General features: G+C 61.2%; 58 protein-coding genes, 4 tRNA genes and 1 riboswitch (1 of these 63 cut by a window edge). Of the genes, 27 read left to right on the top strand and 35 right to left on the bottom strand.

Annotation, left to right across the window (positions count from 1 at the left end; genetic code table 11):
* Positions 1-182: 182 nt before the first annotated feature.
* Positions 183-461: a hypothetical protein gene (locus BDB13_RS22845; RefSeq protein ID WP_094273824.1), complete on the top strand. Its 279-nt coding sequence runs from the start codon at positions 183-185 to the stop codon at positions 459-461.
* 5 nt (positions 462-466) lie between these two features.
* Here BDB13_RS22845 and BDB13_RS22840 read toward each other — a convergent pair whose 3' ends face one another.
* Together BDB13_RS22840 and BDB13_RS22835 are read right to left on the bottom strand one after the other, a co-directional pair.
* Positions 467-1810, bottom strand: coding sequence for an LLM class flavin-dependent oxidoreductase (locus BDB13_RS22840; RefSeq protein WP_094273823.1), 1344 nt, complete (start codon positions 1808-1810; stop codon positions 467-469).
* Positions 1810-2598: a 3-oxoacyl-ACP reductase gene (locus BDB13_RS22835; protein WP_094275127.1), complete on the bottom strand. Its 789-nt coding sequence runs from the start codon at positions 2596-2598 to the stop codon at positions 1810-1812. Before BDB13_RS22835 ends, BDB13_RS22840 begins: the two co-directional genes overlap by 1 nt.
* A riboswitch (TPP riboswitch) is annotated at positions 2589-2682 on the bottom strand. It overlaps the preceding gene by 10 nt.
* Before the next feature lie 272 nt (positions 2683-2954).
* Here BDB13_RS22835 and BDB13_RS22830 point away from each other — a divergent pair.
* Positions 2955-3947, top strand: coding sequence for an AurF N-oxygenase family protein (locus tag BDB13_RS22830; protein WP_094273822.1), 993 nt, complete (start codon positions 2955-2957; stop codon positions 3945-3947).
* A 118-nt stretch (positions 3948-4065) separates the two neighbouring features.
* Here BDB13_RS22830 and BDB13_RS22825 read toward each other — a convergent pair whose 3' ends face one another.
* The 6 genes from BDB13_RS22825 to BDB13_RS22800 form a co-directional block, all read right to left on the bottom strand.
* Complete coding sequence (locus BDB13_RS22825) at positions 4066-5832, bottom strand: FAD-dependent monooxygenase (RefSeq protein WP_094273821.1); 1767 nt, start codon at positions 5830-5832, stop codon at positions 4066-4068.
* A 67-nt stretch (positions 5833-5899) separates the two neighbouring features.
* Entirely contained in the window at positions 5900-6211 is a 312-nt protein-coding gene (locus BDB13_RS22820; RefSeq protein ID WP_094273820.1) for an EthD family reductase, read from the bottom strand.
* Between the two features lie 5 nt (positions 6212-6216).
* Positions 6217-8217, bottom strand: a complete 2001-nt coding sequence (locus tag BDB13_RS22815) for an acetoacetate--CoA ligase (protein WP_094273819.1) — start codon at positions 8215-8217, stop codon at positions 6217-6219.
* On the bottom strand, positions 8207-9130 hold the full coding sequence (locus BDB13_RS22810) for a VOC family protein (RefSeq protein WP_094273818.1): 924 nt from the start codon (positions 9128-9130) through the stop codon (positions 8207-8209). Before BDB13_RS22810 ends, BDB13_RS22815 begins: the two co-directional genes overlap by 11 nt.
* 12 nt (positions 9131-9142) lie before the next feature.
* Positions 9143-10009 (bottom strand): fumarylacetoacetate hydrolase family protein, encoded by an 867-nt coding sequence (locus tag BDB13_RS22805; RefSeq protein ID WP_094273817.1) that lies wholly within the window; start codon positions 10007-10009, stop codon positions 9143-9145.
* Between the two features lie 410 nt (positions 10010-10419).
* Positions 10420-11082, bottom strand: a complete 663-nt coding sequence (locus tag BDB13_RS22800) for a GntR family transcriptional regulator (protein ID WP_094273816.1) — start codon at positions 11080-11082, stop codon at positions 10420-10422.
* Between the two features lie 147 nt (positions 11083-11229).
* Between BDB13_RS22800 and BDB13_RS22795 the strand changes: the two genes are divergently transcribed.
* The 7 genes from BDB13_RS22795 (at position 11230) to BDB13_RS22770 (ending at position 16769) form a co-directional block, all read left to right on the top strand.
* Positions 11230-12420 (top strand): cytochrome P450, encoded by a 1191-nt coding sequence (locus tag BDB13_RS22795; RefSeq protein ID WP_094273815.1) that lies wholly within the window; start codon positions 11230-11232, stop codon positions 12418-12420.
* Positions 12421-12449: 29 nt separating this feature from the next.
* Entirely contained in the window at positions 12450-12773 is a 324-nt protein-coding gene (locus tag BDB13_RS22790; protein ID WP_094273814.1) for a 2Fe-2S iron-sulfur cluster-binding protein, read from the top strand.
* Positions 12774-12903: 130 nt separating this feature from the next.
* Positions 12904-14202 (top strand): NAD(P)/FAD-dependent oxidoreductase, encoded by a 1299-nt coding sequence (locus BDB13_RS22785; RefSeq protein ID WP_094273813.1) that lies wholly within the window; start codon positions 12904-12906, stop codon positions 14200-14202.
* Between the two features lie 255 nt (positions 14203-14457).
* Positions 14458-14580 carry a hypothetical protein gene (locus BDB13_RS33110; protein WP_254922928.1) on the top strand — a complete coding sequence of 41 codons (123 nt, stop codon included), beginning with the start codon at positions 14458-14460 and terminating at the stop codon, positions 14578-14580.
* A gap of 164 nt (positions 14581-14744) precedes the next feature.
* Positions 14745-15560, top strand: a complete 816-nt coding sequence (gene recO / locus BDB13_RS22780) for a DNA repair protein RecO (protein ID WP_094275126.1) — start codon at positions 14745-14747, stop codon at positions 15558-15560.
* Entirely contained in the window at positions 15517-16335 is an 819-nt protein-coding gene (locus BDB13_RS22775; RefSeq protein ID WP_094273812.1) for an isoprenyl transferase, read from the top strand. Before recO ends, BDB13_RS22775 begins: the two co-directional genes overlap by 44 nt.
* An 11-nt stretch (positions 16336-16346) precedes the next feature.
* Positions 16347-16769 carry a YbjN domain-containing protein gene (locus BDB13_RS22770; RefSeq protein WP_094275125.1) on the top strand — a complete coding sequence of 141 codons (423 nt, stop codon included), beginning with the start codon at positions 16347-16349 and terminating at the stop codon, positions 16767-16769.
* Here BDB13_RS22770 and BDB13_RS22765 read toward each other — a convergent pair.
* Complete coding sequence (locus BDB13_RS22765; RefSeq protein WP_303396288.1) at positions 16766-17215, bottom strand: Fur family transcriptional regulator; 450 nt, start codon at positions 17213-17215, stop codon at positions 16766-16768. The two genes, BDB13_RS22770 and BDB13_RS22765, sit on opposite strands and share 4 nt — an antisense overlap.
* The gene (locus BDB13_RS22760; RefSeq protein ID WP_094273811.1) at positions 17212-17595 is read right to left on the bottom strand and encodes an ArsR/SmtB family transcription factor; all 384 of its coding nucleotides are present in this window, start codon (positions 17593-17595) and stop codon (positions 17212-17214) included. Before BDB13_RS22760 ends, BDB13_RS22765 begins: the two co-directional genes overlap by 4 nt.
* A 198-nt stretch (positions 17596-17793) precedes the next feature.
* Here BDB13_RS22760 and BDB13_RS22755 point away from each other — a divergent pair, with 198 nt between their 5' ends.
* Positions 17794-19185, top strand: coding sequence for a glycine--tRNA ligase (locus BDB13_RS22755; protein ID WP_094275123.1), 1392 nt, complete (start codon positions 17794-17796; stop codon positions 19183-19185).
* Positions 19186-19280: 95 nt separating this feature from the next.
* Complete coding sequence (locus BDB13_RS22750) at positions 19281-19862, top strand: dihydrofolate reductase family protein (protein ID WP_094273810.1); 582 nt, start codon at positions 19281-19283, stop codon at positions 19860-19862.
* Here BDB13_RS22750 and BDB13_RS22745 read toward each other — a convergent pair.
* The 3 genes from BDB13_RS22745 to BDB13_RS22735 form a co-directional block, all read right to left on the bottom strand.
* Positions 19837-20277: a MepB family protein gene (locus tag BDB13_RS22745; RefSeq protein ID WP_254922927.1), complete on the bottom strand. Its 441-nt coding sequence runs from the start codon at positions 20275-20277 to the stop codon at positions 19837-19839. The genes BDB13_RS22750 and BDB13_RS22745 overlap by 26 nt on opposite strands.
* 50 nt (positions 20278-20327) lie before the next feature.
* Positions 20328-21059, bottom strand: coding sequence for a polyprenol monophosphomannose synthase (locus tag BDB13_RS22740; RefSeq protein ID WP_094273808.1), 732 nt, complete (start codon positions 21057-21059; stop codon positions 20328-20330).
* Positions 21060-21158: 99 nt separating this feature from the next.
* Positions 21159-23240, bottom strand: a complete 2082-nt coding sequence (locus BDB13_RS22735; RefSeq protein ID WP_094273807.1) for a TPM domain-containing protein — start codon at positions 23238-23240, stop codon at positions 21159-21161.
* A gap of 69 nt (positions 23241-23309) precedes the next feature.
* Here BDB13_RS22735 and BDB13_RS22730 point away from each other — a divergent pair, with 69 nt between their 5' ends.
* Both BDB13_RS22730 and BDB13_RS22725 read left to right on the top strand, forming a co-directional pair.
* Positions 23310-24002 (top strand): YdcF family protein, encoded by a 693-nt coding sequence (locus BDB13_RS22730; RefSeq protein WP_094273806.1) that lies wholly within the window; start codon positions 23310-23312, stop codon positions 24000-24002.
* An 11-nt stretch (positions 24003-24013) separates the two neighbouring features.
* Positions 24014-25312: a deoxyguanosinetriphosphate triphosphohydrolase gene (locus BDB13_RS22725; RefSeq protein WP_094273805.1), complete on the top strand. Its 1299-nt coding sequence runs from the start codon at positions 24014-24016 to the stop codon at positions 25310-25312.
* A 4-nt stretch (positions 25313-25316) separates the two neighbouring features.
* Here the strand turns inward: BDB13_RS22725 and BDB13_RS22720 are convergent, their stop codons facing one another.
* Complete coding sequence (locus BDB13_RS22720) at positions 25317-26876, bottom strand: serine/threonine-protein kinase (protein WP_094273804.1); 1560 nt, start codon at positions 26874-26876, stop codon at positions 25317-25319.
* 128 nt (positions 26877-27004) lie between these two features.
* Here BDB13_RS22720 and dnaG point away from each other — a divergent pair, with 128 nt between their 5' ends.
* On the top strand, positions 27005-28936 hold the full coding sequence (gene dnaG / locus BDB13_RS22715) for a DNA primase (RefSeq protein WP_094273803.1): 1932 nt from the start codon (positions 27005-27007) through the stop codon (positions 28934-28936).
* A gap of 1 nt (position 28937) precedes the next feature.
* On the opposite strand, the gene BDB13_RS22710 is transcribed toward dnaG, so the two are convergent.
* Positions 28938-29189, bottom strand: a complete 252-nt coding sequence (locus BDB13_RS22710) for a hypothetical protein (protein WP_094273802.1) — start codon at positions 29187-29189, stop codon at positions 28938-28940.
* Between the two features lie 136 nt (positions 29190-29325).
* Here BDB13_RS22710 and BDB13_RS22705 point away from each other — a divergent pair.
* Both BDB13_RS22705 and BDB13_RS22700 read left to right on the top strand, forming a co-directional pair.
* Positions 29326-29398 (top strand) — tRNA-Asn (locus BDB13_RS22705).
* Positions 29399-29559: 161 nt separating this feature from the next.
* Positions 29560-29632 (top strand) — tRNA-Asn (locus BDB13_RS22700).
* A gap of 171 nt (positions 29633-29803) precedes the next feature.
* Here BDB13_RS22700 and BDB13_RS33105 read toward each other — a convergent pair.
* Positions 29804-30001, bottom strand: a complete 198-nt coding sequence (locus BDB13_RS33105) for a YuzF family protein (protein WP_254922926.1) — start codon at positions 29999-30001, stop codon at positions 29804-29806.
* Between the two features lie 179 nt (positions 30002-30180).
* Between BDB13_RS33105 and BDB13_RS22690 the strand changes: the two genes are divergently transcribed.
* Positions 30181-30254 (top strand) — tRNA-Ile (locus tag BDB13_RS22690).
* 73 nt (positions 30255-30327) lie between these two features.
* Here the strand turns inward: BDB13_RS22690 and BDB13_RS22685 are convergent.
* Positions 30328-30855: a hypothetical protein gene (locus tag BDB13_RS22685; RefSeq protein WP_094273801.1), complete on the bottom strand. Its 528-nt coding sequence runs from the start codon at positions 30853-30855 to the stop codon at positions 30328-30330.
* 146 nt (positions 30856-31001) lie between these two features.
* Positions 31002-31205 carry a hypothetical protein gene (locus BDB13_RS22680; RefSeq protein ID WP_254922925.1) on the bottom strand — a complete coding sequence of 68 codons (204 nt, stop codon included), beginning with the start codon at positions 31203-31205 and terminating at the stop codon, positions 31002-31004.
* 233 nt (positions 31206-31438) lie between these two features.
* Between BDB13_RS22680 and BDB13_RS22675 the strand changes: the two genes are divergently transcribed.
* From BDB13_RS22675 to BDB13_RS22665, 3 genes are all read left to right on the top strand, one after another.
* A complete protein-coding gene (locus BDB13_RS22675; protein WP_094273800.1) occupies positions 31439-32566 on the top strand; it encodes an NDMA-dependent alcohol dehydrogenase in 1128 nt (375 codons plus the stop codon).
* A gap of 37 nt (positions 32567-32603) precedes the next feature.
* Positions 32604-33428 carry a serine hydrolase domain-containing protein gene (locus tag BDB13_RS22670; RefSeq protein WP_094273799.1) on the top strand — a complete coding sequence of 275 codons (825 nt, stop codon included), beginning with the start codon at positions 32604-32606 and terminating at the stop codon, positions 33426-33428.
* Positions 33429-33566: 138 nt separating this feature from the next.
* Positions 33567-34073: a DUF3145 domain-containing protein gene (locus BDB13_RS22665; protein WP_094273798.1), complete on the top strand. Its 507-nt coding sequence runs from the start codon at positions 33567-33569 to the stop codon at positions 34071-34073.
* Positions 34074-34123: 50 nt separating this feature from the next.
* Here BDB13_RS22665 and BDB13_RS22660 read toward each other — a convergent pair whose 3' ends face one another.
* From BDB13_RS22660 to aceE, 6 genes are all read right to left on the bottom strand, one after another.
* Positions 34124-35557 (bottom strand): acyl-CoA carboxylase subunit beta, encoded by a 1434-nt coding sequence (locus BDB13_RS22660; RefSeq protein ID WP_094273797.1) that lies wholly within the window; start codon positions 35555-35557, stop codon positions 34124-34126.
* Between the two features lie 104 nt (positions 35558-35661).
* Positions 35662-36912, bottom strand: a complete 1251-nt coding sequence (locus tag BDB13_RS22655; protein ID WP_094273796.1) for a KasA/KasB family beta-ketoacyl-ACP synthase — start codon at positions 36910-36912, stop codon at positions 35662-35664.
* Positions 36913-36919: 7 nt separating this feature from the next.
* On the bottom strand, positions 36920-37195 hold the full coding sequence (acpM, locus tag BDB13_RS22650) for a meromycolate extension acyl carrier protein AcpM (protein WP_033233096.1): 276 nt from the start codon (positions 37193-37195) through the stop codon (positions 36920-36922).
* A gap of 81 nt (positions 37196-37276) precedes the next feature.
* Positions 37277-38185, bottom strand: coding sequence for an ACP S-malonyltransferase (locus BDB13_RS22645; RefSeq protein ID WP_094273795.1), 909 nt, complete (start codon positions 38183-38185; stop codon positions 37277-37279).
* 142 nt (positions 38186-38327) lie between these two features.
* Positions 38328-39671, bottom strand: coding sequence for a PucR family transcriptional regulator (locus tag BDB13_RS22640; RefSeq protein WP_094273794.1), 1344 nt, complete (start codon positions 39669-39671; stop codon positions 38328-38330).
* A 97-nt stretch (positions 39672-39768) separates the two neighbouring features.
* On the bottom strand, positions 39769-42609 hold the full coding sequence (gene aceE / locus BDB13_RS22635) for a pyruvate dehydrogenase (acetyl-transferring), homodimeric type (RefSeq protein WP_094273793.1): 2841 nt from the start codon (positions 42607-42609) through the stop codon (positions 39769-39771).
* 314 nt (positions 42610-42923) lie between these two features.
* On the opposite strand from aceE, the gene BDB13_RS33100 reads away from it, so the two are divergent.
* From BDB13_RS33100 to BDB13_RS22610, 4 genes are all read left to right on the top strand, one after another.
* Entirely contained in the window at positions 42924-43475 is a 552-nt protein-coding gene (locus BDB13_RS33100) for a hypothetical protein (protein WP_254922924.1), read from the top strand.
* 177 nt (positions 43476-43652) lie between these two features.
* Positions 43653-44078, top strand: a complete 426-nt coding sequence (locus BDB13_RS22620) for a DUF3052 domain-containing protein (RefSeq protein ID WP_094275120.1) — start codon at positions 43653-43655, stop codon at positions 44076-44078.
* A gap of 117 nt (positions 44079-44195) precedes the next feature.
* Positions 44196-44660, top strand: a complete 465-nt coding sequence (locus BDB13_RS22615) for a peroxiredoxin (RefSeq protein WP_094275119.1) — start codon at positions 44196-44198, stop codon at positions 44658-44660.
* A gap of 32 nt (positions 44661-44692) precedes the next feature.
* Positions 44693-44764 (top strand) — tRNA-Val (locus BDB13_RS22610).
* Positions 44765-44935: 171 nt separating this feature from the next.
* Here BDB13_RS22610 and BDB13_RS22605 read toward each other — a convergent pair.
* From BDB13_RS22605 to BDB13_RS22565, 8 genes are all read right to left on the bottom strand, one after another.
* On the bottom strand, positions 44936-45301 hold the full coding sequence (locus tag BDB13_RS22605) for a tyrosine-type recombinase/integrase (RefSeq protein WP_369597459.1): 366 nt from the start codon (positions 45299-45301) through the stop codon (positions 44936-44938).
* Between the two features lie 273 nt (positions 45302-45574).
* Positions 45575-45961: a hypothetical protein gene (locus BDB13_RS22600; RefSeq protein WP_141210680.1), complete on the bottom strand. Its 387-nt coding sequence runs from the start codon at positions 45959-45961 to the stop codon at positions 45575-45577.
* A 107-nt stretch (positions 45962-46068) separates the two neighbouring features.
* The gene (locus BDB13_RS32255; RefSeq protein ID WP_176459654.1) at positions 46069-46575 is read right to left on the bottom strand and encodes a PASTA domain-containing protein; all 507 of its coding nucleotides are present in this window, start codon (positions 46573-46575) and stop codon (positions 46069-46071) included.
* A gap of 1843 nt (positions 46576-48418) precedes the next feature.
* Positions 48419-48937, bottom strand: coding sequence for a hypothetical protein (locus tag BDB13_RS31745; protein WP_141210679.1), 519 nt, complete (start codon positions 48935-48937; stop codon positions 48419-48421).
* Between the two features lie 246 nt (positions 48938-49183).
* Positions 49184-50128 carry a hypothetical protein gene (locus BDB13_RS22585; RefSeq protein ID WP_094273790.1) on the bottom strand — a complete coding sequence of 315 codons (945 nt, stop codon included), beginning with the start codon at positions 50126-50128 and terminating at the stop codon, positions 49184-49186.
* Between the two features lie 337 nt (positions 50129-50465).
* Positions 50466-51215, bottom strand: coding sequence for a variant leucine-rich repeat-containing protein (locus BDB13_RS22575; RefSeq protein ID WP_094273788.1), 750 nt, complete (start codon positions 51213-51215; stop codon positions 50466-50468).
* 51 nt (positions 51216-51266) lie between these two features.
* Complete coding sequence (locus BDB13_RS22570) at positions 51267-51797, bottom strand: variant leucine-rich repeat-containing protein (protein ID WP_141210678.1); 531 nt, start codon at positions 51795-51797, stop codon at positions 51267-51269.
* Positions 51773-52126, bottom strand: coding sequence for a hypothetical protein (locus tag BDB13_RS22565; RefSeq protein ID WP_094273786.1), 354 nt, complete (start codon positions 52124-52126; stop codon positions 51773-51775). Before BDB13_RS22565 ends, BDB13_RS22570 begins: the two co-directional genes overlap by 25 nt.
* Positions 52127-52242: 116 nt before the next feature.
* Between BDB13_RS22565 and BDB13_RS22560 the strand changes: the two genes are divergently transcribed.
* Positions 52243-53247, top strand: coding sequence for a cobalamin biosynthesis protein (locus BDB13_RS22560; RefSeq protein ID WP_094273785.1), 1005 nt, complete (start codon positions 52243-52245; stop codon positions 53245-53247).
* Here the strand turns inward: BDB13_RS22560 and BDB13_RS22555 are convergent.
* The 3 genes from BDB13_RS22555 to BDB13_RS22545 are packed head-to-tail and all read right to left on the bottom strand — an operon-like array spanning position 53188 to position 55301.
* The gene (locus tag BDB13_RS22555) at positions 53188-54108 is read right to left on the bottom strand and encodes an SURF1 family cytochrome oxidase biogenesis protein (protein ID WP_094273784.1); all 921 of its coding nucleotides are present in this window, start codon (positions 54106-54108) and stop codon (positions 53188-53190) included. The two genes, BDB13_RS22560 and BDB13_RS22555, sit on opposite strands and share 60 nt — an antisense overlap.
* A gap of 49 nt (positions 54109-54157) precedes the next feature.
* Positions 54158-54631 (bottom strand): low molecular weight protein-tyrosine-phosphatase, encoded by a 474-nt coding sequence (locus BDB13_RS22550; protein ID WP_094273783.1) that lies wholly within the window; start codon positions 54629-54631, stop codon positions 54158-54160.
* Positions 54618-55301, bottom strand: a complete 684-nt coding sequence (locus BDB13_RS22545; RefSeq protein WP_094273782.1) for an HAD-IA family hydrolase — start codon at positions 55299-55301, stop codon at positions 54618-54620. Before BDB13_RS22545 ends, BDB13_RS22550 begins: the two co-directional genes overlap by 14 nt.
* A gap of 56 nt (positions 55302-55357) precedes the next feature.
* Here BDB13_RS22545 and cobC point away from each other — a divergent pair, with 56 nt between their 5' ends.
* Positions 55358-56392, top strand: a complete 1035-nt coding sequence (cobC, locus tag BDB13_RS22540; RefSeq protein ID WP_094273781.1) for an Rv2231c family pyridoxal phosphate-dependent protein CobC — start codon at positions 55358-55360, stop codon at positions 56390-56392.
* On the top strand, positions 56389-56595 hold the beginning of the coding sequence (locus BDB13_RS22535; protein ID WP_254922923.1) for a Nif3-like dinuclear metal center hexameric protein. 924 nt of this gene lie beyond the right edge of the window; the window shows 207 of its 1131 coding nt (coding positions 1-207); it begins with the start codon at positions 56389-56391; its stop codon lies beyond the right edge, outside the window. Before cobC ends, BDB13_RS22535 begins: the two co-directional genes overlap by 4 nt.

Here is a 56595-nt window from a genome sequence, read left to right as displayed (position 1 = left end):
GCGCGGGCATTACTTTCCGAACGGTCGCTCGGTCTGCATGATCGACATGGGCGCTCGAATATCTTGGTGCAGTGTCGAATTCGAAGCGGCTGTGTACTCCTGTGGCTTCGGCCTTCGCGTCGTGACCGACGTCCCCGCAGTGCCCGGCCGCATCACTTCCCGTTCCGCACGTCGCCCGGGTATTGAATCTTTCTCCCGCGGGTACGAACAAAGAAATCAGCGGACGGCCTGCTGTCGAGGCGCTCGGGGAGCGGATCCCGAAGTCGCGCCACATCATCGCGGCCCGCGCCTACAACTATGTCCTCAACGAACGATTCGCTCTGCCGGTCTGGCGCCTGGGCTACACCACCATCGATGACCTGCACAACGAGTCCGATTCACTCGAAGACGACTACGCTGCGGCAGGCTACGAAGCAGTCGCCGCTCTGTACAGCGCCCCGCCGAACCGCACTGCGCGGTGAGGGATTCAGCTGTCCTTGCCTGCGGAGTGTTCCTGTTTCGCCCCCGGTGTCGGTGCTGCACTCTCCGGACCGACTAGATTCTCGCGCAGCGTTGCACCCTCGTACTCGCGTCGGAAGAGACCCCGAGCCTGAAGTACCGGAATCACCAGGTCGACAAAATCTTCCAGGCCTTGAGGATAAGTTGGCGGCATCAGATTGAAGCCGTCAGCGCCTCCGTCGACAAACCAGGATTCCATCTCGTCGGCAATGGACTGTGGTGTTCCGATCATGGTTGCGTGACCACCGCCGGCGGCTAAGGTTCCGAGCAATTCCCGGACCGTCGGCGAGTCCTTTTCCACGGTCCGCAGGATCGTGGCGTACCGGCCCTGCGGACCGTCGAAAGATTCGAGGTCCGGCAGGGGCGGCACCGGAGCGTCAAGGTCCCAGGTTTCGCAGTTCTGGCCGGTGAACAGCGAGAGTTGCCGGATCGACTGGGTGGTCGGCAACAGTCGATCTAATTCAGCCTTCTTCGCACGTGCTTCGGCAAGTGTGCTGCCGACGTACGTGACCAGGCCGGGCATGACGGCTACGGAACGGGAATCTCGACCGGACTCTTCGATTCTGGCCTTAACATCCGCATAGTAGGTCTGCGCGCTCGATAGATCGTAGGCAACCGCGTAGATCGCTTCTGCTCGTCGTGCCGCCAACTCTCGACCTTGTTCCGACGCGCCGGCTTGGAAGAGTACCGGTCTTCCTTGCGGTGATCGCGGAACAGTCAACGGTCCGTCGACGCGAAAGTTCTTGCCTTCATGACCTATTCGATGAATCTTGGTAGCGTCCGCAAATCTACCCTGGCGGTCGAGAATCAGGGCATCCTCGGACCACGAATCCCACAGTGCCAGAGCTACGTCGACAAACTCGTCAGCGCGCTCGTATCGGGAGGCATGATCAGGCATGGCGTCAAGGCCGTGATTGCGTGCTTCCTGATTGAACATTGAAGTCACCACGTTCCAACCCGCACGCCCGCCACTGATGTGATCGAGTGAGGCGAGTAGTCGCGCTGCATGGAATGGCGTGTAGAACGTCGTGGAAATTGTGGTGACCAGTCCGACGTGCTCGGTTGCCCGTGCCATCGCCGTCAATGCCGTAATCGGTTCGAGGAACCACGACGCGCCGGATTCCGGTTCACGAACGCTGTGACCGTCGGCGAAGAAAACTGCATCAAGTTTTCCGCGTTCGGCAGTTTGGGCCAGAGACTCGTAATACGTGATGTCGCCGAGTCTTTCGACGGGCGAGTCCGGGTGTCTCCAGGCGGCGCTGTGATGTCCGCAGCCGAGTAGGAACGCACCCAAATGAAGTTGTCTTCTCATCAGTTCTTGACGAGTCCTCCGTCGACCACAAGATTCTGGCCGGTAACTGCACGTGACCACGGAGAGGCGAAGAACAGTGCAGCGTCGGCAAATTCGCTCGGCGTGGTCACTTTACGTAGGGGAGTGCTCTCGGCGATCATGTCGAACACGGCTTCGGGCGTTGCCGCACTGGCATCGGTGGTTCGCAGGAGTCCGCCGGAAATCATGTTGACGGTGATGCCGTCGGGACCCAGATCTGCGGAGAATGTCCGCGTGAGTGCCAGGAGTGCAGCTTTGGCGGCGGTGTAGTCGTGATAGGGCACCACCGGATTTTGAACCAGATTCGTTCCGACAGTAATGATTCGGCCGAATCCGAGCGCCCGCATTCCGTCAATCGCAGCTTGCGTCGTATTGAGAGTTCCCGACACGCTGCCGCGCAATTGTGCATCGAAATCTGCCCAGGAAATCGTGTCGGCCTTCGGGCGTGCATCGCCGTTGAAGGTGAAATCAATCAGAGCATTGTTGACCACGGTAGATATCGGCGCGCCGAAATGCGTACGTGCGGTGGCAAAAAGCTGATCGACGGACTGTCGATCGGTCACATCTGCGCGGATTGCGAAAGCGTGGTCGGATCCCAATTCTGCCACCAGGGCGTGGGCGGCTACTTCACTCTTGTGGTAGTTCACGATCACCCGTGCACCTTGTGCCGCAAATGCGCGGCTCAAGGCGGCGCCGAGGCCACGTGCCCCACCTGTGATCAGGACGATCTGCTCGTTGAGTTCGAGAGCACGCTGAAACTGTTCGGTCATGACGACATCCCTCCGCCAGTGCTAACTGGTCAGGTTCATCGGGTCTGATCTCAGCCGACTTTTTCGGCACCCCGTGTCGATGACCATCAGATCATAGATGCCGAGACATCGGGCACTCCGGTGCAGATATTGCGCTCGCGCGGTGCCATTCCGCGCCACGGCTGCCGCAACCCCTTGCCGCAGCCAGGGGCACCCAGTTTTCGCCTATCCAGGAGGAGGCGATCGCGGCTGTGGTCGGTGATGTCGGAGGTTCGTAGGCAGCGAAGGGGTTGCGTGAGACGTGGTGTCACACTAAGTTTAGGCGCAATCGAGTTCGTTGATCACGATCGACGAACAGGCGCCTTGAGGAGACACCGATGGTTCGGTCAACGTCTATCAAAATGGATCAGCCTTACCGCGAGTTGCTCGCAACACTGTCCGATGGGTCCGTGCACAGGCGGTTTGATCCCTACCTCGATATCGACTGGGATTCACCGGAATTCGCGATAGACCCGAATGATCCGCGCTGGGTACTCTCGGCGGTATCGGATCCACTCGGCGCCACCCGCTGGTATCAGGATCAATCGCTGGAACGTCGTATCGCGATGGGAAAATGGCGTCAGGCGAACGTAACCAAGGTGGGCTCGGCATTCGAGAGCATTCTGATCCGAGGAATGCTGCAGTACATCATGGCGCTACCCAACCAATCTCCCGAGTTTCGGTACTGCCTTCACGAGATGACCGAAGAGTGCAATCACATCCAGATGTTCCAGGAATTCGTCAACCGCGTCGACGTTGACGTGCCGGGGATGCGTCCGTTGTTCCGGCGCTTGTCGCCGTTTGTGGGGTTGCTCGGCGCCAAATTCCCGGTCATCTTCTTCATCGGCATCCTTGCCGGTGAAGAGCCTATCGACCATTTTCAGAAAGACCTTATCCGCGAAGGTAAGGACACGGTGCCGGTCATGCTGCGCACCATGGAGATTCACATTGCCGAAGAGGCGCGGCACATCTCCTTTGCTCACGACTTCCTGCGTCAGCATGTTCCAGCGCTGAGTCCGTTCGGCCGAGCGATGACGTCCGTCGCCTTTCCCGGTGCAATGCGGTGGTTGTCCGGCGAAATAATGTCACCGCCAAAGGAATTCGCCAAGAAGTTCGACATTCCCGAGTCGGTAATAAGAGAAGCCTTCTGGAGCAGTCCGCAGTCGCGTCGAATCTTGGGAAATTACTTCGGTGAAATGCGCACGCTGGCAGACGAACTCGGTTTGATGAATCCCGTGTCGAGGCGGGCGTGGAGAAAGCTGGGAATTGCCGGCGACATGGCCCGGTATCGCGGCGAGCCGAGACGTTCGGAGAAGGTGCGCGTCGCCTAGTACTGCAACGACAGTGCGTGATGTGCCGCTACCGATGCCGGCTCGCAGTGAGTAATACGCGAGCCGGCATCGGCCAGTGAAGGAGTTAGTGGTGGGCGAACGTAGGGAATTCAGAAGGTCACTGAGACAGTCCAAGTGCGCGTTCGACAGCGGACACGAGTTCCGTGTCGCTGCCGGGGGTATAGCTTGTGCTTCTCCAAGCGACGTGGCGGTCCGGCCTGACCAGCACACAACCAGACTCGTCGACCTCACGGCGTTGGGCCCACTCGCCATAGGGGTCGGTGATGCTGCTGTTTCTGCCGATGATGTGAACCTGGACAGGTACACCGAAACGTTCGGTGGCCGTCGCGGCGGCGCGTTCCCACTCCTGGCCTCCGGTGCCGGTGAGTAGTGCGAACTCGAGTCCAGAGACGAGATCCAGCGACGAGATAGCCTCGCGACCGTCGCGTTCGAGGCGAGCGTGGGGGACGCGCACTCCAGGACGGGAGGTGGGCTCGTAGTAGAGCTGCGGATCACGCGTCGGCGGTGCTTCCGCTTGATCTTCCGATGCGATCGCATCACTGTGATAGCGGTAGCCGAGCTCGATTCCGTGTGCGTTGAACTGGTAGTTGCTCAGTTCGACGGCCTGTCGCAGGGCTTCACGACGTGCATCGCCCGCGGGACCCGCCTCGAAGAGTACTGACAGGGCTTTTTGCCCGTCCTCGACAGATTGTCCTGGTTCAAAGCCCAGTGCGGCTTCGACTGCACCCGATTCTTGCAGGCTGGTGATTGCGCGGTTCACGCCCTCGACACCCACTGGCTGGCGCTCGGCGGTGTAGCTGTCGAGGAGTGCGCGGCCTCCACGTCCGGCGAGATTCAACGCCAGTTTCCATCCGAGGTTGTAGGCATCGGCGACGGACATGTTCAGGCCAAGCCCGTTTGTCGGCGGATGCCGATGGACCGCGTCGCCCATCAGGAACACGCGGTCAACGTGATACTGCGGTGCTACCTGGGCTCGAACCTGCCAGCCGGCTACGCCAAGGATCTCCGGGTCGACATCGTCGCCGACAAAAGCCCGAATGCGGTCAACCAACTGCTCGTTGGTCATATCTTCGAGAGGGTCCGTGGCAGGGTCGAACATGAAGATCAGCACAAACTCCGTGAAAGGCTTGTGGCAGACCAACGTCCCCAACCGCAGCGGTGCGTGGGGGCCAGGTGCCACGTTCCACGACAGCACTCCCGGTCGGTGCTCCAAGTACTTGGACAGGTCCGCGCGGAACCACACATTGGCTGCACGTGCGAGATCGTCAGGTCCCTCGGCCGACAGCCCCGCTTGACCGAGAATCTTGCTGTTCGCCCCGTCTGCAGCCACCAAATAGGTTGACCGCACACTCACCTCGTCGCCCGTATCTCGGTGGCGCAGAGTGCTGGTGACTCCGGTGTCGTCCTGAACGAACTCGACAAACTCGTGCCCGAAGCGGACATCGCTGCCGGCTTCGCGTGTTGCCTCGAGCAATAGTGGCTCGAGCACCGTTTGTGGGCAGTTCGCCATCGGCTCGGGGCTGGCTTTGAAGTAGTCGGCGGCACGGTCGGGACTGGTACCCCAGGTTTCCGAACGTGCGATCTCGGGGCCCGTCAGGCTCGTCGACCACACATTATTTGCCATGAGGTGTTGCGGCGTGGCCACCGCATGGAAATCGTCGCTGATACCGAGATGGCGCAGAATCTCGACGGTTCGCTGATTGATGATGTGCGCGCGAGGGGTGTGGGCGGTTCCTTCGTATCGTTCGACGAGGAGGTGCTCGACTCCATACCGGGCCAGCGTCAACGACAGAGCCAACCCCGCAGGTCCGGCACCGACGATCAGAACGGGAACTTCTATGTGTTCCGTTGTCTCACTGAACATTTGAATACTCCTTGTGGTGGGTAATTCACATCAAGTACAGACTTTGCGCAGTCGCGCCACCGGCACGTCAGGGCCAGATGGTTTCTTCGTTGCTCGCGATGAGTGTCATTCCGCCGGTAGCGAATTGCTGAGCATCGGTGGCAGCGGCTTGGCCTTCGGGGGAGGACAAGGCGGCGTTGCACTGCTCCTGGTTTTCGAAGTACAGCATCGCGAGGGCGTACGCCTCAGCTGGGCCGCCGCCCAGCGGATCGCACTTTCCGGCCGCGAGACGCTGCAGGCCGGGGATGTTACGAACCTTCGGGAGGTGCTGATCCCGATAATAGGAATCGAACAGCTCAGTATCCTCAGGGTGGTTGTAGACGATGGCAACTCGGTACATGGGGACTACTTTCGTGCGGCGATCGGGGGATCGGTGCGAGTTTTGTCGAGTGGTCTGAAAGCGATGAACTGGTAGAGCGCATCGGCGTTGTCGACCGCCTGTGGATTGAGCACCGCGACAGGGTCGGCCCCTTGCAAGATTCGCTTGATCGGGACTTCGAGCTTCTTTCCGGTTCGGGTGTGCGGAAGCGAGTCGACGAGGATGATCTCGTCGGGAACATGTCGCGGACTGGCGTTAGTTCGAATCTCGTTGCGGATCAGCTGGGTGAGCCTACGGGTATCGACGGGTGGGCGTGCCGGCACGACGAACAACGGCATCCAGTACCCACCGTCGGCAAGCTCGACACCAACGACCACGCTGTCGGCCACTTCCTGCAACTGGTCGACGACTTGATAGATCTCGCCGCTTCCAATTCGTACCCCGTGCCGGTTCATCGTGGCGTCTGAACGGCCGTGAATGACGACGCCACCCCGTTCGGTGATCGTGATCCAGTCGCCGTGACGCCAGACCCCGGGGTAGTGGTCGAAATAAGCGCTCGTGTACTTCGCGAAGTCGGTGTCGTTCCAGAAGCGGATGGGCATCGACGGCATCGGGCGAGTAACGACCATCTCGCCGGTTTCCCCGATCACCGACTGTGCGTGTTCATTCCAGGCGTCGAGGCGCACGCCCAGCGCGGGGCCCTGGATCTGGTCGGCGAACACCGGTTCGGTGGGAACACCACCGGCGAACGACGAGCAGATGTCGGTGCCGCCGCTCGCCGAGGCCAACCACACCTGCGGAAGTCGTTGGTAGACCCAGGTTGCGGTATCGGGAGGGAGTGGTGAACCGGTGCTGCCGATGGCACTCAGTGTGAGGTTCGGCGCGACGTCCAGCGGGTGCATATCGCCCTTGTGGGCGGCTACCAGACTTGCGGCACTGACGCCGAGAACATCGAGACCGAGGCGTTCGGCGATGCGCCATATCTGCGCGGCATCAGGCCATGACGGCGCACCGTCATAGGTCGATATCGTCGCCCCGACCAGCAGTCCGGAAATCTGGATGTTCCACACCATCCAGCTCGGTGTGGCCAGCCACAGAAATCGGTCTCCCGGAACGAGGTCGGTGTTCAGGCCACAGAACTTGCTGTGCTCCAGCAGGATTCCGCCGTGACCGTGCACAATGCCCTTCGGCGGTCCGGTGGTGCCGGAGGAGAACAGTACCCACAGTGGGTGGTCGAACGGCACGCGCGTGAATTCCGGCTCGCAGCCGTTCTCGGTGAGGTCGGTGAACCTTTCCCCTCGGGTTGTTTCGTCGAGCAGCCCCAGGTTGTCGATCCAGACCACGGACTCGACGGTCGACAACGAGCCGGCCAATTCGGTAACGCTCTGGCGGCGGTCGAAGATTTTGCCGCCGTGGTGGTATCCGTCGGCTGCGATGAGAATCTTGGGTTCGAGCTGCGCAAACCGGTCGTGCGCACCCTGAGCTGAATACTCCTGCGCGCAAGACGCCCACACTGCGCCGACCGCGGCGGACGCGAGCATAGCGATCACTGCGCCGGCGATGTTGGGGACATAGGCGACAATCCGGTCGCCGGGAACAATGCCCTGCGCACGGAACCACGTCGCCAAGCCGCCCACAGCGAGCCGAAGTTCTCGCCACGTCATTGTGGTCAACACACCGGACTCGTTGAGCGACTGAAGCGCGAGTCCGCTTTCCTGTTCGTGGACAAGCGCGTTCGCGGCGTAATTTGTGGTCGAACCGATGAACCACCGGACGTGTGGCATCCCCGCACTCTCATCGAGGACCTGCTGAGGGTCGTCGATGTCGAGGTTGAAGTAATCGCGAATCGACAACCAAAATGCACTGAGGTCGGTGGTCGACCATTCCCACAGTTGGCGATAGTCGGTGAAATCCAGTTGCCGCTCGCGTTGGAGCCAAGAGAGATAGTCAGTCAAGACCGATTGCGCGGCAAACTCGGCGGACGGAGCCCACAAAGCGCCGTCCGCCGTGACGGAGTCAGCCGGCATCGTGCGATCCGGTCATGTGCGCCGCGAGATCCTCGGGCATGACAAACGACGGCGGCGGCGGTGGACCCCAGTTGAAGAGTCCCTTCGCGCCCTCCCAGACCCCGGGCTTCCACAGGGCGTCATCGACGATGCAGTCGAGATCGGAGTAGTACTCCGCGAAGTTTCCGGCTGGATCCTTCAAGTACCAGAAGAAGTTTGAGCCCACGTGGTGTCGGCCGAGGCCCCACACGTGGCGTTCCGGGTGGTTCTCGAGCATGGCCATCGCGCCGCGGCCGATCTCGTCGACGTCGTCGACCTGCCACGAAGTGTGATGCAAGAAGTCCGCCGGCGCTTGTTGCACAAGAATGTTGTGGTGGTCGGTCGAGCACCGCATGAACGCGGCGAGTGACGGAATGACGTCACTGATCTTGAGTCCGATGCCGTCAGTGAAAAATTTCTGTGTAGCAGCTTGGTCCGTCGAGCCGATCACTACATGGCCGAGTTTGCGTGGCCGCACACGATCTTCGCGCAAAATGCCGGGGGCCCGGTTGTTGCTACGGTCGATCCGGCCTGGGCCGTTGTAGACCGGCGCAGACACCGGAGACTGGATTATGTGCGACGTTACCTCGACCGTCGCTCGGAAGCCGGCGATCGGTTCGAATGTCTCTACCCGGCCGTCGCTGGTAGTGAAATCCAGATCGAGCTTCTGGAGTTGGCGCGCGATACGGTCGATATCGTCCTGGTTATCGGCACCGAAAGTAACGTCCACAACCCGGCGGTTCGGGGCGTGCACCAGGCGCAGCTGCTCACCGCCGTCTACGGTGGCAAACCTGTTGTCCCGCAAAGGGGTAAGGCCGAATTCCTCGTAGTATCGGGCAGTTTCGTCGAGGTTCGGGATTCCGATGGTTACTGACACCAGTCGGTGGAGTGCCATGGTGTGCTCCTATCAGGCGTTGCGCGGGGACGGGTAGGGAATGCCGGCTCGGCATCGCGAGGTGATCGTTCCGATGCCTTCGACCCAGGTCTCGAGCACGTCGCCGTCACGAAGGAATACCGGAGGCGTCCGTGCGCCGCCGACTCCAGAGGGAGTGCCGGTGAAGATGAGATCTCCCGGAAGCAGCGGCAGAATCTCCGAGAGTTTTGCCACGATGATCGGTACCGAGAAGATCAAGTCGTCGGTTCGTGCCTTTTGCATAACCGTGCCGTTGATCGAGCACCCGATGCCGAGATTGTTAGGGTCGGGGACCTCATCGATGGTGGTCAGCCACGGTCCGGTCGGGGCGAATCCTGGGAATGACTTGCCGAGGCTGAACTGTGCTGCAGGGCCGACTCTTTGGCGTGTTCTTTCGGAAATATCCTGTCCCACAGTGATTCCTGCGATGTGGTCCCACGCGTCCGACTCGCTGACCCGATGTGTCGGTTGTCCGATGATGACGACCAGTTCGGCCTCGTAGTCGACAGTGTCCGTTGGCAGGTCGAGATCCGAGTCGGGGCCGACGACCGAGGTTGGGAATTTCGTGAACACAGCGGGTTCGGGTGGAACGTCGATTCCGCTCTCCCGAGCGTGTGCCGCGTAGTTCAAGCCGACGGCAAAAACCTGTTGAGGCTTGGGCGACGGTGCTCCGAGTTTGCTGGGATCGATGACAAAACCATCGGCGACGTCGACTGTCGCCGCCCAGGCTGCGAACTCGGTCCATCGCGCGAAGATCTGCTGGGGGTCGTCGGCAAATTCGCCGGCACTGGCATCGGCGACGTAAACAGCGCGGTGTCCGTCGGTGACAACGGCCCGCTGGTCATAGTTGGCGAACTTCACGTGGTGCCTTCCGGTTGTGCGAGAGGTATCTGATCCCTTGCCGCCGAGGGCGGCAGGTAAGTGCGTTGATCAGCCTCCGGGTGTGATGAACATTACTAGTTATACCGACATTATTTCGATAAAACAAGAGAATTTCGAGATTATTTAGACCGAGTTGATCCCCTGGATGCGAGCGGTGCGGACGGAACCTGCTGTCTGCGTTGTGGAGTGAGGGTGGGGCGGAATCTGCAGGCGTGTCGAAGCCGAGTGCCGTGGAGGAAGTGACGGCTGTCTACTGACGGGGATCCGACGATGCGGGGTCGATGGCTGTGCCTATTGAAGGAGGCGAGGACGCCTCAGTGCGTCCTATCGCCCTCTTGTTGTCGCGTCGGCTACGACGGTCGGATGCTCGCCGTCGGTTGGATGTTCGGCTAGCCGAGGCTTTCGCTGAGACGGATCATGATCTGCGTCGTGTGCTCGTAGTGCTCGGTGAGTAGGGATGCCGCACAGTCGGCCTCCCTTGCGATGGCGGCTTCGAAGATGCGCCGATGCTCGCCTTCGATATCGCGATCCGGCTCGTCGCCGAGGCGATTGGACCAGCATCGGTACAGTTCGGTCGTATCTCGCAGCTGGCTTGCGATGCGTTGCAGTCGCTGGTTCGGACTTCCTGACAGCAGTGCCTCGTGGAAGTTGGAGTGTGCGAGGAGCCACTCGTCGGACAGGTTCCCGGCGTCGTCGCGAGGTGTGGATCCAGCGAGAGTGTGATGCGCCGCAACGACTCTGGTCTCCCACTGCAGATCGCCGCGCTCGATAGCCTGGCGGAGAGCGGCCGTCTCGACAAGGACGCGAGCCTCCGTGAGCTGACGGAGGTCACTAACCGAAACTTGTATTACGCGGAATCCGCGCTGGGGTTCGGATACGACGAGACCCTCGCCGGCAAGCCGCGGAAGCACTTCGCGGAGGACGCCACTGCTGATGTCGTACTCCTCGCGCAGTGATGCCGACAGGAGCTTGGCGCCAGGCAGGTGTCGACCACTGAGGATGTCCCTCCTGAGGCTGCGATAGGCGTCGTCGACGCGCGTGGATTGTGCCATGTATCGAAGTTAATCACAGGAACCCCATTCATCCAATAATTTCGAGATTCTCTTGACAATGCGAAATTCTGATGATTTTGTGAACTGTGACACATCGCCGGGAATTGGGCCCGGACCAGAACATTACGAATCGTGCAGGAGACTTCCATGACAGTCAGCACCTCGCCTGTGGACATCCCACGCTCCAGCCTTGACGTCTTCACGGACGCAGCGCTGCTGGACCCGTGGGCCGGCTACCGAGAGCTTCGCGACCAGGGACCCGTTGTGTTCCTCGATCGATACGGGATGCACGCGGCCACTCGCTACAGTGCGGTCTCTCACATCCTGCGTACGCCGGACGTTTTCATTTCCGGTGAAGGCGTGATGATGAACGACGAGAGCAATCAGATGATTCGCGGTAACACGTTGTGCAGTGACGGCGAAGAGCACGCCACGTCGCGAGGCGTGGTCGTCAAACCCCTCACACCGAAGGCTCTCCGGCCGCTGCAGGAGGAAATCCGCACTCAGGCGCGCGATCTCGTCGACCGGTTGACCGCGCGCGGGCAGTTCGATGCGGTTACTGACCTCGCCCAATATCTCCCGGTAACAATCGTTTCCAATCTGGTCGGGCTGCCGGAGGAAGGCCGAGAGAGAATGCTGCTTTGGGCGTCCGAGTCGTTCAACAGTTGCGGCCCGTTGAACGAACGAGCGTTGAATTCTTTTCCTGTGCTGGGGGAAATGGTGGAATACGCCACCACGCAGGCAGTTCCGGGAAAGCTCAAGCCGGGGAGTTGGGCAGAAGCGGTGTTCTTGGCGGCCGATCGTGGTGAGGTCGCGAAAGAGCGGTGCCCCATGATGATGATGGACTACATGGGGCCCAGCCTCGATACGACGATCTTCGCGATCTCGAGTGCGGTCTGGTTGTTCGCCCGACATCCGGACCAGTGGGATCTCATTCGGCAGAATCCATCGCTCATCCCGGGTGCGATCAACGAAGTGCTGCGGATGGAATCGCCACTGCAGTGCTTCTCCCGCAAGGTGGCAGTCGATACCGAGGTCGACGGCGTCGCGCTCGAGGCGGGTTCACGTGTCATCACCTATTACGGTGCAGCCAATCGCGACGAGCGCCAATATCCGGAACCCGATCGCTTCGACATCACACGAAACCCGACGGATCACCTGGGATTCGGCGCAGGCCCGCACGCGTGCGTCGGCATGAATTTGGCTCGCCTCGAGATGCGGTCACTGTTCGAGGAACTCGCGGCGAAGGTCGAGCGCTTCGAGGTTCTGTCGGAAACCCGGGCGCTCAACAATGTGTTGCGCGGTTTCGCGTCCCTCGACGTTGCAGTTCATGTCTGACCTCCTACAACAAACGCGAGAAGAGCAAAATGCCGAAGATTACATACATCGTTGATGGCCAAACTGCAGTGACCGTGGACGCAGCAGTCGGCAACAGCGTCATGCAGGTTGCTGTCCGGAACGACGTCGGATCGATTGTGGGGGAGTGCGGCGGCAATGCCATGTGCGCGACGTGCCATGTGTATGTGGAGGAGGGGCCGGTGGATTCCTTGCCGGCGGTCTCCGCTGCAGAGAGCGAGATGCTCGACTGCACCCTCTCTCCGAGAGAATCGAACAGTCGATTGTCATGTCAGCTCCCCGTGACTGATCTCTACGACGGATTGGTCGTCCGGGTCGCGCAAGAGCAGGTTTAGAGATAGTTCGTGGGCATGATCTTCCCGTCGAATGCCCGCGTGTGCGTTCACCATTCAATCCGTCGGCGGCGTCCTCACCTAGGTGGTGAGGGCGGCGCACCGACACGAATTCCGTAAAGGCCCGAACTCGATGAACAATGCTCTACTGCCCGCACTCGCACCAGGTTTCGCTGCGCCGGCACGTGCCGGCGGAGTAGTGATCGTCGGGGCCGGACAGGCGGGATTCCAGGTGTCCGCGTCGTTGCGAGACGGGGGATACGCCGGTCCCATCACACTGCTCGGTGATGAATCGGAGTTGCCGTACCAGCGCCCTCCTCTCTCCAAGGGGTACCTGACAGATTCGGACGAATCGGCCGTCGTGCTGCGCGGTCAGGAGTTCTACGACAAGCGTTCCATCTGCGTGCGCCCCGGAACTCGTGTTCGTGCGCTGTGTCTCGACAAGCAGCAGGTCGAACTCGCGGACGGTACGAGACTGGGATACGGCCACCTCGTCCTGGCCACTGGCGCACGTCCCCGGCAGATTGCAATCCCCGGGGTCGACCAGGAGGGTGTCGTCATGTTGCGCACCCGGTCTGACGCCGACAATCTGCGCGCACATCTCGATCAGTCGCGGCGCCTGGTCATTGTCGGGGCCGGTTTCATCGGCATGGAAGCTGCTTCCTGGGCTGCGCTCCACGGTCACCATGTGACGGTGATCGAAACCGCTGATCGCCCGTTGGCTAATAGCGTCTCGGCAGAGACATCGGGCTATCTCACCGATCTTCACCGCGACAACGGCGTTCGGATTCTATTGGGAGCAGCGGTATCTCGGTTCTGTGGCAGTGATGGGCAACTGACCGCGGTTGAACTCGACAACGGGGATATGATCGCGGCCGATCTCGTCCTGGTCGGGGTTGGCGCTGTTCCCAACGTCGAACTGGCCGCATCCGCAGGCTTGACCATTTGCGACCGGACTGGTGGTGTCCTGGTGAATCAGAATCTGCGCACGCAGGATGATCGCGTCAGTGCGATCGGCGACTGCGCCACGTATCCCAGTGTTCACGGGGCGGGGTTGGTGAGGTTGGAATCGGTGCAGAACGCAGTTGATCATGCGCGCCACGTGGCGGCGTTGCTCGTCGACGGCGGAGGTGAGGGATACCGGAGCGTCCCGTGGTTCTGGTCGAACCAGTACGACGCGAAGCTCCAGATTGCCGGCATCGGGGACCCCGACAATCAGTGTGTTGTCGTCGGTGACCCGGAGAATGGAACCTTCTCCGTGTTGCGTTTCGGCGACGTCGGACTCGTGGCCGTGGAATCCGTGAACAGGCCGACTGACCATATGGCCGCCCGCAAGATCCTGGCCGGCACACAGCGCCCCACCGTCGTGCAGGCTCACGCGGACGGCTTCCAGCTCAAGTCGTATTTGCGCGATGTACAGGAGAGTCGCTAGCTGTTGCGCTACGTCCGAGGTTGCGCTTCCGCGGCGGTGCAACCTCGGACACTCGTTCGGTGAGGTTGTATTGAGACACAGCGGTGGTGCTACGCCTGCATAAGCTGGGTGAAGCTGACCATCGTCACGCTGCTCACCAGTGGTTAACAGTGATTCACCCCCGTCGCGGCCCTCGCGTTGATATCTTTCGCGTGACGCTATGCGCCACCGCACAAGGTTCTCCGATAAGGAGAACCTCTACCGAAGGAGCTTTTGATGGGATCGATCACCGGCATTCTGGACGCCTTGCAACCTCAGATCCATGTCCTCCTCGGCTCGATGGACATCCTGCCCGGCATCCTGCTGAGCAGCATCGACTTCAGCAGTATTGATCTGTGATCGAGACGGTGCAGTAGGTCCTGGTCCAGCAAGTCCCGACCCCGGATCCACCGAAGTGGTGAGGGCCGCTCGGCCCTCACCACTTCGCGGTGTCACCCCCGGTTCAGCCGGCCCCATCCGACTTGTTGCGACGCCGCGTCGGTGCAACGTGGGAGACTGGTTCGGTGAGGTTGTATCGAGACACAGCGGTGGTGCTACGCCTGCATAAGCTGGGCGAAGCTGACCACATCGTCACGTTGCTCACCAACCAGTTCGGGTTGGTGCGTGCCGTGGCAAAAGGTGTCCGTAGAACCACCTCCAAGTTCGGTGCCAGGCTCGAGCCGTTTGCCCACGTCGACGTCCAACTATTGCCGGGCAGAAACCTGGACATCATCACGCAGGTACAGACGGTCGACGCCTTTGCCACCGACATCGTCGACGACTACAGCCGGTACACCACGGCGTGCGCGATCCTCGAGACTGCGGAGCGTCTGGCCGGCGAAGAACGTGCGCCGGCGCCGCAACTTCAACGACTCACTGTCGGCGCTTTGCGTGCCATCGCGGAACAGGGACGGCCCGTCGAGTTTGTTCTCGATGCTTTCTTGCTCCGAGCCATGGGCTACGCCGGGTGGGCGCCCGCCCTCGAAGAATGCGCCAAGTGCTCGGCTCCCGGCCCACACCGTGCGTTCCACGTCGCGGCCGGTGGAGCAGTGTGTACGTACTGCCGCCCACCTGGTTCGGCGACACCGTCGCCCGGTGTTCTTGATCTCATGGACGCCCTCGTGCGCGGTGAATGGGAGGGGACCGATGAGGCCCCTGCGTCCCTGCGAACCCAGGCCAGTGGCCTCGTCGCAGCCCATTTGCAATGGCATCTCGAGCGGCAATTGCGCACCTTGCCGCTTATCGAACGCTCCCGACCGCATGCGGCAGTCGAGGTTGCTGCGGCAGTGGGGCAGGATGGAACGCGTGATTCGACGACGCGAACCGCGCACTCTGCCTGACTCCTCCGCAGATCGGGTGATCCGGCCCCCGGACCCCCATCCCTCCGGAGCAAAACCGCCGATCCTGCAAACCGAACTGATCCCGCGCCACATCGCGCTGGTGATGGACGGCAACGGGCGCTGGGCGCAAGAACGCGGCCTGCCGCGAACAGCCGGCCACGAGCGCGGTGAAGCCGTATTGATGGACTCCGTCAACGGGTGCATCGAAATGGGCGTCGAGTGGCTCTCCGCGTACGCCTTCTCTACCGAGAACTGGAAGCGAAGCCCCGACGAGGTCCGTTTCCTCATGGGCTTCAACCGTGACGTCATCCGTCGCCGACGCGACGAGATGAACGAGATGGGTGTGCGGGTCCGCTGGGCCGGCCGTAAGCCGCGGTTGTGGGCGAGCGTCATCAAGGAACTCGAAATCGCCGAGGAACTCACCAAGAACAACACGGTGATGAACCTGACGATGTGCGTCAACTACGGCGGGCGAGCCGAAATCGCCGATGCCGTCAAGGAAATCGCCCGACGCGTCGCAGCCGGACAGATCAATCCCGAAAAGATCACCGAGGCAACGGTTGCCAAGTATCTCGACGAGCCCGACATGCCCGACGTCGATTTGTTCCTGCGTCCGTCGGGGGAGCAGCGGACGTCGAACTTCTTGATCTGGCAGTCCGCTTACGCCGAAATGGTGTACCAGGACAAGCTCTTCCCGGATTTCGACCGCCGTGACCTCTGGGCTGCGTGTGTTGAATACGCATCCCGTGACCGCCGATTCGGTGGCGTGAAATGACAGAGCGTGAAATGACAGGTGAAGACATGACCGAGACAACCGACAATGCCGCGCGATTACAGGAACGTGCTGCCGAAGCGCTGGCACATTTTGTGACCGTCGACGTAGCGGACGACGGATCATTGGGTTTCCAGTACTCCGGCGCCTTGTGCTCGGTCCAGGCGATGAACCTTTCCGAGGGCCTCGACGTGTTGTCGATGACCTGCGTGCTGGCGTGGGATCGCCCCGTCAGCGCTGCGCTGCACCGCAAGGTGGCCGAGCGCAATCGCACCATCCAGTTCGGATCGATTGCGGTGTTCGGGCACGGCAGCCTGGCTGATGTGATTCTGCGCTATACCTTTCCGGCGGCCGGGTTGGCCGACGAGGCGCTCACCACGATGCTGCTGTTGGCACTCACGGGAGCAGACACGGCCCGTCAGGGACTGCTTCCTTAAAGGGCAGCAGCGCAATCGCGGCAGGTACCGAAAATTTCGACTGTGTGACTGACCTCGGTGAAGCCGTTGTCGTCGGCGATGGTCTGCGACCACTGCTCGACGATCGGACCCTCGACCTCCACGGTGAACCCGCAGGTGCGGCAGACCAAATGGTGGTGATGGCCGGAAGAGCAACGGCGATAAACGGATTCGCCGCTGTCGGTGCGCAAAACATCGATAGTTCCGGCGTCGGAAAGTGCTTGCAGAGTTCGGTAGACGGTGGTCAGTCCGATGCCCTCGCCGCGCTTGCGCAGTTCGTCGTGAAGCTCCTGGGCCGACTTGAACTCGTCGATGTCGTCGAGCAGCGCGGAGATCGCGCTGCGCTGCTTGGTGGAGCGAATGCCGACGGTGGCAGTGCTGCGCTTGACTGCTGTCGGTCCGATGTTGTTCATGGCGGTGGTGATCATCCTTCTTCTGCGTGGGCGACGGCATCGACGACGATGTGAGCAAGGTGGTCGTCGGCCAGTCGGTAGAGAACTTCGCGGCCGTGACGTTCGCCGCGGACAACTCCGGCAGCTTTGAGGACGCGGAGATGCTGACTGATGAGCGGTTGAGTGACGCCGAGTGCGCCTACGAGTTCATGAACGCATCGCTGCGATTCCTGGAGTTGGAGCACGATGGCGATGCGCACGGGGGCGGCGAGGGCGCGCAGGATTTCGCCTGCTGCGGCCAGGGTTTCCTTCGGGGGGACTACCGCCGGCGGGATGGCGTCGAAGGGGCTGTGTGGGTGTCCGAGATCGGGATGATCCTTGGTGTTGTGGAGATCGCCGGTATCCGCAATGCTCACAGCGAGGCTCCTTCGAGGGATCTGTCACGACGTTCCGGTGTGGCCATCAGACCACACTATTGCAAATCACATTCATTTTGATATGCATAAGTACGCATGTCAACCGTGGCGCAAGGGCCACTTCTGCGGCCAGTTAGTCTAGGTAGGCAAAAAGCGCAGGAAAACCGTGCATCTATTACCCAGATGGAGAGCAATCCAGTGGCACCGAAGTCCAAGATCGAAGCCGTCGTCAATCTCGCCAAGCGGCGGGGCCTGGTCTACCCGTGCGGTGAGATCTACGGCGGTACAAAGTCCGCATGGGACTACGGCCCATTGGGTGTCGAGCTCAAGGACAACATCAAGCGTCAGTGGTGGCGCAACATGGTCACCAGCCGCGAAGACGTCGTCGGCCTCGACTCCTCCGTCATCCTGCCCCGCGAGGTGTGGGTTGCTTCCGGTCACGTCGGTGTCTTCAACGACCCGCTGGTCGAGTGCCTCAACTGCCACAAGCGTCACCGTCAGGATCACCTGCAGGAGGCGTACGCGGCTAAGAAGAAGATGGACAACCCGGACGACGTCACGATGGACCTCGTCGGTTGCCCCGATTGCGGCACCATCGGTCAGTGGACCGAACCGCGCGACTTCAACATGATGCTCAAGACGCACCTCGGCCCCGTCGAGACGGAAGAGGGCATGCATTACCTGCGTCCCGAAACCGCGCAGGGCATCTTCGTGAACTTCGCGAACGTACTGACAACGTCGCGCAAGAAGCCGCCTTTCGGCATCGGCCAGATCGGCAAGAGCTTCCGCAACGAGATCACGCCCGGCAACTTCATCTTCCGCACCCGCGAGTTCGAGCAGATGGAGATGGAATTCTTCGTCAAGCCCGGTGAAGATGACGAGTGGCACCAGTACTGGATCGACTACCGCATGGACTGGTACACCGGTCTCGGCATCAACCCGGAGAACCTGCGTCTGTACAAGCATGCGCAGGAGAAGCTTTCGCACTACTCCAAGGGCACAACCGACATCGAGTACCGCTTCCACTTCCAGGGCAGCGAATGGGGCGAGCTCGAAGGCATTGCGAACCGCACCGACTTCGATCTCTCGACGCACTCCAAGCATTCGGGCACGGATCTGAACTACTACGACCAGACGACCGGCGAGCGTTACACGCCGTACGTCATCGAGCCGGCAGCCGGCCTCACCCGTTCGCTGATGGCCTTCCTGGTCGACGCTTACACCGAGGACGAGGCGCCCAACGCCAAGGGTGGCGTCGACAAGCGCACCGTGCTGCGTCTGGACCGTCGCCTGGCTCCGGTCAAGGCTGCAGTGTTGCCGCTTTCGCGCAATGCAGATCTCACGCCGAAGGCGAAAGACCTTGCGGCGCAGCTGCGTCAGAACTGGAACGTCGAATTCGACGACGCCGGTGCTATCGGTCGCCGTTACCGTCGTCAGGACGAGATCGGTACACCGTTCTGCATCACGGTCGACTTCGACACCCTCGAAGACCATGCAGTCACCGTGCGTGAGCGCGATTCCATGGCACAGGAACGCGTCGCACTCGATCAGGTTGAAAGCTACCTGGCAGCACGTCTGATCGGCTCCTAGCAGTAGGTGTAATTCGGGCGGCCTTCCTCTTACCGAGGGAGGCCGCCCGTTTTCGTTTCCTGGCGTGGCGGGTCGAGGTGGCGCAGGATCGAAGTATGAGAAATCTGTCTGTGACCAACAGCGTGACTCTCGACGGCGTGATGCAAGCGCCCGGTGGACCCGAAGAGGACCGTCGCGGCGGCTTCGAACATGGCGGATGGGCAGCGCCGTTCAGTGATCTGGTGATGGCCCGAAAAATGGGGGAGGGCATCGCCGCGAAATCGGATCTGCTTTTCGGGCGGCGCACCTACGAGCAGTTTGCGTCGTATTGGCCTTTCCAGACAGGCAATCCGTTTACCGAGGTGCTCGACAACACCCGCAAGTACGTCGCGTCACGCACATTGACGGAACCGTTGCCGTGGAAGAACTCCACCCTCCTGCACGGCGACGCGGGCAATACGGTCGCGGCTTTGAAGGAAACTCCCGGCCCGAATGTGGTGATTCTCGGTAGTGGGGAACTGATTTCGGCTCTGGCGCGCCGCCGCCTCATCGACACCTACATACTGCTCATTCATCCGATGGTGCTCGGGACGGGACGAAAGTTGTTTCCCGACGGATCAGCTCTGGCTCAGTTCACCCTGACCGAAAGTGTCTCCACCACAACGGGAGTCATCATCGCGACGTATCAGCTGGTGTGAAGTACTCGACCTGCCATTTTTGCGTTCTTGATGCTTGGGCGCTGGTAGTGGTGACCCACGGAGGGTAAACGCGGATGGCGCGCTTGCCGCCCGTGAAATCCGTGGACACAACGCCGCGCTTGACCAGAACGTCGACGGGAAAGATGAAGTGCCCGAACTGCTCACCGTCGCTGACTCGCACGATGAATATCTCGACGCCGTCGCTGGTATCGAACGGGCGGATGGGCCCGGCGTCGGAACGACGCCACAGTGTCACGAACTGGCCGAGTTTGGTGGGCGTGGTCTTGGCGATTCGAAACACCGCGCTCGACCCGTCGACGGTCAGGGTATGCGCGCCGTATTCCGCACCCTCGGGTTCGGGAACGGGTGTGGAACAGTTGAATTCGCGCATGAATGCACACAACTCGAACGTCACGGGTGGAATGTCGCCGTTCTGTTGGAGTTGTGTGCATCCACGAATTGGCCTTACTTCTTGCCGAACTTGAGCTTCCACGGAACCAACGCCGACTCGATCTGAACGCTCAGGCTCATCTTCGAGACACCCTCGGTGCGCTCCTCGAAACGAATCGGAGTTTCAGCGATCTTCATGCCGCGCTGCACAACTCGGTAGTTCATCTCGACCTGGAATGCGTAACCGTTGCTCTGCACCGATTCCACGTCGATGTCACGCAAAGTCTTTGCATGCCATGCCTTGAATCCGGCAGTCGCGTCCTTGACATGTAGTCGCAGGATCGCGTTGACGTAGAAGTTGGCCCAGGCCGAAAGTGCCTTGCGGTGCCACGGCCAGTCTCCGGCGACTGCGCCGCCCTCGACGTAGCGTGAACCGAGCACCACAGCAGCGTCAGTTGTGGTGAGGATCTCGATCATCGAGGGGATTACCTCGGACGGATGCGAGAGATCGGCGTCCATTTGAATGACGATGTCCGCATTTTCGGCGAGCGCGCGCGTCATTCCGGCGACGTAGGCGCGGCCGAGTCCGTCCTTGACGGTGCGATGCAGAACACCCACCGGGATGGGTCCGTCGATGCCCAATTTGTCAGCAACCTCGCCCGTTCCATCGGGCGAGTTGTCGTCCACCACGAGGACATGCAGGTTCGGGATCTTCAACGCGGCAAGGCGATCGACGAGCTTGGGCAGGTTCTCACGCTCGTTGTACGTCGGTACAACCACGGTTATCTGCGGGGCAACGCTGTTCATAACACCTTCGTATGATCTGTGATCCCGACTTGCCGGATGGAGCGTACGACGAGGTCGGTCGCGAACAAAGTCAGAATTTTACTACCTCGATAGCTGGCCTCAGAACCGGCCGCCGCCGCCACCTCCACGACTGCCTCGTCCGCCGCCCCCGCCACTGAACCCGCCGCCGCCGAAACCGCCGCCTCGACCGCTACTGCTCGGGCCGCCGTACGACCGCGGACCGCCGCCTCCACCGCGCAAAACACTGTTGATCAGAATTCCGCCGAGGATCGCGCCGGCAGCGTTGTTGCCACCACCCCCGCCGCGGGGACGCTGGTTCGCTTCCCACGCGCTGACGTCGTTCTGAGCGGCACGCAGAGCGTGTGTGGCCAACGTGGTCGCGGCCTGCGCATGTTGCAGAGCCGTCGATGGATCGGAGGCCTGCAACTGCTGAGCGGCTTGCAGGTGGCGCTGAGCCTCGGCGTAGCGGGTCCGTGCCTCGGCGCCGATAGCACCGCGACGGGTATTGAGGAAGTCGCCGGCAGCGGTGATCTGGGCCTGCGCAGCCAGGATGTCTTGCGCGAGCCGCTGCTGCGCACGTTCGAGTTGCTGCTTCTGCTCCTGAGCCGCTGCGAGAAGTGCGTCCAACTGTGCGTCGGCCGCCACGACTTGATTGAAGGCGCCGAGGGGATCGCTGTCCTTCGACGCCTGAGCGTGAGCGAGTGCTGCTTGCGCGGCAGACTTCGCTGTGGCCAACTGCTCGCCGCCCTGCGCCAGATACGAATCCGCAGCCGTGATTCCCTGCTGCACGTCTTCCATGGCGGCCGGCAAGGTTGCGATGGCATTGCGGATGTCGTCGGCCGCGTGATCCACACCGTCGAGCAGTTTTCGTGCTTGATCCAATGCGGCCTCCGCAGTCCGGATCGCTGTCACAGCGCCGCCCTGCTTGCCGGCCGGCAAGGCAACGGCGTCGCGACCCGCTTCGATGTATTGCTCGGCAAGGGTCAGGCGTTCAGCGGCCATGGTCACGTTGCCGACCACCGGCGCCAGCGTCGGAGCGGGGAACTGGCTCTTGAGCGTGGTCAGGACGGCCTCGGACTCGGGCAGACGGACACTGAGTGCCACGACGCTCTGCGTCAATGCGTCCAACCTCGCGGGTGCATTGATGAGGAGGTCACGCATCGCGTCGAACTCTTCGACCCGCGCTTCCAGTTCCTGATCGGCACGTCCACAGGACGAAATGATGTCGATCAGCATCTGACGCCGCTGCTCCGGTGACTCCGGGATGGCGTCGTCAAGCTTCTGCCTGATGCCGAAGGCCCCGGCGAGGGTCGACCTGGCTTTGTCGAACGCCTGGGCAAAAGGTGCGATGGCGGCGTCACCGAATTCGCTCCGTGCGAGTTCGAGTTCTTCCTGGCTAGCCGAGATCGCATTGTCGGTCTCGACGAGAATCGCCTTGGCCCGCTCGTCGAGCGTCGGCAAGGGAAGTGCATTCAGTCCGGCAATGTCATCAGGCGCGATGTGCTTGGCGGCCTCGAGGCTTGCCTTGTTGTGGTCGTTCTTGCGTTTGCGTGAGTACAGAACCACGCCGCCGGTTCCGACGATCACCGCACCACCGGCCATGAGGAGTGTGCTCGCAGACATGCCGCCGCTCTTGGAGTTCGCGTCGCCGAGGGCACCGGCAGTGGCTATCGCGGCGCCGGCCCAATCGCCGTCGGCGAGAGCCGGTTCCAAGGCGTCGCCTGTGATGGAGTCGATGTCGGATTGTGTGATGTTCTTCAAACCCGGTGGAACATCGAGGTAGTAGGCGCGTTCCGTTGTCGCAACCGCGAGCAGCACTGTGTTCGCGTTGTTCAGCGTCGACTTCGTAATCGTCTGTTCGGCCCAGGCTTGACCGCCCATCTCGTTGAAATCGGGAACGAACGCGACCCACAGATCGATCTGATGGTCTTCGCTGAGTTGGTCGATCGCAGTCTGGATGTCGTTCTTCTGCCCACTGTTCAACACGCCGGACGTATCGGTGATCTGGTTGGGAAGCACCAACGGCGGATCTGCCGACGCGGCGGCCGGGCTGAAAATCAGCGCGAGAATCGCGAAGAGTGCCGCGACGACTGACATGGCGCCCCAACGACGAATCGGGCGAAGATACGCCCGGCCGCGGTCTGTCGGGGACGACTGCTCGATGTGTGCTGCGAAGGCCATGACGCAAATCTAACCGTTGTGGCGAGTCGGCAGCGCAGGTGACCGATGCGAACTGGCACAATTGCGGGAGTGAAACCAGCTTTCGGCAACCGCTCCCGCAACTCCACGTCCTCACGGGCTGGTGGCGGCTTCGGCGAGGGTTTGGCGCGATGGACCCGACGGTTCATTGCCGGGGCCATCCTCATGACGTTTGTTCTGATCGGTGGGACCGCGACTCGGGTGTGGCAGGTTGCGCGAATCGACGACACCACCCCCGCCGACGCGATTGTCGTTCTCGGGGCGGCCCAGTATTCGGGAACTCCGTCGTCGGTATTCGAAGCGCGGCTCGAGCAGGCGTACAAGCTGTACAAGCGCGGCGTCGCCCCCCAGATCATTACCGTCGGGGGCAAACAGGAAGGCGACGAGTACACCGAAGCTGCCTCCGGCAAGATGTATCTGAGCGACCGGGGGATACCGTCCAGCGCGATCACCGCAGTCGAAACGGGTTCCGACACTCTGCTCAGTATCGACGCCGTCAGTTCCGAAATGGCTTCACAAGGAATCAATTCCGCAGTTCTGGTCAGTGACCCTTGGCATTCGCTACGCACCCGAACGATGGCCCGCGACACCGGCCTCGAGGCCTGGACAGCTCCTACCCGGCAAGGCCCCGCCGTGTTCACCCGCGAATCCCAACTGCACGGAATCGCCCGCGAAACCGGCGCACTGCTCTGGTACCAGCTCACGCACTTCTCCGCTGACTTCCCCTACACGGCAGGGCAATAGGAGCATCCATCATGACGGCACACACCACGTACGGCGGCGGAACCTACTCCGAGCACGATCTGGAACGTCGCGTCGTCGAAGCTCCGAAACGAGCAGGATTGCCGGGCTCGCAGATTCCTGCGGCGCAACACCGTTCGGACTTCTCGCGTGACCGCGCCCGTGTGCAGCATTCCGCGGCGCTACGACGCCTCGCCGACAAAACGCAGGTCGTCGGTCCTCGCGACGGCGACACCCCACGTACCAGGCTGACGCACTCGATGGAAGTTGCCCAGATCGGCCGCGGAATCGCCGATGGACTCGGTTGTGATCCTGACCTCGTCGACCTCGCAGGTTTGGCCCACGACATCGGGCATCCGCCGTACGGCCACAATGGTGAGAAGGCGCTCGACGAAGTCGCTCACAATTGCGGCGGTTTCGAAGGAAACGCCCAGAACCTGCGCATTCTCACCAGCCTCGAACCTAAAATTCTGCGACCCGACGGGTTCAGCGCCGGCCTCAACCTCACCCGCGCGGCCCTCGACGCCGCGATCAAATATCCGTGGACGAGGCCCGAACCCGGAGCCAAATTCGGTGCCTACGACGACGATGCCGACGTGTTGGCCTGGGTACGCGAAGGCGCTCCCGAGCGTCGGCAAGCATTGGAAGCCCAGGTCATGGACTGGGCGGACGACGTCGCCTATTCAGTGCACGACGTCGAGGACGGCGTGATTGCCGGCCGGATCGACTTACGTTCACTGGCCGATCCGATCGAACAGCGGGCTCTCGCCGAATTGGGTGCGTCGGAGTTTCGGGGCCTCGTCGTCGACGATCTGATCGAAGCGGCGCAACGATTGTCGGAACTGCCGGTAGTCCAGGGCGTCGGCAGCTACGACGGGACCCTGCACAGTTCCGTCGCGCTGAAGAACCTGACCAGTGAACTGGTCGGACGCTTCGCGACAGCGGCCATCGCCGAGACTCGGTTGACCAACGGGGACCGCCCGCTCGCTCGCTACCAAGCCGATCTCGATGTTCCCGAAGCCGTTGCATCGGAAGTGGCTTTGCTCAAAACCGTTGCGCTGTATTACGTCATGTCCGACGCCGGTCACAAAGCACGCCAAGACCGTCAACGTGACCGAGTCCACCGAGTCGCGGAATGGCTACTGGCAACTGCGCCGGCGGGATTGGACCCGATCCTGGTTCCGGCTTGGGAACGCGCCGACAACGACAGTGCCCGCACCCGAGTGGTCGTGGATCAGATTGCGTCGTACACGGAGAGCCGCCTCGAGCGCGTCGACAAAGCCAGCCTCGGCGCACAAGCAAGCTGGGGCTGACGCTTCAGCAGGTGATGAAGCTGCTCGGATCGGTGGACTTGTCCAGCCACTTGCCGTAGGCATCGCCGCCGGCGTCGTCAACGTCGGCGCAGATCTCGTCACGTGATTTTCCGGAAGGCAGAAATACCGCGTAGATTGCCGTGCCCGAGTCCGAAACCTGGCGCAACGACGGGCAGGACTGGTCGGTGCGTAGGTACTGCGAACCCGGAAACATGTCGAGATAACGTTGGATGTCGTTCGCATACGTTGCCGGATCAGTGGCATTGGCCAGCACGACAATTCCGGAACCGTTGCACGACGGAACCGTCATCGGCTTACTCAATCCGAGATCGCCGGATCGGGCGCTCGGCCTCGTGGTGGTGCTTCGTGCCTTGGACGTTGTGGTTTGCAGATCGGCCGTCGGCAGGACTTCGAGATTCGGTGTCTTCACATCCACCTCGAGCGGCGTCGGCTGTGGTGGGGTCGTTGCTGATAGCGGCGCGATCGCGATTGGTGATTCGGTACCGGGCCGCGTCATTACCCAGGCCGTAGTACCGCCCGCCGCGAGTAGGAGCGCTGCCGCTGCCGCGCCGAGAATGATCGGCATCCGGTTCTTCCTCGCCTCGACCGGAGGCCCGTAGTGCTGCATCTGCCCGTGATGTTGCTGGTCGATCATGGTGGGGGACGGGGGCGAAACGATCGTCGACTGGAGGCCGAAAGTGCGAGCAGACTGTGCCGACGTCAACAGTGCCTGCTGAGCCTCGCGAGCAAGGTCGCCCGTCGTCGCGTAGCGCTGGGCGGGATCCTTGGCCATTCCGCGAGCGATGATGGCGTCGAACAGCGGTGGTAGTGCCGGAATGGTGAGCGTGGGACGCGGCGGCGGTGCGTTGAGGTGTGAATTGACGAGATGCTCGATGCTCGACGTATTGAAAGGTGTTGTTCCCGTCAGGGATTGGTAGAGAACGCACGCCAAGGCATAGACGTCGGCGGCGGCAGTCGGAGCTTGGATTCCGAAACGCTCCGGCGCCATGTACGCGTACGAACCGATAGCGCTGCCCTCAGTGGTGATCTTGGTATCGGTATGGGAGTACGCGATCCCGAAGTCGACCAGGTACGCGAACCCCGCGCCGGTGAGAATGATGTTGTCAGGTTTGACGTCGCGATGGATCAGTCCGTTGGCGTGGGCAGCGTCGAGTCCTGCGGCAATCTGCGAGACGATGTCGACGGCCCGTGCCGGTTCGAGTTTGCCGAATTGTGCCAGCTCCGCACGCAAGGTGTGGCCGTCCACGAGTCGCATGTCGATATACAGAACGCCGTCGATCTCACCCCAGTCATGGACGGGAATGACGTGCGGCTCGTTCAGTGCCGCAGTAAGGCGTGATTCTCGCCGAAAGCGAGCCTGGAAGGACGGGTCGGCAGCAAGTTCGCGATGGAGCAATTTGAGGGCGACAAGGCGGTCCTTCGATGTGTCGTACGCCTCGTAGACCTCACCCATGCCGCCGCGACCGAGCAGTCGCCGCAACTCGTAGACGCCGAATCGGGTACCTGACCGCCCATCAGGTGAGTTCGGGGCGTTTCCAGTCATCGGCGGTCCTGTCGTCCTGTTCGGCTGGTCGTGTTCGGCTCGTCCTGTTCAGGACGGGCCACCAACATATCCTTCTCGGTTACAGATCCTTGTCAGCCGCGGGCGGTGGACCGCCTAGACTGGCAGACGTGGCGGGCCGAATTTCTGACAGAGACATCGCGGCCATTCGCGAACGCACACGAATCGAAGACATCGTCGGTGAGTACGTCTCACTCAAGCGCGCCGGCGGAGATTCCATCAAAGGCCTGTGCCCGTTCCACGACGAGAAGTCACCGTCGTTCCACGTGCGTCCCAACCACGGGCTCTACCACTGCTTCGGATGCGGTGAGGGCGGCGACGTCTACTCCTTCCTCCAGAAGATGGATCACATCAGTTTTGTCGAGGCCGTCGAACAGTTGGCCGACCGACTGAACTACTCGATTTCCTACGAGGGCGGCGGTCCCTCGGTGCAGCGCGATCGCGGGACGCGCGCACGATTGATCGCAGCCAATGCGGCAGCTCAGGAGTTCTACGCTGCCCGGTTGAAGGAACCTGACGCGCAAGCCGCGCGCGACTATCTCACCGAACGCAATTTCGACGGTGCGGCTGCCCTGCAATTCGGCTGCGGCTACGCGCCCGACGGCTGGGACATTCTTACAAAACACTTGATGGCCAAGGGATTCGAGTTCAAAGAGCTCGAAGCAGCCGGCCTGTCCAAGGAAGGTCGGCGCGGCCCGATCGACCGATTCCATCGTCGTCTACTGTGGCCCATCCGCAGTGTCGCCGGCGACGTCATCGGCTTCGGTGCCCGTAAACTTTTCGACGACGACACCATGCCGGGTAAGTACGTCAACACCCCGGAAACCATCCTGTACAAGAAGTCTCAGGTCTTGTTCGGTCTCGACCTCGCTAAACGTGATATCGCCAAGGGGCACCAGGCCGTCGTCGTCGAGGGATACACCGACGTCATGGCGATGCACTTGGCCGGCGTCAAGACCGCCGTCGCATCGTGTGGCACTGCATTCGGTGAGGAGCATCTTGCGATGCTGCGCCGACTCCTGATGGACGACAGCTACTTTCGCGGCGAGATCATCTACACCTTCGACGGCGACGCTGCGGGACAAGCTGCCGCGATGAAGGCCTTCGAGGGCGATCAGAAGATGGCCGGGCAGACCTTTGTCGCCGTCGCGCCGGACGGGATGGACCCTTGCGATCTCCGTCTCGCATCCGGTGACGCGGCCGTCCGTGACCTTGTGGCGCGCCGCACCCCGATGTTCGAATTCGTCGTCAAATCCATACTCACCGAACATGACCTCGAGACCGCCGAAGGTCGCGTCGAGGCCTTGCGTCGAACTGTTCCCGTCGTCGCGCAGATCAAGGAATCGACACTGCGGGACAGCTACGCGAACCTGCTGTGCGGGTGGGTCGGTTGGGACGATCTTCCGTCCGTGCGCCGACGCGTACGTGACGAAGCTCGCAAACGTGCCGCCATGCGCGGTTCGTCGCCGGCGCCCAAGCGTCGCCAAGTTGTCGAAGAACCGAGCGACGACGCTTTGGCGCTGCCGATCGGCATTTCCAGGCCTCGCCCCAATGACCCGGCACTGTCTACCCAGCGGGCCGTCCTGAAGGCGGCCCTGCAGTACCCAGGGATCGCCGGAACAGTATTCGACTCCCTGCCTGCCGAAACGTTCACGCATCCGGCCTACGTGGCAATCAGGCAATCAATGGCCGACGTCGGCGGAACCAGCAAGGGTCTTGGCGGCGCCGAATGGATCGACGTCGTCACCAAGGGCGTCAACGACGTGACGGTTGCCTCGGTGATCTCGGAATTGGCCGTCGAACCGATGCCCTGTGACGAAGAGACAGTTCCGCGGTACATCACCGGCGTGCTTGCGAGACTGCAGGAAGCCTGGGTCGGCGAACAGGTCGCGGACCTCAAATCGAAGCTTCAACGTATCTCGCCGGCCGCAGCGCCTGAGGAATACAACTCGCTGTTCGGCGACCTCGTCGCACTCGAGCAGTATCGCCGACAACTGCGTGAACAAGCTGTCGGCGATACCAGCGCCGGATTGCCCGGCTGAGCTAGCGGTTCTTCTTCAACTGGTCGTGGGGGACCAGGATCGTTGTTTCCTCGTTGAGCGGCTTCATGGGCTCGAGCTTCGGCTGCGTGCTCAATGAGTCCGCCAACTTCTGACGCGACGCGTCCAGCACCTTCTTGGTGGCCGGACTGGTCGCCACCGCCTTGGCTGCCCGGCTGATCTGTTCGTATCGTGCGCGGCCTGCCTTCGTTCCCAGGACGTACCCAGCTGCAACACCGATCAACAAACGCATCATTCCCGCTTCCCTCCAGCACCGATCGTCCTGTGTCCATCCTGCCTGATGACTCGCTGGGCAGGCGATTTGGTACTTCGGCGATGCGTTCGCTACAGTTTCTCAGGCAACGCCGAAACGGGCGCTGCAAGCAAGATAATCCCCTGTAGCTCAATTGGCAGAGCTTCCGACTGTTAATCGGACGGTTACTGGTTCGAGTCCAGTCGGGGGAGCGTGCAACCCCCATTCGGAGTAATCCGGGTGGGGGTTTTTCGTTTTTTCTGTGTGCTGAACAGGCTTGCGATGGTTGCTGGACTGCCGTATTGGTACTTCGGCGATGCATTGGGTAATGTTGCTGTCGGCAACGTCGTGATCGGCGCTGCCGGCAAGATAATCCCCTGTAGCTCAATTGGCAGAGCTTCCGACTGTTAATCGGACGGTTACTGGTTCGAGTCCAGTCGGGGGAGCGCAACGAAGATGTCCCTGATCCGCAATCGCGGGTCGGGGACATTTTTGTTGTCCGAGCTGAATTGAGGCCGAGGCGAGCCAGAGTGCGAAAAGTGCTTCGCCCGTGGTGAATCGAGAGAAAGAAAAGCCCCGACGCAGTGATGCGCCGGGGCTTGACTTGAAAAGAACGACTACTTCGCTGCGCGGTCCGAGGGCTCGAACAGGCGCACGATGTGGGCCGGGTTGATGTAGTAGACCCCGTTGGGGGAGTGGAGGACCAACGTGTCCTCCGTGAAGTCCTTGACGGTGCCGTTGAGCTTCGCGCCATCGGACATGATGATGCGGATAGTGGCCTTGGAGTTCTTGAATTCAGAGAGTGCAAGCTTCATGTGATGATCCTGTTCCGTGGGGTGTGCTCTCCAACGGTATCGGGTTCACGCACTAATGCCGACCAAGTCCATATCTCGTGCACTCATGTGAGGTGGACCAGTCACAACCTGCCCGGTTGTGATGTGCGTCGGATGGGCCGGTAACATTCGGACGCGCCGAGATGCAGTGTATTTCGGATGGGGCGGTAGCTCAGTCGGTTAGAGCCGTGGACTCATAATCCATTGGTCGTGGGTTCGAGCCCCACCCGCCCCACTTCCTCTGCGCGATCCTGAAGGATTTCACTCGCTCAGCGAACGAAATCCTTCACAATCGCGCCGCGCTGGCGTTAGCCCAGCGAGAAGGACAGGGGCTCCCGTGCCTCCGCCTCGGAGTACGTCAACCCACCGCGGTGGGAGACCTCGACCTCGTAAAACTCACTGCCTGCCAGTACACCTTTGATGGTGAACGGCAGGACGCACTCGCCGCTGGACCTGTCTCCACTTTCGAGTCTGCCAGTGGCGAGCGTCTTGCCATTCCCGTTGGTTACCTTCACCTCGGTACCGGAATGAATGTCGTCATAGCCGCCATCGCCGACGCAGCCGGAGCCGGTTGAACTCGAGTCGCTGGAGTCCAAGCTCATGGTTCCCGTCATCGTGAACGCGCTTGGTGCGTTTGCCTTGCCGATCAGCGCGATTGCACCGAACACTGCACCGGCGATCGCGAGGGCGCCCACCGCACCCGTCACAACCCAGACCACAGGGTGCGTCGGACGTGGGACCGAGGCGGCGCCGTGGCCGAGGCCGAGGTTATAGCCGTCGTGCCACGCATGGTCGACGTTCGAATCGGGCTGGAAAGGCGGCGGAGGCTGCGTCATACCTACATAGTTCTCGAATTCTCGACCAACCGTTACGTCTTTTGTCCGATTGGTATAGATACTCGGCTCGACTACGCAGCCCCGCGATCCTGAAGGATTTCACTCGCTCAGCGAACGAAATCCTTCACGATCACGAGAGCTCCGAACTAGGTCGAGTAGTCGCGCAGCGTGAACACGAATCCGACTGCAATCGTCACTACAGCGACGATGTAGACCGTGATCCGCAACCACACCGGCCCGACGTAACTGACTGTGATCGCTGCAGCGAGGGCAACGATGATCATGACCACGCCGTAGGCCGGTGTGCGTTGCGGATGTTCCCCGTGCCGATCCCCGGGACTGCCCATCATCAAAGTCTGCTCCGCATCGGACGGTGCGCGCAATGGCTGGAGCGAGCGGTCCGACAACCTGGTTGTCCCACTCAGTGGGTCATCCCAGGTTTGGGCGCCACGCCGAAAGTCCAGCTCAATAGCGCGTCTGACCTGCGAATCTAAATCTTTCGTTAGAACACGTTCCAATTTCGATCATTTGTGGCTATGGTCACAAAGAAAGATGCGGGTGTGCGAATGAAAGGTGAAGTGACGTGAAGACCAAGGGTGCAATCCTGTGGGGCCTGGGCGAGAAGTGGTCCGTCGAGGAGATTGAGATCGGCGAGCCGGTAGCCGGTGAAGTCCAGATCCGCATGGAAGCGGCCGGAATGTGCCACTCCGACCACCACATCGTCACCGGCGCAACGCCGATGGCGTCGTTCCCCGCAATGGGTGGACACGAAGGTTCCGGTGTCATCACCAAGGTCGGCGCCGAGGTCCACGGCCTCGAGGTCGGCGACCACGTGGTCCTGTCCTTCATCCCCGCGTGTGGAACCTGTCCGGCATGTTCGGGCGGACACCAGAATCTCTGCGACCTCGGCATGGGACTCCTCAGTGGCCAGGCGATCAGTGACGGCACGTACCGAATCCAGGCTCGCGGCGAGAACGTGATCCCGATGTGCCTGCTCGGAACGTTCTCTCCGTACATGGTCGTCAACCAGTCGTCCGTCGTGAAGATCGACAGGGACATTCCGTTCGAGGTTGCCGCACTGGTCGGTTGCGGCGTTCCTACCGGTTGGGGATCGGCAACACACGTAGCCGACGTCAAGCCCGGTGAAGACGTTGTCATCATGGGTGTCGGCGGTGTTGGCATCAGTGCACTTCAGGGCGCTGTGGCCTCCGGTGCACGCAAGATCTTCGCCATCGATCCGGTGCCGTGGAAGCGCGAGCAGGCCCTCAAGTTCGGTGCCACGCACGCCTACGAAAGTGCTGCGGCCGCAATCGAACCGATCATCAACGAAACCCACGGTCGGATGGCTCAGAAGGTCATCATCACCGTCGGTGAGATGAAGGGCGAGTACGTCGAAGAGGCCATGATCCTGACCGCCAAGGCCGGCCGCTGCGTCGTCACCGCCATGGGTCACCTCACGGACATGGACGTCAAGCTCAACCTGTTCCTGATGTCCATGCTGCAGAAGGATCTTCAGGGCAACATCTTCGGCGGCGGCAACGCCCGTCAGGACGTTCCGAACCTCCTTGCGATGTACAAGGCAGGCAAGCTCAACCTCGACGACATGATCACTCGGACCTACAGCCTCGAAGAGGTTAACGAGGGATACCAGGACATGCTGGACGGCAAGAACATCCGTGGCGTCATCCGCTACACCGAAGCTGACTGGTGATCAGTTAACTGAATCCATGGGCCAGTAGTCTGATCGAGTGCACAGTCTTGACGTAATCGATCAGTGGCCCGTCGACCATGCGGCAGCGGTCGTTCTCTCGGGAAAGAATTCCGACGAGGGCGGCCGCTTTCGTGCGTTCCACGGCGATCAGCATCGGGTCTTTCCGTTGGCGTCGGTGACAAAACTGTTGTGTGCGTACGCAATTCTTGTTGCCGTCGAAGAAGGTGCTGTCGAGCTTGATCAGCCGGCAGGTCCCGATGGTTCCACCGTTCGCCATCTGCTCGCGCACGCGTCGGGATTGGCGTTCGGGGAGCGGAAGGTCCAGGCGCCCGTCGCGTCGAAGCGCATCTATTCGAGTGCGGGGTTCGAGGTGCTCGCCGAATTGATCGAGAGCGAGACGTCGATACCTTTTGCCGACTATCTAGCCGAGGCCGTCTTTGAACCGTTGCAGATGCGCACCGCAGAATTGGTGGGGCCTGCGGGGCACGGAGCCCAGGCGTCAGCCGAGGATCTGTCGAAGTTCGCTGCAGAGCTACTCGCTCCGACGCTGATTTCGCCGCAGACGCACAAAGCGGCGACTTCGGTCCAGTTTCCCGGCTTGAACGGAATTTTGCCGGGATACGGCTCCCAGCGCCCCAATGACTGGGGTTTGGGTTTCGAGATCCGCGGTCACAAGAATCCGCACTGGACCGGTCTGGAGAACTCCGAGGCTACCTACGGTCACTTCGGCCAGTCGGGAACCTTCTTGTGGGTTGATCCGAGTATCGACACGGCGTGCGTCGTTCTTACCGATCGACCATTTGGGGACTGGGCCAAGCCGTTATGGACCGAGGTGTCCGATCACGTAATAGCGGGGAAATAGCAGACAAATAGGTAACAATTTTCTCCCGTTTCACTAGCGCAACACAGGCAACACAGGCACACTGTTCAATCGAGCCTGCTTCACAAACTCGGCAGAGGTCGTTGGGGAAGACGTCCCTCGTCGAAGCAGGAGGCTCGTGTGCAATCGAATCACCTCGCGGATCTGACGGCTGGTGTGGTCTACATCCACTCGTCACCCGCTGCGTTATGCCCGCACGTGGACTGGGCTTTGTCCGCCACGTTGGCGAGTCCTGCCAAGCTGAGATGGACTTCTCAGCCGGCAGACAACGGACTGCTTCGTGCAACAACGGATTGGTCCGGTCCCGTCGGAACCGGTGCAAGACTGGTTGATTCGTTGCGCGTGTGGCCGATGCTCAGATTCGAGGTCACCGAGGATGCAAGCTGCGGGGTGGACGGCGAACGCTACAGCCATGTACCCGGGCTCGGGCTGTGGCGGGGTTCCACCAGTGCAAACGGTGATGTGATGGTCGGCGAGATGCGACTGAGATCCATCATGAAAGCGGGCGGCGACATCGTGGCCGAGATCGATCGCGCGATGGGCGCGCCCTGGGATGAAGAGTTGGAACCGTACCGAAGCTCCGGTGAGGGCGCAGAAGTGATGTGGCTACACCGTCGAGTGAGCTGATGTGAACGTGGAGGGCGGGCCGCTGATCAGCGGCCCGCCCTCCACGTTTCTCACAACGGAATGTTCTTGTGGGTTCCGCGTACGTTCGGTGCCGCAGCAAGAGCCGCCGTGACGATACTGCGAGTCTTGGCGGGATCGATTTCCCGGTCGACCACACCGATTTCGACGGCCCGATCCACGCCACCGGCAATGGCTTCGTGCTCGGCTGCGAGTCGATCGTGCAAGGCCTCACGCTCGTCGTCGGGTGTGGCGGCCAGGGCACGCTTGTGCAGGATCCCCACAGCGGCCTTGGCTCCCATGACAGCAACTTCGGAATTCGGCCACGCGAATACGGCCGTTGCGCCGAGTGCACGAGAATTCATCGCGATGTAGGCCCCGCCGTAGATCTTTCGGGTCACCACGGTGACGCGGGGAACGGTGGCTTCGGCGAAGGCGTGCAACAGTTTCGCGCCCCGTCGGACGACGCCTTCCCATTCCATCGACACACCCGGCAGGTAGCCGGGGACATCAACGACAACCACCAGCGGAACTCCGAATGCGTTGCACAAGCGCACGAATCGTGCCGACTTCTCCGCACTCTCGGAATTGAGGCATCCGCCCAGACGAAGCGGATTGTTGGCGATGACGCCGACAGTGCGGCCCGCCATCCGGCCGAATCCGGTCACGATGCTGCGGGCGTAATTTCCTTGCAGCTCTTCGAAACTCGACTCGCCCTCGACGTTGTCGAGTAGTTCGTGGACGATCGGCCGCACGTCGTAGGCGCGTTTCGCCGACGCCGGCATCATGGCCCGCAGATCGGAATCGCCGAGTTCGGCAGCACGCTGATCGAACGTGCCCTGCTCGCAGAGCATGGAGACGAGTCGTCGGGCGCGGTGCAGGGCATCGGACTCGTCGTGCGCGGCAATGTGTGCGACACCGGACTTCTTTGTGTGGGTGTCGGGTCCGCCGAGCGAGATCATGTCGACCTGTTCGCCGGTGACGCTACGTACGACGTCGGGGCCGGTGACAAAAACACGACCTTCGGGCGCCATGATGACCACGTCGGTCAGTGCGGGACCGTAGGCGGCTCCGCCGGCGGCAAAGCCCAGAACTACAGAGATTTGGGGGACAAGGCCCGACGCGCGGACCATCGCCTCGAAAACAAGTCCGACGGCATGGAGGGCTTCGACGCCCTCGGCCAGGCGGGCGCCACCGGAATGCCAGAGGCCCACGATGGGAGTCTGCTCGTCGATGGCGGTATTGATCGCGCTGACAAGATGCTTGCACCCATCGACACCCATAGCGCCGCCCATGACGGTGGCATCCGAGCAGTAGGCGATGGTGCGAATACCGTCGATCATTCCGGATGCCGCGAGTACACCGGATTTGTCACGAGGGTGGAGAGGAACGGTAGTTCCCGGATCGAACAGATTCTCCAGGCGCGCAAGGGGATCGCGTGGGTCTGTCGACGATTCGGACTTTGTCACGGGGGCCAGAATGGTCATCGCGTCCTCCTTCAATTACGTGCCTTCGGGTTAATTGCCGATCGGTGTGCCCGCGGGCGACGCTGTGTTCTTTGGCGTCACCCGCGGACAGGTACAACGACTGGCTATGCCCGGCCGAAAGCGAGCGCAACATTGTGCCCACCGAAACCGAACGAGTTGTTCAGTGCGAAATCGAAGCTGCCGGTTCGGGCTTCGCCCTTGACGACATCGAGATCGATCTCTGGATCCTGGTTGTCGAGATTGAGCGTCGGCGGAATGATTCCGTCGCGCACAGCCAGAACCGTCAGGACGGATTCGAGTGCGCCGACAGCGCCGATCGAATGTCCCAGCGCGGATTTCGGTCCGTACACCGCAGCGTGAGTGCCCACTGCGGCATTGATTGCTGCAGCCTCTGCGATGTCGCCGATCGGCGTCGCAGTGGCATGAGCATTGATGTGCTTGATATCCGACTTGGTCAGACCGGCCATCTCGATCGCGCGAGTCATCGCTCGCGCCGCGCCCAGCCCTTCGGGATGTGGTGCCACGATGTGATAGCCGTCGGAGGTGATTCCGGTGCCCAACAGGCGGGCATGAATCGTAGCCCCGCGTGCCTTGGCATGTTCCTCGGTTTCGAGGATCATCAGAGCGCCAGCCTCACCGAACACAAAACCGTCGCGGTCCTTGTCGAACGGACGTGAAGCCGCAGTCGGGTTCTCGTTGTTGGTGCTCATCGCGCGCATCATGGCAAAGCTTGCGATGGGAACGGCGTCGATGAAACTCTCGACACCGCCGGCCACCACCATGTCCACGTCACCCATGACCAGCATGCGGTGAGCGTGAGCGATAGCTTCGGAACCGGACGAGCAGGCGGAGACGGGAGTGATGACGCCACCCCGGGCGCCGAGCTCCAGTCCCACCGTCGCAGCCGGCCCGTTCGGCATGACCATCTGCACCGCGAACGGAGACACCTTGCGGTATCCGCCCTCACGGAGCTTGTCGACGGCATTGATCAGTGTGTCGCCGCCGCCGAGTCCGGTGCCGATGACAACCGCGAGGCGGTCCTGATCGACCTCGGGACTACCGGCATTGCTCCACACTGTGCGGCCGAGGGTGAGCGCGAGTCGCTCGACCCAGCTCATCCGTCGGATTTCAACTCGCGAGAGGCCCTCGTCCGGTGAAACTTTGAGGTGCCCGCCGATGCGAATCGGAAGGTCGAATTCTTCGATGAACGGGTCGTCGAGGACTCCGATGCCGCTTTCGCCGGCGAGCAGTGCCTTCCACGTGCCATCCACATCACCAGCTACCGACGTCGAAGTCGCGAGGCTCGTGACTACGATGTCGGGAAATTTCCCCCTGCGGGTAGAAGCGGAAGTCACGGTCGGCTCACTCTGCGTTCTTGGCTTCGGCGCCTTCGGCTTCGAGCTTCTGAATGTAGGCAACGATGTCGCCGACGGTGCGCAGGCCTGCAAGATCCTCATCCGGAACCTTGACGCCGTACTTGTCTTCGGTCTGGACAGCGATCTCGACCATGGACAGGGAGTCAATATCGAGGTCGTCCACGAAGGACTTGTCAGCGGTGACCTCGGAAGGCTCGATACCGGTGACCTCCTCTACGATCTGGCCGAGTTCCGCGATGATTTCTTCCTGAGTGTGGGCCACTGGTGTGGCTCCCTTCTTGATCGATTGAGGTAGTGCGCCACGTTCAGCGTTCGGAAGCTGAACGTGGGTGGAGCGCTCGGACTACGGCTGTCCGGGCAGTTCGGAGATATCCTCCGGGTTCTTGAGGGCCAACGTCGGCGTGCCACGCATTTCACGTTTGGCGATACCGACGAGGGCTCCAGCAGGCGGCAACTCCACGACCATGGTGACTTCGGCAGACCGCAGCGATGCGGAGCAGAGTTCCCAGCGGACGGGGCGGGTAACCTGAGCAGCAAGTTTGGAAAGTGCATCGGCACCGGAGGTGACCGGCAATCCGTCCGAGTTGGAGAGCAAAGTCCGTGTCGGATCGGAAGGCGTGATCTTGGCGGCAGCGGCTGCGACGGCGTCCTGAGCCGGAGCCATGAACCGCGTGTGGAACGCGCCGGCGACGGGAAGTGCGCGTACCCGGGCCTTGGCGGGTGCGTTGGTCGCGAGTTCTGCCAGAGCAGTGAGTAGACCTGCTGCGACGATCTGACCAGCGGCATTGCGGTTGGCTGCCTCTAGGCCGAGTTCCTCGATGCGTGCCAGAACTTCAGCTTCGTCGCCGCCGAGGACTGCGGACATACCCGTCGGTTCGAGGGCGCAGGCCTTGGCCATCTCGGCACCGCGAACGGCGGCGAGTGCGACGGCATCGTCAGCGGAAATGACGCCGGCGATCGCGGCTGCGGCGAGTTCGCCCACAGAGTGACCGGCTGCGATCACGTCGGAGCCGAGCAGGCCCCGTGATTCGATTTCCTCGTAAGCGAGGAGGGCAGCTGCTACGACGAGCGGCTGAGTGACCGATGTATCGGTGATCTCTTCGGCTGTTGCGGTAGTGCCAAGACGGACGAGGTCCAAGCCCGCGGCTTTCGACCACAGTTCAAGACGGTCTTGCGCGCCGGGCAGCGTCAACCATGGGCTGAGCATGCCGGGTGTCTGAGAGCCCTGTCCTGGGGCGAGCAACGAAATCACTTACTAAGAGAACACTGTGCGGAGCCGCCTGCGAGATGTCGGTCGCGATGAACTCTGCTTGCGCGTTTTGTAGGTTTCCTACAAATTCCCACGTCGCGGTCCGCTATCGGAATTGGACGCCGAAGAGTTACATCCCGGTTCGTCACATTGTGAAGGTTGTGACCGAAGTTACCAATTTGTCCACTTTGTTATCGATTTGCGTCAATCGGCCCACGGTAGCTGCTATACGCAATACGTAAGCATCGCGTGGATTCGTAGGATCCCGACCGGTCACCTCGGTAATTCTTTTGAGTCGATACCGAACGGTATTTGGATGAACAAACAGCTGACGTGCACAAGTCTCAACCGCACCTCCACAGTCGAGATAGGTGTCCAAAGTGTCGGTCAAGACGGTGCCGCTCGCAGCCAATGGCGTGACGAGATGATCCTGCAGGGCATCAACGGCGGCCTGGTCGCCCAGCAGTGCGCGTTCGGGCAGTAGTTCCGTCGCAAAAACGGGGCGTGGAGCAGCGCGCCACCCGACGACAGCCTTGATCCCGGCCAGCGCCTCGGATGCACTGAAATGTGCATCGCTCAACGTCGGAGTGGTCGGGCCGATCACCACAGGTCCGTCGGCGAAGTTCTTCAACAGATCCTGAATGAACTCACTCTCCTCGGATTTGCTGCTCACGTCGCCACTGACAATCATCACGAGGCGACTTCCCTGAACGACAGCGAGCACGGCGCGACCATGAGTTGCCGCAGTGGCGTGAACATTTCCAGCGACCGATACCCGTTCATCCGGCGGCGGCGACCCGACGATGACGGTGGCAGGAGCTGTTGCGTTCCAATTGAGAGTTGCTGCTCGCGAAAGCATGTCCGAACCGGTATCGCCCCGGACAACGGCGTCGACAACCAGCGCCTCCAGACGAGTATCCAGAGCGCCACGTGATTCGGCAGCGCTCGCGTACACCGTCGCGGCCGCGAATCCGAGTTCCCGGCCGTATCTCAGGACCGCTTCTGTCAAAGCGATGAGTTGCTGGTCATTGCGAGCCAACGCCGGCAGCCACTTCTCGAAGAATTCCATCGCGACTCGAACCATGTCGACGGTCTGTCGCAGAGTGAGTCGGCGTGCCAAATCTTGGGGGATGACCGGAAAAGACTCGTACCCGAAGCTGATCTCCGAATCCAACTGCTTGAGCCACTCCAGGAAATTCACCACCGACGTCTGCACCATCAGCTGAACGTCGGCGCGTTGGGACGCGTCGAGACTGTCGAAGAATGGAAGTTCCTCTTCCATCACTGTCACAGCCTCAGTGGCCAAACGGCCGGAAAACTGCTTCACGCGGCGCAGCAATGCGTCCGGCAGTGGATCACGAACTTGGCGACGCTTGGAAAGCGAAGCCTGCAAACCGGAAGTAGACGGACGAATTCTCCGTACCCCGACTTCAGGCAAGCCGGCTTCGGTTGCTGCGACTCCAGATTTAGGGGAATCAGGTTCGTGCATGCTGCAAAACTTACGCCCATCGCTGTGGATGTCGCGAGGCTATGGATGCCTCGCGAACACCCGCAGCGATGGGCGCTGGTAGTTCGAGCGGTGAAACTTACGCGCTACCGGTGTCCCCGGTCTGCTCGGGTGCAGCGTTCACGTCGTCGATGCGGTAACGCGCCGCAGCCTCCACGGCCTGGGTGCGATCGATCGAGCCTTCCTTCGCGAGCCCGTTCAGAACTGCGACGGTGATGGACTCGGCATCGACGTTGAAGAAACGACGAGCCGCGGTGCGTGTGTCCGAGAATCCGAAGCCGTCAGTGCCGAGCGTGGTGAAGTCGCCCGGTACCCACTGGCGGATCTGATCGGGAACTGCCCGCATCCAGTCGGATGCAGCAACGAGGGGACCCTGTGCCGCCGACAACGCGGTGGTGACAAAGGGAATCGGTGCGTCCTCGGCCGGGTTGAGCAGAGCCTGACGCTCGCACTCGACACCCTCGCGGCGCAATTCGCCCCACGACGTGACCGACCAGATGTCTGCGGAGACACCCCACTCGTCGGCCAGCATCTGCTGAGCCCGCAGACCTTCCGGCATTGCCACGCCGGAAACCAAGATCTGCGCCTTCGGACCTGCTGAGTCGGACGTCTTGTAGAGGTAGATGCCCTTGAGCAGACCCTCGACATCCAATCCGGCAGGTTCGGCCGGCTGAACATACGGCTCGTTGTAGATGGTGAGGTAGTAGAAGATGTTCTCGCCGCCGAAACCGGCCACGCCTTCCGTACCGCCGTACATACGACGCAGACCGTCCTTGACGATGTGAGCGAGCTCGTAGGAGAACGCCGCGTCGTAAGTGACCGCTGCCGGGTTGGTCGACGCCAGGAGAAGCGAGTGACCGTCGGCGTGCTGCAAACCTTCACCGGTCAACGTGGTTCGGCCGGCTGTTGCGCCGAGAACGAATCCACGAGCCATCTGGTCGGCAGCTGCCCACAGGCCGTCGCCGGTGCGCTGGAAACCGAACATCGAGTAGAAGATGTACAGCGGGATCATCGGCTCACCGTGCGTGGCATACGACGTGCCGACCGCGGTGAACGACGCCGTCGAACCCGCTTCGTTGATGCCCTCGTGCAGGATCTGACCGACCGAGCTTTCCTTGTAGGCAAGCATCAGGTCGGCGTCGACGGACGTGTAGAGCTGTCCGTTGCGGTTGTAGATCTTGAGCGACGGGAACCACGAGTCCATACCGAACGTGCGGGCCTCGTCGGGGATGATCGGCACGATGCGCTTGCCGATCTCCTTGTCGCGCAGCAGTTCCTTGAGGATGCGGACGATGGCCATGGTGGTGGCCACTTGCTGCTTACCCGAGCCCTTGCGGATGACGTCGTACGTCTTGTCGTCGGGCAGCTTGAGCGGAGCGGCGTCCGTATTACGGGACGGCAGGAATCCGCCCAGAGCCTTACGACGAGCCAGCATGTACTGGATCTCCGGTGAGTCATTGCCGGGGTGGTAGTACGGAGGCAGGTACGGGTCCGCTTCGAGCTGTGCGTCCGTGATCGGCATACGGGTGGAGTCGCGGAAATCCTTGAGATCCTGCAACGTCAGCTTCTTCATCTGGTGCGTCGCATTGCGCGCCTCGAAGCCCTTGCCCAGCGTGTAGCCCTTGATGGTGTGCGCAAGGATGACCGTCGGCTGGCCCTTGTGCGCCATCGCCGCGGCGTAGGCGGCGTGAACCTTGCGGTAGTCGTGGCCACCGCGCTTGAGGTTCCAGATTTCCTGATCGGTCAGGTCCTTGACCAGATCCTTCGTGCGCGGATCGCGACCGAAGAAGTGATCACGAACAAACGCGCCGTCGTTAGCCTTGTACGTCTGGAAATCGCCATCCGGTGTCACGTTCATCAGATTGACGAGCGCGCCGTCCTTGTCGGCGTGAAGCAGTGAATCCCACTCACGGCCCCACACGACCTTGATGACATTCCAGCCGGCGCCGCGGAAGAACGACTCCAACTCCTGGATGATCTTTCCGTTGCCGCGCACCGGTCCGTCGAGGCGCTGCAGGTTGCAGTTGACGACGAACGTCAGGTTGTCGAGGCCTTCGGTGGCCGCCACGTGAGCGAGACCGCGCGACTCGGGTTCGTCCATTTCGCCGTCGCCGAGGAACGCCCACACATGCTGATCGGTGGTGTCCTTGATGCCGCGATCATTGAGGTAGTGGTTGTATCGCGCCTGGTAGATGGCATTCATCGGGCCCAACCCCATGGATACCGTCGGGAACTCCCAGAAATCGGGGAGCAAACGAGGGTGCGGGTACGAGGGGAGTCCGCCGCCGAAATCAGCGTGGCTCTTCTCCTGACGGAACCCGTCCATCTGCTCGGCCGGGATGCGGCCCTCGAGGAATGCGCGGGCGTAGATGCCGGGGGAGGCGTGACCCTGGATGAAGATGTGGTCGCCGCCGCCCGGGTGTTCCTTGCCGCGGAAGAAGTGGTTGAAGCCGACCTCGTACAGCGCCGCGGAGGACGCGTAAGTCGAGATGTGGCCGCCGACGCCGACGCCCGGACGCTGCGCGCGGTGCACCATGATGGCGGCATTCCAGCGGATCATGGCGCGGTAACGACGCTCCACATCCTCGTCACCGGGGAACCAGGGCTCGTTCTCGGTGGGGATGGTGTTGACGTAGTCGGTCGATGTCAGCGCGGGCAGTGCAACATGCTTCTCGCCGGCGCGTTCGAGCATCCGCAGCATCAGATAGCGGGCGCGGGTGGGGCCGGACCGGTCCAGGAGTCCGTCGAACGACTCGAGCCATTCGGTGGTCTCGTCGGGGTCGATATCCGGAAGGTACGACGCAACGCCTTCACGGATGACGCGTACTCGGCCATCCGTTCCGGGCGTGGTGGACGGAGAACCTGATCCCCCGGATTCGGAGTTCGGCTCGGACGATGGACCCTGGATCAGGTCGGACAACGTGTGCTCCTCAGTGGGGTTAGGGACGCATGGTTGGGCGTCCTTACGTAGGTGACCGAGACCTTGTTAGGTCCGATCCACTTCCATGACGAATATGGCGCGTACCTAATCTTTCACCATCTCGTTCGGCCCGGCACACTGTGGCCCTGGTTACCGTCGGGTAGCATTTTTCAGTTCGCCCCCTGCCCGCGACAGTCGCCGGTAGCAAACAGGGCTAGCGGGCCCCGTGAGTTGCTGCAATTGCGGGTTGTCAGCGACAGTGGTTTGTGGCGACTGTGATTGTGGCGCCAGTAGTTTTCCAGGGGAGGCGGATCGTGGGACCGAATAAGAGTGGGGGCAGGGCCCGACGTAGCGCACTCGCCCTCGCACTCGGAGCTGTGGCAGTGGGATCGGTAGCGATTGTCGGCTGTTCAGGCAGTGTCGAAGGATCACCGAAGCCCAACGCGGCTCAGGCTGCCGACTATCAGGCAGAAGTGACGTCGTCGGTGGTAGCTGTCTCGTCGTCGAAGGCAGCTGCGGCCGCAGCGGAGAACGCCTTTGCGATTTGTGAAGAGATGATGATTCGCTCGAAGGACGACGTAGCTACGTTCAACGTGTACATCGATGCGAATAACAACGATGCCTCCGACGTCAAGGCCAAAGGGCGCGCTGCCGTGTCGTCGGCCGACGAGATGGCGTCGTGGCTCAATGACGTTGCCGGAGACCTCCCATCGGAGCTGTCCGGATTGTTCGTGGACCTTGCCGACAGCTTGAGTGAGACGGCCCGAGTCGTCGAACGTAGTCACTCGGCCTCTGAAATCAACTCGATCACCGATACAAATAATTCGATTCGAGATTCGATCCGCAGCGAATGTGGAGCCTTGTGACCTGCGCAGATTCGAAGGCGTAAGGTTTCGGGAGTGTCAGAAGGCGATGATTGGCAAAAGTTTTCGGCGTGGTCGGCTTGCGCTAACGCCTCTGACCCTGTTCGCTTTCCCTAACCGAACAACAAACGTTAGGTGTGCGGGGACTCCGCACGCCATCAACAAAAGGAGGACCTCACCGTGGTCGCCGCGGCGGATGCCCAGAACTACGCTCAGAAACTAGGGATTACTGCCGACATGGTGGTGCAGGAACTGGGCTGGGACGAGGATACCGACGACGGCATTCGTGCCGCGGTTGAGGAAACCATCGGCGGGGAAATGCTCGACGAGGACTCGGACGAGGTCATCGATGTCGTGCTGCTCTGGTGGCGCGACGAAGACGGAGATCTTGTCGACGCCCTGATGGATGCCATCGGTCCTCTCGCAGACGAAGGTTTTGTCTGGATTCTCACCCCCAAGACAGGCCTCGACGGTCACGTCGAGCCCAGTGAGATCGCTGAATCTGCACCTACAGCCGGCTTGACTCAGACTTCGGCCGCGAACCTCGGTGATTGGTCGGCCAGCCGACTCGTTCAACCGAAGGCTCGTCCGGCCGGCAAGCGCTGACCAGGACTTCTTCTGTAAGCAGTAGTGCATCGGACGGCGCAGGCGCGACGTCCGATGCATTTTCAGTTTCCGGCGCATTTTTTGTTTCCGATGCACTGTCCAGATAAGGAATCGCTCATGCCTATCGAAGTTGGTGCCCAGGCACCGGAATTCACATTGAAGGATCAGAACAACCAGGAAGTCTCTCTTTCCGACTTCCGTGGCAAGAAGAACGTTCTGCTCGTCTTCTACCCGTTGGCCTTCACCGGCACCTGCCAGGGTGAGCTTTGCAAGGTTCGTGACGAACTGCCGACGTTCGAAAACGACGACACCGCAATCCTGGCTATCTCCGTCGGTGCTTCGCCGACACACAAGATCTGGTCGGCCGAGCAGGGCTACACCTTCCCGTTGTTGGCTGATTTCTGGCCGCACGGTGACGTTGCGCAGAAGTACGGCGTGTTCAACGACAAGTTGGGCTTCGCGAACCGTGGAACATTTGTCATCGACAAAGACGGCATCGTCCGTTTCGCTGAGATGAATGGTCCCGGAGAGGCCCGTGACCACGGGCTTTGGGCAAACGCCATCGCTGCGTTAGAGTCTTAGAGCACTCCCGGTGAGGTTCTCGCCGGGAGTTCGGGCGTGTAGCTCAGTGGTAGAGCTCTGGTTTTACACACCAGCGGTCGGGGGTTCGAAACCCTCCGCGCCCACCGAAAGACAAAGCCCCGGTTCGCATGTAAATGCGGGCCGGGGCTTTTTCTATGCCCGATCGGCGGCGACTTCCTCGCCTTCTGCCCACATCAGGTTCCTCTGCGACTCTCTGAGCGCCGTGGCAACGACCTCCAGGTCGTCGTCAAACAGATCGGCGTACACATCCAGGGTCATCGCAGCCGACGCGTGCCCAGCATCTTCTGGATCGCTTTCACGTTTGCGCCGACACTCACCGACGGTGAAGCCGCGGTATGCCTCAGATCGTGCGGAGTCACACGAGGAACCCCGGCAGCAGCGACTGCCTTGTCGAACCAGCCGCTCGTCGTGTGTGGCCGTCCGAGGTACCCGCCATCCTCTCCGGGGAACAGAAGATCGTCACGATCCTTCCGCTCGCACTGGCGCGCGAGATACGGAACAAGGAATTTGGGAAGTGGAACTGTTCGACGTTTGTGGCCCTCGGCGGTTCCCACAACAATCTGGTTTCCGACTTCGACCGCGTTCTCGCCGATAGTCGCTCGACGCCTAAGCAGATTCAATTCAGAGACCCGTCTACCGGTCGCTTCACCCCAGCGAAGCCCAGCCCCGTCGGCGATCGTCGAATGGTGGGGACAGGCCGGCCCCCGCCAACAACATGACGTCGTATCCATTCTTCTCGACGACGTGACCGTGAAGCCCTCCGAACGCCGAGGCCCAGGCGGGCTCGATGACGAACGCATCGACTACGTCTGGAAGAAATAACCGGGCCGATTATCGCGCCAGCTTCTACATCTGAAAAGCAGAAGGCCCCACCGTTTGGTGGGGCCTTTGTGTCAGCTTCCGAAGCCGAACGAGACTGATCCGGTCGATCCGGTTGCTCGTGCGCCGACCTCGAATGGGTATTCCTCATGCGTCGATGGGCACGCCATTCCGGGGGTGCCCCATTGCCCTTGTGGGCCAAGTTCGCCTTCGGCGATGGCGCATTTCCACATGACGTTGTAATTTCCATCGGCAATTTCGCGGTCATTGGTGCCGACGCTCTTCGGCTGAATGTTCATGTAACCCGCGTATGTATACGCGGGTGCAGTGTCCCGATTCGCCACCCAGGTGCACTGAATCCAATTGCTCGACGTGTTGTCAATCTTGATCGTTACGGCATTCCGCACCGAGGCTGCGGAGAGATTCACTTCAGTCGGTACGACTGCAGCAGTGGCAGGCATTGCGAAACCCACAGTAAGCAGAGGTTGCCGTCGCAATCGAAAGAACCGCGGAACGAGCAATTGCCTTCATAGAATTGTGTGCCTTTCAGGCAAGGGGTTCGAGGGCGTTACTGCTTAGTCATGGTGACGACAACAAGATCGTCGCCGGCGACGATGGTGCCCGGCGCGGGTTCGATACTGACTACTGTCCAGTTTGCAGCCAACAGCACCACCGTGTCTTTCAGATCCGCGGATGCGGTGGTGACGTTTGTGAGGCCCAGCTTCTTCAGCTTGTCCAGGACGATGGCGCCGTTCTGTCCCGCGACATCGGGGAGCGTCACTTCTGCGACTACGACGGGTTCGACCGTGGTGGTGGTCGGTGCTGCAGCCTTGGTGGTGGTTGCCTTTGGTGCGAGAGGAGCGACAGCTACGGATGTGGTGACCGTTGCAGCTGCCTTGTCTTCTTTGTCTTTATCGCCGCCACCGACCATCCCGACGATGACGAGCAGTACGACGACGCCACCAACGATCCAGGGCCATTTCTTTTTCGGCTTTGGCTGGATGGGTGCTTGGAATTGTGGCTGCTGACCGTAAGGCTGCTGGTGTTCGTTTGGATTCTGCGGGGGGTACGTCACGGGGGTCCTCTTCAAATTGTCGATGTATTGCCTGCAAATACATACCAGACAGTCCGGACAACTCGGGAATAGGGCTCGAAACCCTCCGCACACACCGAATGAAAGTCCCGGTCCGCATTTACATGCGGGCCGCGGCTTTTTTCTGTGCCCGATCGGCGGCAGCTTCCTCGCCTTCTATCCACATTCTGTCCACACTAGGTTTCGCCCGCACTTCGGAGTTGAGTGTTGTCACTGATCGCAGCGGCAACACATCTATCCCTGAATCGCTTTGTGCGCCTACCACTTTGTTGGTTCCCGTTGTATGTCACCATCCCCCGTCAGCATGGCCGATGCCGCTGTAAGCGGATTAGCCCGGTCATGGGCATCGCGCCATCGTGAACGATGCGGTCGCATACCCAGCCACGCTGAGGCAGTCGGGATCGGGACGCCGTTGAGAATCATCAGGGTCGCGCACGTATGCCGTTCGTCGTGCAGATTGATCACAGACCCGCCAGTACGCTCGCACGCGGCCTTCTAGCGATCAGCTAGGTAGTCCGGGGTACATCGGGCGTCCGAAGGCTCCGCCCGACTTGATCTTCGCGAGCTTGACGTTACCGATGAATGGGCGTGAACCATCCACGGTTGAACCCGCCGGCATCTCAACCGCAGCGATCACCCTGAACAACCTCGAAGAGCCTCCATAGAGAGCGCCTACAGGCCGCAATCGCAAAGGAGCAGTTTACGGGTCGCGTTGGACGTTAAGCCGCAGCAGACGGACTGTGCGCACGAATGGCAGCGGTATAAGGAGCGGGTTCCGTCTGAACGTCGAACAAAGTGCGAGGAAAAGCGCACGGACAACATAGGTGAGGTGTCGATTGGGGCCGACTCGGCTGTCTGACGTGCAGGATGAAGCGCCGGATCGATTTCACGCTGAGATCAGATTCTCAGCTGTCTAATCCTTTGCGTGCGCTCTGATCAGTTGCCCGACGGTCGATGATGTAATAAGCAAGACGACCCCGGAAATTCCAACCATCCAGAGTCCCCATCCAACAGACGGGCCGATGGATGTTCCTAGGATGTCGGTAGTGCGTTGCAGTATGTCCGCAGCATTCCACCCAGCGATGACCGCGACTGCGAGCCCGACCAATGGGCCGATCCTGTGATTCTTCACGTCGGGAGTGACCCCGCGCGAGAGAAGCGTGACTAGTGCGACACCAGCACACAAGGCGAGGACGATTGTGACTACGCCGGCTTCGTCAACACCAGCCTTGCTCAATTTGAAGAAGGTCATCCATGGCCCGAGGCTGCCAACGACGATGCCGACACATGCCCACACGGATGCGATCAGATTTGGTTTGAAGTTGTCTGGCATTGGAGATCGGGTTGTCGGTGGGACAGGCGGTGGTGATTGCGGTGGGCCGCCGAAGTTTTGCTGTTGGTAGTGCGGCGGAATCGGCAACGACGGATGCGGAAGGTTCTGCTGTGAGCGCCAGTATTCGGGTGAGCCCGGCTCGTACTCGGGCTGACCATTCGGCTGGCTGGGTGGAAACGTCACTCGATGGACCGTCTTTCTCTCACGCATTTGTCGCGCTCCCATCGAGCGTCGTTCGGATTCTAAAGGTAGTTTGGTCGGTTTTGATGAACTTGGACATACTCGCTCATAGGTTGGAAAACTTGGAAATCCTGCCTTGAAGTCCTAGTGACCAAATTTCGTGATTGTCGAACATTGATGACAGTGGGTGGTCGGCCGATCATCATCCGGTGCAGTCTCTTTGGCCTTATCGGGCTGATCTTCATCGGGTTGGCCATCGCAGCAATGATCTACGGCCTGGCTCACTTCGTCTACATGCAGAATCCGACTATGTTAGCTGTTCTTGTGGATTGATAAAGTCATTCCTTCCAAGGTTGGGGTTGTTGACCAGTTCATTTTTCCGGTCATCGTGTTTCCGGTCAAGGTGATTGCCCACTCGCTAGACTGTGCGCAATCGCTAGACGAACCCACCGCTTTCGTGTCGACGTAGATTGTCCCGTACTCCCTGCTGGTCTCAGAAAGCGATACAACACATCGAACTTCTCCGCCAAATGTGAACGAACCTGAAATTGGCGACGATTTTGATATTGAGGCATCCAATGTGACCTCAGTACCAGAAGTGTATATGGCGATTCCTGACCATGAACCTTCGAGATCGCTAGTCGAATTTGGGTCGCTTAAGCCGACGAGCGTGTCGATTATTTGATTCGATTTCCACGTTGAGTACACCCAATTGACGCCGAATCCGACAACCACTAGTGCCGTTATGGCGCTGAATATTGCAATGGAAACTAGAAGGGTGCGGTTTCCATCAGCAGGGGGAGTGCTCTGGCCGTTGGTCGAGTATGTCATGGCGCTCCTCATTTTTTTACGCAGCGAGAGAGCAAGCCTAGATCGAGGATAAGGAGTGGTCTGTCCTGTGTTTGAATGAATTATTATGAGTAGTCGTAGCAGTGGGACGTAGAAGCTTCCATTCAACTACGCCCCGCTACATCCGCGACGATCGTACTTACGTCGCGTTTAATCGATCCGGATCAGCAAACGACGCTAATCGAAATCTGGCACCATCGCCGCGTCCCCGCGGGGACGCGACATCCGCTATCGACTTGCGGTGCTGCCCTCGATCGGATGGGTGGCGCTTATCAGCTTCGCAAAACAATGGTCTGCGGATAGTCCGTTGGTGCTGCACCACCGGTTGGCATCGGCCGAATCCGAATACGTCACGCCGGCCACCGTGATCCAGAAATCCTTGGAACTGAACACACTCCATTCGCCCGACCACAGCAGTTTGACGTTCGGGTACCGCAGTCTGAGTTCGAGATGTTCACGCAGCATCTCGGTGTTGTTCCAGGTGACGCCGTCAGCAACCAGTCCGAGTCGCTTCGAGCTGATCTGTGGGACCCACTTTTCTCCAAGTTGGCTCAAAACTACTGGTCTGTCGGCATCGGCGATTGCACGAAGGGCGTTGTAGCTGGCTTGTTCGGCGTCGCCGGTTGCCGGAGGCGCCGGTGCGGTTGCGTTGAATGATGTGCTCCGTGAAAGGAATTCGCCGGACTGTGCTCCGGCGGTCCCGGATTGCTCGCTTTCGACGACAAATGTCGATGCGGAGGGCGACGGCAACGACTCGGGAGTCCGCCAGAATGCGCCGATCGGAAATCGGAGGATCTGTTCGGTGTAGATCTGTCCGCCGGTATCCGTGCGCGGCACAAATATCGGGGTGGACGAGAAGTTGAAGTAACCGGACGCCACATTCGCACCTGACGCGCTCACTGATACTCGAGTTCGACTCGATGCGAGGACATCGCCGGTTGGACAGGTCGCCGTGATCTTCATCGTCACTGCCAGCGCGCCGGAGTCGGTCACGATTTTTGTCGGAGTGAACGTCGGTGGGCTCCCGCATCGGGTGACGGAACTGTCGCTGGCGTCGGAACTGGAGACCTTGTCTGCAGCGGCGGCTTCGTAATTTCCACTGTCGCTGTTGTTTTGCCGAAAGTGGTTAATGCCGAAAAATGCGCCGAGCGCCAGTACGACGATCAGCGTCACAGCGCCGGCCGCAATCAGTATCGGGGTCTGCCGGTTGCGCGTTGGCTGTGCAGTCGCAGGCGGCCGATTGGGGGCCGACGGCTGTGCGTATTGCGGGGGTCTGCCAGACGGGGAGGGCTGAGGGAATGGTGAGGGTTGTGTGTAGGGCGCCGGTTGTGTGTACGGATCCGGAGGGGCTTGGCCCGTCGACGTCGGTGAATTCTTTTGCAACCGAACTGGAATCGTCTGATCGACGGGTGGAGCTGCAGACGGTAGTGGTGGTGGGCTGGGTTGCGGGGGTGGGGGAGGCGGCGGTGGCGGTGGCGGTGGAATTGTCATGACGTGGCCTCCTGGTCCGTCAGACCGAAACCCTGGAAGACAACGCGCGGTTGATGTCCGGATCGTCGATCGCGCGCAACCAGGTGATCAGTCCGGGATAGCAATTCGGGTTTGCCGCGACCAGTACTCGCAATGACGGCTCGTGTTCGGCGATCTGGGACAGCACTGCTTGCGACGTATTCGGGTTCGATGCCTGCTCGGCGGTGAATCGCGGAGCGGGTGCAGTGCCTTGCAAAGGTGCAGCGTTCGGGAACGAGGGAGCGGGCGGCATCGGCGGGGCGGTTCCGTCACCGAACAGGAGATCGCGGATAGCGGCCTGGGCGTAGGCGACCTTGTTCCGCTCCGACTTTGCGGCCTGGGCGACAAGGGTGCCGGCGCCGGAATTGCGGATCACGAAAGCCAAGCTGTGCGCTTTGAGGAACAACACAATCGCGATGGCGAGTAGAACCAGTCCGATGAGTACCCCGATTGGGGTGGGCATGATGAACGCGTACAACGCGAAGAGAGTGCTCATCGCACCGCCGGCGAGCATTTTGCTCGAAAACGATTCGCCCGCACTGACCTGCGCGATATGGCCGATCGGGCTCGCGTGTTCGTTGTAGCCCATCGGGATGATTCCGAAGAGAGTGTTGGGGCGTCGGACGATGATTCGCTTGTCGGTCAGTGTGACGGTTGTCGTGAGGTGGGTGAGAATCATGTTGGGGCAGAACTGTTCGGAGAACCTGACTACTTCACCGGGCGCGATCGCAATGGAGTTCGGCTGATTCATGAGTGCTCCTCGTCGTCGGAACTGTAGTCGGAACTGTGGTCAGAACTGTCGTCAGAACTGTTGCTGCTGTGGTCGTTGTCGAAGGGCCTCGTTGACGGCCGGATCGCCCAGTGCGGCTAACCAATCGAGCAATGCGGGGTACGCGGCAGGATTTCGAGCGACAAGCGGTCGAAGGTGCGGGTGGGCCCACGCCAACTGCATGAGTACCGTCTGATCGGTTCCTGGATCGGAGGCCGCGACGGTGTCGGGATCGGTCGAAGCGACGGCAGGGTTCGCAAGGTCCGAGCGGACGGCCCCCACAATGGGGACCATTCGTGTGAATGTGGCGGGGAGGTTCTCCAACAGTGGTCCGCCGGTAGCCAACGAGAGTCCGTACAGCAAGGCACACAGCAGAATGAGGAATCCGGGCCACGTGGCTGCCGATGCCGTCCACGAGATGATCGCGGCGACCAGGAGAACGCAGAATCCGATCGCGCCGGGAAGCGGGGCGGTGATGTGTCGTTTGATGCTGTCCACGATGGGGATGCTCCAATCCGTCGAGCGAATATCAGGATTTGTCAGTACACGAGCGAGATTCCGCACGTCGACGCGATATGCCGTGTGGCGTCCACGACCTCGTCGACGTAGTAGGTCTCCTCGTGGACATCCTCGAGGTCTTTGCCGTCTTGCTGTATCGCGTCACTGTCGGAGTAGTTCTTGGCAAGGCGCACGAGTTTGTCGATGCTGTTGTTCACCGCGATGTCGCCGGTGTACGCGGAGGTATTGATGTCGGTACGCAAGTCTTTGAAAGCGTCGCAGACATCACTGCGTGAGCTGGTCCCGTAGACCAGCAGGCTCACCGCAAGCACCACAGCGGCGATGACCGGGAGATTGAAGACGTACGGCCACACTTTTCCGACGATGAAGTTCATGAAAGTCTCCGAGGCTCATTCGGTTGTGGACGTAGAACCGAATCAGCTAAACACGACGACTAGGGCCGTCACAGTCCTCTGTTCGACCGACAGGTCAAGCTTGATAGAACTGTCACGTGCTCAACAATTCGAAGTACCGTTCGCCTGCCACTGCACGCGCCGCCGGCCTGTTGCTCGGCTTTGCCGCCGACCGTTGCTTCGCGGACCCGGCACGATTTCACCCCGTCGCCGGTTTCGGGACGAGCGCTGCTGCGCTACAGCAGGTTTTGTACCGCGACAACAAGATCGCCGGAGTTGCCCACGTCGCGGTGCTGATTGCCGGGGTTGCGGCGCTGGGCACCGTGAGCAGCCGAGTTGCGGTTCGAGCCGGGTGGCTGTCCGATGTCGGCGTGACGGCCGCGGCAACGTGGGCCGTGCTGGGCGGGACGTCGCTCGCCCGGACCGGAAACGACATGGCGGTCCGGCTGGAGACCTCGCGTACGACCGGAGACCTCACCGCTGCGCGTGAGCTGCTTCCGTCGCTCTGCGGTCGCGATCCGTCGGTACTCGACGAGGAAGGGCTCACGAGAGCAGCACTCGAATCCGTTGCCGAGAACACCTCCGACGCCACAGTCGGCGCATTGTTCTGGGGTGCTGTCGCGGGAGTTCCGGGCCTGTTCGTCTATCGCGCTGCAAACACCCTCGACGCGATGATCGGCTATCGGTCGGAGAAGTACCGAAACTTCGGGTGGGCTGCCGCCAGGTTCGACGATCTGGTGAACATCGCGCCGGCCCGGTTGACGGGCGTCCTCACGGTCGCGTCGGCGCCGCGGGTCGGAGGTTCGCCACGGGAGTCGATACAGGCTTGGCGACGCGACGCGTCTGCGCATCCGAGTCCTAACGCGGGGGTCGCGGAAGCCAGCGCGGCGGGTGCTTTGGGGATTTCGCTCGGTGGTCGCACGCAGTACGCGCATGGCGTCGAACAACGCCCGGTACTCGGAAACGGGCCAGCCCCGACGCCGACGGATTTACGTCGGGCGTCGAGGCTGTCCTCGGTAGTTCAGATCGGTGCGGCAGCAGTGTCAGCGGGAATTGCCGTAGCGGTCGGCAAGTCTGGCTTCCTTCGCCGTTCGCGGCACTGACACGGGCTCGGGCTTGCGGAGCCGACTACTTCGGGCCGGTGCTGGAGTTGCTTCGGGGGTCGCGTCGTCGGGAGTTGTCCCGGCTGTCACATCGTCGGGAGTTGTCCCGGCCTCGGCCAGTGCCTTCTCCTTGCGGCGCTCACGCCATTCGGCCCGAATGAAGTAGGCGAGTCCGAGCGGTGCCATGATGCCGAACGCGAGCCACTGGAAGCCGTAGGAGAGGTACGGACCGGCATCGAGTTGGGGGAGTGGGATGGTGCCCAGGCCGCCCGGCTGATCGGGCTCGAGCTGGATGTACGCGTCGACGAGGTCGGTGCCGATGAACTCGCCGATCGGTCTGGCGTCGATCGAGTAGACCTGTTTCGCTCCGTCTTCGAACATCGGAACTCGGCCGGGTGCTGTGCCTTCGGAGAGACGAACACGACCGTTCAAGGTGACGGGATCTGTCGGCGGGGCCGCGATCGGAGGTGCCTCGGCGCCGTTGATCGGGCGTACGTAACCGCGATTGACCAGGATTGTTCGACCGTCGGTCAGCACGAACGGTGTCAGCACCTCGTACGACGGGGCGCCCTCGATGGACTGGAGGCGAACCAGGATATCGGCATCGGGTTGGTATGACCCGGTGGCCGTGATGTTTCGCCACTCGTCGTCGGGAGCGATGGTTCCGTCGGCAATGATCTCGCCGACGGGCACAGTCTCCGCGTTGATGGAATTGGAGATCAGATCATTGCGATGCTCGGTGGTGGTGTTCTTGCCGAGTTGCCACGGCGCCAGCACCGTGAAGCAGAGGTAAGCGAAGATGCCGACCACAGCTGCCAGTACCAACCAACCGGGCCGCAACATGAATTTGAGTCTTCGCACGACTACTACGGTATCCGTTCTCGATTGGTGAGTGAATTCGCTCCGGCGATTACAGCCGTTCTCGGATCCAGACCAGGATGTCGGGAATCGCCGCTTCGATCTGATCTCGGACCAATTCGAAGCCGTCGAAGTCGCCGTAATAGGGGTCGGGCACCGAACTCCCGTCCGCGTCGCGGTCGAAAGAACGCAGGAGGCGTCGACGCTCGGTCGGGACGCCGAGATGTGCAAGCTCACGGTCGTGGCCGGTGTCGAGGGGGACGACGAGGTCGGCAGAGAGATGGTCCGGGTCGACCTGCGCGGCGCTGTGCCCGGTCGGATAGTTTGCCGCTCGGAGCACGATGTTGGTGCGCTCGTCAGCTTCCTTGCCGCTGTGCCAGTTCTCGATCCCGGCGCTGCTCACACGGACCCGATCGTCGAGTCCTTCGCGCTGCAGATGTCCGAGAAGGATCTTCTCCGCCATGGGTGAGCGGCAGATGTTTCCTGTGCAGACAAACGTGACGTGGAGGGGTTCAGACGCGGCCATCGAGGAGTCCTCCCAATTCGGTTGTCGACGCGACGGAGCGATGAGCGTCGCGGGCTTCGGATGTGTGGCCGTAGCCCCATTCGACAAACAGTGTGGGTATTCCGAACTTGGCTGCGCCGAGAACGTCGTGGTCTCGATCGCCGATCATCAGGACGTCCGGAGTGCCGCCGTCGGCCGCTGTCACCGGGGTGAGCCCGAGTGAGGTCAGTGAGTGCGCAATCACATCGGGCTTGGCGCGACGGACGCCGTCGTTGCTCGCGCCACCGATGAACTCGAAGTGCTCGGCGAGGCCGAAGTGCTCCAGGATGCGGATGGCAAACCGCTCGGACTTCGACGTCGCGACGCCCAAGCGAGTCCCGTTGGCCTTGGCGCGCGCGAGGACCTCGTCCATACCGTCGAATACGGAGTTCTCACTCCAGCCGACGGCGTCGTAGCGCTCGATGTAGGTGTTGATCGCAGTCTCTACCTCGGTATTTGTCATTCCCAGCGACCGGAAGGTGTCGATCATCGGTGGTCCGATGACGGCGGCGAGCATCTCGTCCGTCGGCTCCGGGTGTCCGACGGCAGCGAGGGCGTGCCGAAATCCGGCGTGAATGCCGGGCGCCGAGTCGGTGATGGTGCCGTCGAGATCGAAGAGAACTACGGGGAAGGCGTCGAGAGTTTGAGTCACAGAAGGTCATTGTCCCCGACGAAGTGAGCGGTGTCCGCGCCCGTAGGCTTTGGTGCGTGAGTATCGGAACGGGCAACCTGGACAGTTTGCGTCATCACGGGGACGTCGACGCTGCGCCGGGCCTTCTCGATTTTGCTGTCAACGTTCAGGGTGCCGGTCCGCCGGCCTGGCTGCGGGAACGTCTTGCCGGCGAGCTGTCGACGCTCGGTTCGTACCCGTCGGCGGCGGCGGAACTGCGGGCTCGGGAAACGGTTGCGACGCGGCACGGGCGCCGCGCGGACGAGGTGTTGTTGCTGGCCGGTGGGGCTGAGGGGTTTGCAATGTTGCCGCGGCTCGGATCATCGTCCGCTGCCTTGATTCATCCGTCATTCACCGAACCGGAATTGGCGTTGCGAGAGGCCGGCGTGCCGGTGACGCCAGTGATTCTCGACCCTCCGTACGCACTGCGAACAGCAGTTGTGCCCGATGAAGCGGATCTTGTGGTGCTGGGAAACCCCACCAATCCGACGTCGGTGCTGCATCCGAAAGCCGACATCCTGGCCCTGCGTCGTCCCGGCCGGATTCTTGTGGTCGACGAGGCCTTCGGCGACGCGATACCGGGCGAAACCGAAAGCATCGCGGATCTGTCGTTGCCGGACGTGTTGGTGTTGCGCAGTCTGACCAAGACGTGGGCGCTCGCGGGATTGCGCTGCGGATATGCGCTCGGCGCCCCTGACGTGCTCGAAAAACTGGCGTACGGACGCGCGCATTGGCCGCTTGGAAGCCTGCAGATCGAAGCAATCAGAGCGTGTTGCGAACCGTCGGCGGTGGCGGAGTCACAGGCGAAGGCAGCCGTGATCGCGGATCAGCGCGCCGCACTATGCAAAGAATTGCGTGCCATCGGTGTCGCTGTCCACGAGCCGTCGGCGGCGCCTTTTGTTCTCATCGAACTTCCCGACGGCGAAGCGATGCGGACGCACCTGCGGACTCGCGGCATCGCAGTGCGGCGATGCGATACGTTTCCCGGACTCGGCCCGAATCACGTGCGGCTCGCTGTCCGTCCACCGCAGCAGGTGTCGATCTTGATCGACGCGATGAAGGAGTTTCTGTGAACACAACACTGGCCGACGTCATCACTGCTCTCGAGGCTGCGTATCCACCCGCACTGGCCGAATCCTGGGATTCCGTCGGACTGGTGTGTGGGGATCCGGCAGATTCCGTGAGCCGAGTTGTCTTCGCCGTGGATCCGACGGAAGCCGTGGTCGACGACGCCATTGCTTCGGGTGCCGATCTGCTGGTGGTGCATCATCCGCTG

This window comes from Rhodococcus sp. OK302, from assembly GCF_002245895.1.
In the GTDB taxonomy this organism is placed as follows: Bacteria; Actinomycetota; Actinomycetes; order Mycobacteriales; family Mycobacteriaceae; genus Rhodococcus_F.
The sequence above is the reverse complement of the archived record's forward strand: the minus strand, read 5'-3'. Positions and strand labels throughout refer to the sequence as shown.

What these genes read in the sequence shown, in the direction of transcription:
- BDB13_RS22840 (WP_094273823.1), bottom strand. Translation starts at nt 1,810, where the DNA reads ATGAGAAGACAACTTCATTTGGGTGCGTTCCTACTCGGCTGCGGACAT.
- BDB13_RS22835 (WP_094275127.1), bottom strand. Translation starts at nt 2,598, where the DNA reads ATGACCGAACAGTTTCAGCGTGCTCTCGAACTCAACGAGCAGATCGTC.
- BDB13_RS22830 (WP_094273822.1), top strand. Translation starts at nt 2,955, where the DNA reads ATGGTTCGGTCAACGTCTATCAAAATGGATCAGCCTTACCGCGAGTTG.
- BDB13_RS22825 (WP_094273821.1), bottom strand. Translation starts at nt 5,832, where the DNA reads ATGTTCAGTGAGACAACGGAACACATAGAAGTTCCCGTTCTGATCGTC.
- BDB13_RS22820 (WP_094273820.1), bottom strand. Translation starts at nt 6,211, where the DNA reads ATGTACCGAGTTGCCATCGTCTACAACCACCCTGAGGATACTGAGCTG.
- BDB13_RS22815 (WP_094273819.1), bottom strand. Translation starts at nt 8,217, where the DNA reads ATGCCGGCTGACTCCGTCACGGCGGACGGCGCTTTGTGGGCTCCGTCC.
- BDB13_RS22810 (WP_094273818.1), bottom strand. Translation starts at nt 9,130, where the DNA reads ATGGCACTCCACCGACTGGTGTCAGTAACCATCGGAATCCCGAACCTC.
- BDB13_RS22800 (WP_094273816.1), bottom strand. Translation starts at nt 11,082, where the DNA reads ATGGCACAATCCACGCGCGTCGACGACGCCTATCGCAGCCTCAGGAGG.
- BDB13_RS22795 (WP_094273815.1), top strand. Translation starts at nt 11,230, where the DNA reads ATGACAGTCAGCACCTCGCCTGTGGACATCCCACGCTCCAGCCTTGAC.
- BDB13_RS22790 (WP_094273814.1), top strand. Translation starts at nt 12,450, where the DNA reads ATGCCGAAGATTACATACATCGTTGATGGCCAAACTGCAGTGACCGTG.
- BDB13_RS22785 (WP_094273813.1), top strand. Translation starts at nt 12,904, where the DNA reads ATGAACAATGCTCTACTGCCCGCACTCGCACCAGGTTTCGCTGCGCCG.
- BDB13_RS33110 (WP_254922928.1), top strand. Translation starts at nt 14,458, where the DNA reads ATGGGATCGATCACCGGCATTCTGGACGCCTTGCAACCTCAGATCCAT.
- BDB13_RS22775 (WP_094273812.1), top strand. Translation starts at nt 15,517, where the DNA reads ATGGAACGCGTGATTCGACGACGCGAACCGCGCACTCTGCCTGACTCC.
- BDB13_RS22770 (WP_094275125.1), top strand. Translation starts at nt 16,347, where the DNA reads ATGACAGGTGAAGACATGACCGAGACAACCGACAATGCCGCGCGATTA.
- BDB13_RS22765 (WP_303396288.1), bottom strand. Translation starts at nt 17,215, where the DNA reads ATGATCACCACCGCCATGAACAACATCGGACCGACAGCAGTCAAGCGC.
- BDB13_RS22750 (WP_094273810.1), top strand. Translation starts at nt 19,281, where the DNA reads ATGAGAAATCTGTCTGTGACCAACAGCGTGACTCTCGACGGCGTGATG.
- BDB13_RS22740 (WP_094273808.1), bottom strand. Translation starts at nt 21,059, where the DNA reads ATGAACAGCGTTGCCCCGCAGATAACCGTGGTTGTACCGACGTACAAC.
- BDB13_RS22735 (WP_094273807.1), bottom strand. Translation starts at nt 23,240, where the DNA reads ATGGCCTTCGCAGCACACATCGAGCAGTCGTCCCCGACAGACCGCGGC.
- BDB13_RS22725 (WP_094273805.1), top strand. Translation starts at nt 24,014, where the DNA reads ATGACGGCACACACCACGTACGGCGGCGGAACCTACTCCGAGCACGAT.
- BDB13_RS22720 (WP_094273804.1), bottom strand. Translation starts at nt 26,876, where the DNA reads ATGACTGGAAACGCCCCGAACTCACCTGATGGGCGGTCAGGTACCCGA.
- BDB13_RS22710 (WP_094273802.1), bottom strand. Translation starts at nt 29,189, where the DNA reads ATGATGCGTTTGTTGATCGGTGTTGCAGCTGGGTACGTCCTGGGAACG.
- BDB13_RS33105 (WP_254922926.1), bottom strand. Translation starts at nt 30,001, where the DNA reads ATGAAGCTTGCACTCTCTGAATTCAAGAACTCCAAGGCCACTATCCGC.
- BDB13_RS22685 (WP_094273801.1), bottom strand. Translation starts at nt 30,855, where the DNA reads ATGACGCAGCCTCCGCCGCCTTTCCAGCCCGATTCGAACGTCGACCAT.
- BDB13_RS22680 (WP_254922925.1), bottom strand. Translation starts at nt 31,205, where the DNA reads ATGATGGGCAGTCCCGGGGATCGGCACGGGGAACATCCGCAACGCACA.
- BDB13_RS22660 (WP_094273797.1), bottom strand. Translation starts at nt 35,557, where the DNA reads ATGACCATTCTGGCCCCCGTGACAAAGTCCGAATCGTCGACAGACCCA.
- BDB13_RS22640 (WP_094273794.1), bottom strand. Translation starts at nt 39,671, where the DNA reads ATGCACGAACCTGATTCCCCTAAATCTGGAGTCGCAGCAACCGAAGCC.
- BDB13_RS22615 (WP_094275119.1), top strand. Translation starts at nt 44,196, where the DNA reads ATGCCTATCGAAGTTGGTGCCCAGGCACCGGAATTCACATTGAAGGAT.
- BDB13_RS22600 (WP_141210680.1), bottom strand. Translation starts at nt 45,961, where the DNA reads ATGCCTGCCACTGCTGCAGTCGTACCGACTGAAGTGAATCTCTCCGCA.
- BDB13_RS31745 (WP_141210679.1), bottom strand. Translation starts at nt 48,937, where the DNA reads ATGACATACTCGACCAACGGCCAGAGCACTCCCCCTGCTGATGGAAAC.
- BDB13_RS22575 (WP_094273788.1), bottom strand. Translation starts at nt 51,215, where the DNA reads ATGAATCAGCCGAACTCCATTGCGATCGCGCCCGGTGAAGTAGTCAGG.
- BDB13_RS22565 (WP_094273786.1), bottom strand. Translation starts at nt 52,126, where the DNA reads ATGAACTTCATCGTCGGAAAAGTGTGGCCGTACGTCTTCAATCTCCCG.
- BDB13_RS22550 (WP_094273783.1), bottom strand. Translation starts at nt 54,631, where the DNA reads ATGGCCGCGTCTGAACCCCTCCACGTCACGTTTGTCTGCACAGGAAAC.